The 44,794-nt window shown below is 69.1% G+C and carries 32 protein-coding genes and 1 pseudogene; 22 read left to right on the top strand and 11 right to left on the bottom strand.

Features of this window, described 5'->3' with window-relative positions; genetic code table 11:
* Together E1165_RS10775 and E1165_RS10770 are read right to left on the bottom strand one after the other, a co-directional pair.
* Positions 1-497, bottom strand: a 497-nt coding sequence (locus E1165_RS10775; RefSeq protein ID WP_165945186.1) for an RICIN domain-containing protein, incomplete at its 3' end; no start/stop codon positions are given.
* Positions 498-569: 72 nt separating this feature from the next.
* Positions 570-4,118, bottom strand: coding sequence for a ThuA domain-containing protein (locus tag E1165_RS10770; RefSeq protein WP_132390311.1), 3,549 nt, complete (start codon positions 4,116-4,118; stop codon positions 570-572).
* A 534-nt stretch (positions 4,119-4,652) separates the two neighbouring features.
* Here E1165_RS10770 and E1165_RS10765 point away from each other — a divergent pair.
* The 8 genes and pseudogenes from E1165_RS10765 to E1165_RS30480 form a co-directional block, all read left to right on the top strand.
* Entirely contained in the window at positions 4,653-6,164 is a 1,512-nt protein-coding gene (locus E1165_RS10765) for a sugar ABC transporter ATP-binding protein (RefSeq protein ID WP_132390309.1), read from the top strand.
* The gene (locus E1165_RS10760) at positions 6,161-7,135 is read left to right on the top strand and encodes an ABC transporter permease (RefSeq protein ID WP_132390307.1); all 975 of its coding nucleotides are present in this window, start codon (positions 6,161-6,163) and stop codon (positions 7,133-7,135) included. The genes E1165_RS10765 and E1165_RS10760 overlap by 4 nt, the downstream gene beginning before the upstream one ends.
* Positions 7,136-7,137: 2 nt before the next feature.
* Positions 7,138-8,121 (top strand): ABC transporter permease, encoded by a 984-nt coding sequence (locus E1165_RS10755; RefSeq protein ID WP_132390305.1) that lies wholly within the window; start codon positions 7,138-7,140, stop codon positions 8,119-8,121.
* 10 nt (positions 8,122-8,131) lie between these two features.
* Positions 8,132-9,316: an ABC transporter substrate-binding protein gene (locus tag E1165_RS10750; protein ID WP_243704704.1), complete on the top strand. Its 1,185-nt coding sequence runs from the start codon at positions 8,132-8,134 to the stop codon at positions 9,314-9,316.
* 6 nt (positions 9,317-9,322) lie between these two features.
* On the top strand, positions 9,323-10,192 hold the full coding sequence (locus E1165_RS10745; protein WP_132390303.1) for a sugar phosphate isomerase/epimerase: 870 nt from the start codon (positions 9,323-9,325) through the stop codon (positions 10,190-10,192).
* A 269-nt stretch (positions 10,193-10,461) separates the two neighbouring features.
* The gene (locus E1165_RS10740; protein ID WP_243704706.1) at positions 10,462-12,834 is read left to right on the top strand and encodes a right-handed parallel beta-helix repeat-containing protein; all 2,373 of its coding nucleotides are present in this window, start codon (positions 10,462-10,464) and stop codon (positions 12,832-12,834) included.
* Positions 12,835-13,151: 317 nt separating this feature from the next.
* Positions 13,152-14,420: a ricin-type beta-trefoil lectin domain protein gene (locus E1165_RS10735; RefSeq protein WP_243704703.1), complete on the top strand. Its 1,269-nt coding sequence runs from the start codon at positions 13,152-13,154 to the stop codon at positions 14,418-14,420.
* A 184-nt stretch (positions 14,421-14,604) separates the two neighbouring features.
* Positions 14,605-15,060, top strand: a pseudogene (locus tag E1165_RS30480) (helix-turn-helix domain-containing protein); the annotation flags it as partial.
* 38 nt (positions 15,061-15,098) lie between these two features.
* On the opposite strand, the gene E1165_RS10725 reads toward E1165_RS30480, so the two are convergent.
* Both E1165_RS10725 and E1165_RS10720 read right to left on the bottom strand, forming a co-directional pair.
* Positions 15,099-15,779: a trans-aconitate 2-methyltransferase gene (locus tag E1165_RS10725; RefSeq protein WP_132390301.1), complete on the bottom strand. Its 681-nt coding sequence runs from the start codon at positions 15,777-15,779 to the stop codon at positions 15,099-15,101.
* A 209-nt stretch (positions 15,780-15,988) separates the two neighbouring features.
* A complete protein-coding gene (locus E1165_RS10720; protein ID WP_132390299.1) occupies positions 15,989-16,759 on the bottom strand; it encodes a FadR/GntR family transcriptional regulator in 771 nt (256 codons plus the stop codon).
* 141 nt (positions 16,760-16,900) lie between these two features.
* Between E1165_RS10720 and E1165_RS10715 the strand changes: the two genes are divergently transcribed.
* From E1165_RS10715 to E1165_RS10685, 8 genes are all read left to right on the top strand, one after another.
* Complete coding sequence (locus E1165_RS10715) at positions 16,901-18,169, top strand: ABC transporter substrate-binding protein (protein WP_132390297.1); 1,269 nt, start codon at positions 16,901-16,903, stop codon at positions 18,167-18,169.
* A gap of 190 nt (positions 18,170-18,359) precedes the next feature.
* Positions 18,360-19,160, top strand: a complete 801-nt coding sequence (locus tag E1165_RS10710; protein WP_243704702.1) for a carbohydrate ABC transporter permease — start codon at positions 18,360-18,362, stop codon at positions 19,158-19,160.
* Positions 19,160-19,987 carry a carbohydrate ABC transporter permease gene (locus E1165_RS10705; protein ID WP_132390315.1) on the top strand — a complete coding sequence of 276 codons (828 nt, stop codon included), beginning with the start codon at positions 19,160-19,162 and terminating at the stop codon, positions 19,985-19,987. The genes E1165_RS10710 and E1165_RS10705 overlap by 1 nt, the downstream gene beginning before the upstream one ends.
* 1 nt (position 19,988) lies before the next feature.
* The gene (locus E1165_RS10700; RefSeq protein ID WP_132390295.1) at positions 19,989-21,281 is read left to right on the top strand and encodes a mandelate racemase/muconate lactonizing enzyme family protein; all 1,293 of its coding nucleotides are present in this window, start codon (positions 19,989-19,991) and stop codon (positions 21,279-21,281) included.
* Between the two features lie 114 nt (positions 21,282-21,395).
* Positions 21,396-22,382 carry an RNA polymerase sigma factor gene (locus E1165_RS10695; RefSeq protein ID WP_132390293.1) on the top strand — a complete coding sequence of 329 codons (987 nt, stop codon included), beginning with the start codon at positions 21,396-21,398 and terminating at the stop codon, positions 22,380-22,382.
* Between the two features lie 490 nt (positions 22,383-22,872).
* Positions 22,873-24,222, top strand: coding sequence for an endo-1,4-beta-xylanase (locus E1165_RS10690; protein WP_243704700.1), 1,350 nt, complete (start codon positions 22,873-22,875; stop codon positions 24,220-24,222).
* A gap of 159 nt (positions 24,223-24,381) precedes the next feature.
* A complete protein-coding gene (locus E1165_RS29870; RefSeq protein WP_243704699.1) occupies positions 24,382-24,576 on the top strand; it encodes a hypothetical protein in 195 nt (64 codons plus the stop codon).
* Positions 24,551-25,465, top strand: a complete 915-nt coding sequence (locus tag E1165_RS10685) for a cellulose binding domain-containing protein (protein ID WP_371687325.1) — start codon at positions 24,551-24,553, stop codon at positions 25,463-25,465. Before E1165_RS29870 ends, E1165_RS10685 begins: the two co-directional genes overlap by 26 nt.
* 73 nt (positions 25,466-25,538) lie before the next feature.
* Here the strand turns inward: E1165_RS10685 and E1165_RS10680 are convergent, their stop codons facing one another.
* The 6 genes from E1165_RS10680 to E1165_RS10655 form a co-directional block, all read right to left on the bottom strand.
* Positions 25,539-26,543: a sugar phosphate isomerase/epimerase gene (locus E1165_RS10680; protein WP_132390287.1), complete on the bottom strand. Its 1,005-nt coding sequence runs from the start codon at positions 26,541-26,543 to the stop codon at positions 25,539-25,541.
* Between the two features lie 12 nt (positions 26,544-26,555).
* Positions 26,556-27,734 (bottom strand): Gfo/Idh/MocA family protein, encoded by a 1,179-nt coding sequence (locus tag E1165_RS10675; RefSeq protein ID WP_132390285.1) that lies wholly within the window; start codon positions 27,732-27,734, stop codon positions 26,556-26,558.
* 12 nt (positions 27,735-27,746) lie between these two features.
* Positions 27,747-28,787, bottom strand: coding sequence for a substrate-binding domain-containing protein (locus E1165_RS10670; RefSeq protein WP_132390283.1), 1,041 nt, complete (start codon positions 28,785-28,787; stop codon positions 27,747-27,749).
* Between the two features lie 69 nt (positions 28,788-28,856).
* Positions 28,857-29,876: an ABC transporter permease gene (locus E1165_RS10665; protein ID WP_371687324.1), complete on the bottom strand. Its 1,020-nt coding sequence runs from the start codon at positions 29,874-29,876 to the stop codon at positions 28,857-28,859.
* Positions 29,877-29,914: 38 nt separating this feature from the next.
* Entirely contained in the window at positions 29,915-31,435 is a 1,521-nt protein-coding gene (locus E1165_RS10660; RefSeq protein WP_132390279.1) for a sugar ABC transporter ATP-binding protein, read from the bottom strand.
* Positions 31,432-32,622, bottom strand: coding sequence for an ROK family protein (locus tag E1165_RS10655; protein ID WP_207916816.1), 1,191 nt, complete (start codon positions 32,620-32,622; stop codon positions 31,432-31,434). Before E1165_RS10655 ends, E1165_RS10660 begins: the two co-directional genes overlap by 4 nt.
* A gap of 777 nt (positions 32,623-33,399) precedes the next feature.
* Between E1165_RS10655 and E1165_RS10650 the strand changes: the two genes are divergently transcribed.
* The 3 genes from E1165_RS10650 (at position 33,400) to E1165_RS10640 (ending at position 36,171) form a co-directional block, all read left to right on the top strand.
* A complete protein-coding gene (locus E1165_RS10650; RefSeq protein ID WP_132390277.1) occupies positions 33,400-34,542 on the top strand; it encodes an inositol-3-phosphate synthase in 1,143 nt (380 codons plus the stop codon).
* A 172-nt stretch (positions 34,543-34,714) separates the two neighbouring features.
* Positions 34,715-35,350 (top strand): EboA domain-containing protein, encoded by a 636-nt coding sequence (locus E1165_RS10645; RefSeq protein WP_132390275.1) that lies wholly within the window; start codon positions 34,715-34,717, stop codon positions 35,348-35,350.
* Positions 35,320-36,171 carry a TatD family hydrolase gene (locus E1165_RS10640; RefSeq protein WP_132390273.1) on the top strand — a complete coding sequence of 284 codons (852 nt, stop codon included), beginning with the start codon at positions 35,320-35,322 and terminating at the stop codon, positions 36,169-36,171. Before E1165_RS10645 ends, E1165_RS10640 begins: the two co-directional genes overlap by 31 nt.
* Before the next feature lie 182 nt (positions 36,172-36,353).
* Here the strand turns inward: E1165_RS10640 and E1165_RS10635 are convergent, their stop codons facing one another.
* Positions 36,354-37,124 carry a FadR/GntR family transcriptional regulator gene (locus tag E1165_RS10635; protein WP_243704698.1) on the bottom strand — a complete coding sequence of 257 codons (771 nt, stop codon included), beginning with the start codon at positions 37,122-37,124 and terminating at the stop codon, positions 36,354-36,356.
* 442 nt (positions 37,125-37,566) lie between these two features.
* On the opposite strand from E1165_RS10635, the gene E1165_RS10630 reads away from it, so the two are divergent.
* The 3 genes from E1165_RS10630 to E1165_RS10620 all read left to right on the top strand — a co-directional run bounded on the left by E1165_RS10630 (position 37,567) and on the right by E1165_RS10620 (position 44,652).
* Positions 37,567-43,392: a ThuA domain-containing protein gene (locus tag E1165_RS10630; RefSeq protein ID WP_132390269.1), complete on the top strand. Its 5,826-nt coding sequence runs from the start codon at positions 37,567-37,569 to the stop codon at positions 43,390-43,392.
* A gap of 178 nt (positions 43,393-43,570) precedes the next feature.
* Positions 43,571-44,122 (top strand): hypothetical protein, encoded by a 552-nt coding sequence (locus E1165_RS10625; RefSeq protein ID WP_132390266.1) that lies wholly within the window; start codon positions 43,571-43,573, stop codon positions 44,120-44,122.
* Between the two features lie 2 nt (positions 44,123-44,124).
* A complete protein-coding gene (locus E1165_RS10620; RefSeq protein WP_243704697.1) occupies positions 44,125-44,652 on the top strand; it encodes a hypothetical protein in 528 nt (175 codons plus the stop codon).
* Positions 44,653-44,794: the final 142 nt, after the last annotated feature.

Genomic DNA, 44,794 nt, shown 5'->3' with positions numbered 1-44,794 from the left:
GTGGGAGGCGGCGTGGTGGGGGAGTTCCACTGCTGGTTGGTGCCGCCGTGGCAGGACCAGAGGATGAGCCTCGTGCCGTTCGTCGTTCCGGCGCCGTTGGCATCCAGGCACAGCCCGGACTGCACTCCGCTGATCGTGCCGTTCGCGTTCACGTTCCACTGCTGGTTCGTGCCGCCGTGGCAGTCCCAGATGATGATGGCCGTGCCGTTGCTGGTGCCCCGACCGTTGGCGTCCAGGCACTTGTTGCCGTGCACCATCAGTTGTTTGCTCGATGTGTAGGTCCAGGTCTGGCTCGTTGCCCCGGTGCAGTCCCACAGTTGCGCCTGGGTGCCATTGCCGGACCCTGGAACGTCCAGGCAGCGCCCGGACTGGACGCCCATGACAGGGGCGCTCTGCCCCGGTTCGATGGGCGCCGCCGCCGCGATACCGGCGACGGAGAGCAGGAGAAGGGTGGCGCCCAGCACAGACAGCGGACGCCGGGATCTCGAAACGACCATGTGGTGCCTCACGGTGTCGTGGGAGGGACGCTCCGGTGCGCGTCCGCGCACCGGAGCGTCCCTCCGGATCGGCTAGGCGGGGCTGAACCGCCACTGCTGGTTGGTGCCGCTGTGGCAGCTCCACTGGAGCAGGCGGGCACCGTCGGTCGTCGCGCCGCCGTTGACGTCGATGCAGAGCCCACTGGGGACGCTCTTGACGGTGTAGACGCCGGAGGTGGTGGTGGGTGTGACGGTGAACTTCTGCTGGTTGCTGTTGTTGCAGGTGAACTGTTGCAGGAACGCGCCTTGGGCGGTCGAGCCGCCGGTCACGTCGAGGCACTTGTTGCTGTGCACGGCCCTCAGATAGACGGCGCCGCCTCCGGCGTCCACGGCCTGCCATTTCTGGTTGTTTCCGCCGGTGGCCGCCCACTGGACGATTTGGGCGCCGTCGGCGGTGGAGGCGCCGTTGACGTCCATGTACTTGTTGCTGTGCTGCGCCGCCACGGTCCAGGTCCGGCCGGCCACGCCGCCGCCGGTGCTGGGCTGGCCGACCCCGGTGCCGCCGAACGTGAACGAGTCGAGGTCGAACCAGTTGGTCGCCGTGCCCTTGAACACCATGTAGAGGGTGTGCGTGCCGGCGAGGGCAGCGGTGTTGACCGCCGGCGTGGACTGGTAGTTCTCCCACCCGCCGGTGCTGGGCACCGGTGTGGTGGCCAGCAGCGTGCCGGTGGGTGAGTCGGCACGCAGCTCGATGGATCCACCGCCGCTCGGCGACGACAGTCGGTAGCTGACGTTGGTGATGCCCGACAGGCTCATCGGGTTGAACGCCACCCAGTCGTTGTTGGAGATGTCGCCGATTCGCTTGCCGCTCTCGGCGCCGGCGTGGTCGATGACCCGCACACCGGACTGGCTGGTGTGGTATTCGGCCTGCTTGTGCTTGGGTTGCAGGATCGCTCTGGCGCGGCCGGTGAGCGGGGTCGCGCCACCGGGCCCGCCGTTGTCGGTGTATCGGGCGTTGAGCACGTAGTACAGGTTGGCGCCGTCGGGGTGCCCGCCGAGCAGGTCGGTGGAGATGGTGCCCGAGCACCCCGGGTAGTCCGTGGTCTCGTGCTCGTGGTCGTCGTGGCCGAGAGCCGGGTTGACGAACACCTTGGTGCAGTCGATCACCCCGCCGTCCGGGTCGGTGACCGTGACGGTGTAGGGCACCTTGTCGCCGAAGGTGAGCATGCCACCGTTGGCCGGTGCGGTGATGGTCACCACCGGCGCCGCGTTGCCGACGACGATCTGCACGTTGGCGAAGGCCGACTTGCCGGAGCTGTCAGTGACCGTGAGCTGGGCGGTGTAGTTGCCGTTGGTGGTGTAGGTGTGGGAAGGGTTGGCCGCCGTGGAGGTGGCGCCGTCTCCGAACGTCCACTGGTAGCGCAGCGTGTCACCGGGGTCCGGGTCTGCCGTGCCGGCGCTGCTGAACTGTACGGTCAACGGTGCGGACCCGCTGGTGGGCGTGCCGGTGGCCTTGGCGACCGGTGACCGGCCGCCCTGGATGTAGTCGATGCGGTAGAGACCGGAGTCGTTGTTGCCGCCGCCGAAGTTGGAGCCCCATTCGAGGAGGTACAGCGAGCCGTCCGGGCCGAACTCCATGTCCATGGGCTTGTTGAAGTTGCCGGCCGGCAGGAAGGGGTTGGTCCGGGTGACCGCGGTGGCCGAGTCGAAGTGGACCTCCTTGATGTAGTCGCGCTCCCACTCGTAGAAGAAGTGGACGCCGTCGTAGTAGGGCGGGAACTTGGTCTGTGACGGGTTTGCCGCGTTGTAGCGGTAGACCGGCCCGCCCATCGGTGCCGCGCCGTTGGCACCGAGCTCGGGAAAGGTCGGCGAGGTGCCGTAGCCGTACCACATGTTCGGTGCGACAACCGGCTTGAGGTTGGTCAGGCCGGTGTTGTTGGGCGAGTTGTTGACCGGCGCGTTGCAGTTGAACTTCGCGCCGACGACCCGGGTGTCCGGGTTGTACGGCGCGTAGGGCTGGTTGTCGCCGTGGCAGAACGGCCAGCCGTAGTTGCCGGGGGTCTTGATGACGTTGAGCTCGACAAGCCCTTCCGGACCGCGGTTCGTGGCGGGACCGCCCCGGTCGGGGCCGTAGTCGGCGAGGTAGACCCAACCGGTGGCGGGGTCGATCGAGAACCGGAACGGGTTGCGGAAGCCCATCGCGTAGACCTCCGGCCGGGTCTGCGCCGTGCCCTGCGGGTAGAGGTTGCCGGCCGGGATGGTGTAGCCACCGTTGGCCGAGGGCCGGATGCGCAGCAGCTTGCCACGCAGGTCGTTGGTGTTGCCGGCGGTCCGGGCGGCGTCGAGGTTGGCCTTACCGGGCCGCCAGTCCAGCGGGGCGTAGCCCTGCCAGTTGGAGTCGAGGTTCGGTGGGACGTCGTCCCCGGTGCCGATGTAGAGGTTTCCGTCGGGGCCGAACTCGATGTATCCACCGGTGTGCCCGGGCTCGGGGAAGGTGCGATCCCGGGTCGCGGGGATGTCGATGATGGTTACCTGGCTGGACATGTTCAGGGTGTCGCCGGTGAGCGTGAACCGGGAGACCCGGTTGATGTCGGTCGCGCTGCTCGCCGGTGAGTGGTACAGGTACACGTAGCCGTTGCTGGCGAAGTCGGGGTCGAGTGCCAGCCCGGTGAGGCCGTCCTCGCCGCCGGTGTAGACGCTCAGCGTGCCGGCCGTGACGGTGGTGTTCGTCGACGGCTTGAAGATCTTGAGCTGCCCGGCCCGCTGGACGTAGAGCACCCGCCCGTCCGGGGCGACCGCGAGGGCCATCGGGTCGGCGGTGTTGTCGTCGAGGGTGCGCTTCTCGAAGTTGCGCCACACGGTGCCGCCGCAGTCGCCGGGCTCGTTGCCGGCCGCCCACTTGACACCGCCGAGGACGTGGTTGCGGAAGTTCGTCTCGCTGTACGACGCGGCCGCGTGCCCCATGGCGGTTGCCCAGACCCGGCCGCCTGCGGTGTTGCGGCACCAGGAGATCGGGTGGTCGGGACCCATCGCGCGGGAGCCGGGGTTGTACGTGCGCTCGTCGGCGGTGACCAGGACGTGGACGTCGCCGCGCGGGTTGCGGTCGAAGTTGTACCACTCCTCGCTGCGGTTCCAACGGTCCGGCAGGCCGGTCGTCGACGGGTGTTTCTTGTCGGCGACGACGGCGGTGCCGGGCAGTACGCCGGGAGAGTGCTCCGGCATGTGTGCGCCGGCGTTGATGGTCTGGTCCCACCACGGGTACTCGTTCTCGATACCCATGTCCGTGGCGTTGTGGATGGCGACGATGCCCTTGCCGCTGGCGAGGAACCCTTCCACCGCCTGGCGTTGGGCGGCCGTGGTCCACACCATGCCCGAGGTCTGGAACATGACGAGCACGTCGAAGGTCGCCAGGTTGGCCGGGGTGAAGACGCTGGAGTCCTCGGAATGGACCAGCTCGAAGTTGTTGGCCGCCGCTTGCTCCTGGAACATCGCGACGCCGGCAGGGATCGAGTCGTGCCGGTAGCCGGTGGTCTTGGTGAACAGCAGGGCGCGGAAGGCCGGAGCCGCCGACGCTGGATAAACGAGCGCGAGCGACAGCAGCAGGCCTGCGATCGCTCCGAAGATTAGTGTTCTGCGACGCATGCCGTCTCCTATTTCGGCGGGCAACGATGCCGCGACCACGGGCACGTGTGGGCAGCACCTGCAACGCGCCAGGCTTGCCTGGGCGGGTCAAAGGCGTGCTGTGCCGTCAGATCGTCATGCCGTCCGCCGTGACGGGCAGTCAGGTCCCTCCGGGTGGTGACGCAGCGTCACATGAGATGTGACCTTGTCCCGTGGTCTGCTGGGCCAGCATGCAACCGGATATCGTAGGAAGTCAATACGACTCTGGTGGGATCGATTCGATAACACCTTTCCGCATAACGATCTTGTCCTTGGCCGTTGAGTCAGCGGCGACGGGCCGGCCGGCTTGCGTCCTTTGTGGTGGATGGGCTCCGGGATTGCCAGGCGCTCATCAATGCACTTACCCTCTGAGCGCGATCTCTGATCGCGTAAAGGCGAAGGTCGGCAGCCGTATTCGGCGAAGGCTGCGGATGGAGCCTGCTGTGCCGCGCGGTACGTAAACGATTCGACTGTCGATGACTCGATCCCGCTGACTACGAAACGTAGGGGCCCGTGATGCCTGACCCGTTGCCGTCGCCGCTGCTCGCCCTCCGGGGCATCGGCAAGTCGTTCCTCGGCGTGCGGGTCCTGCAAGGCGTCGACCTCGATGTCCGGCCGGGTGAGGTGCACGCCGTCGTCGGCGAGAACGGGGCCGGCAAGTCCACGCTGATGAAGGTCGTGTCCGGCGTGTACGCGCCTGACGAGGGCACGGTCGAGTTCGCCGGCGCACCGCGGACGTTCCACGGCCCGCGTGACGCCCAGCGGGTCGGCATCGGCGTCGTCTACCAGGAGTTCAACCTGTTGCCCGAGCGCACCGTCGCCGAGAACGTGTATCTGGGCCGGGAGCCCTCGCGCCGAGGGCTGGTCGACCGCAGGACGATGCTCAGCCGCACCGCCGCGCTCCTCGCCTCGATCGGGGAGGATGCCCTGCCGGCCGACGCGCTTGTCGGGCAACTCGGCGTGGCGCAGCAGCAGGTGGTCGAAATCGTCAAGGCGCTCGCTCTCGACGCGCGGCTGCTCATCCTGGACGAGCCCACCGCGGCCCTGGCCGACCACGAGGTCCAGCAGCTCTACGCGCTGGTACGGCGCTTGCAGGAGCGGCGGATAGGTGTGCTGTACGTTTCACACCGCCTCAAGGAGGTCTTCGAGCTGTCCAGTCGGATCACCGTGCTCAAGGACGGCCGCAGGGTGACGACGTTGGACACGGCAGACACGAGCGTGGACGAACTGGTGCGACACATGGTCGGCCGGGAGCTGTCCAGCTACTACCCCGACCGCGCGCGACCCGAGGAGATCGGCCCGGTCCGCCTGACCGTCCAGGCGGGAGGAAACCGAAGGCTGCACGGCGTCGACCTGCGGCTGCGCGCTGGCGAAGTGCTCGGTGTCGGTGGTCTACAGGGCTCTGGCCGGTCGGCGCTGGCCCGCGCGCTGTTCGGTGTCTCGCCGTTCACGACCGGGAAGATCACCCTCGACGGCGAGCCGGTCCGGCTCCGTTCACCTCGCGCCGCGATGCGGGCCGGAATCGCCTATGTCACCGAGGATCGCAAGGGCGAGGGCATCGTCGCCGGGCGGTCGGTGCTCGACAACGCCTTGCTGGCCAGCCGTGCCCTCCTTCCGCGCTGGACTGGCCGTGGTGCCCGCGTCACGCGGTTCCGGGAGCTGCTGGCCGCCGTTCAGGTGCGCGCCGCGGGGGAGGACCAGGAGATCCGTTTCCTGTCCGGCGGCAACCAGCAGAAGGTCGTACTGGCCAGGTGGCTGGCGCTCAGCCCCAAGATCATGCTTTTCGACGAGCCGACCCGGGGCATCGACGTGGGGTCCAAGTCAGCCATCCACGACCTCGTCCGCCAGCTCGCCCACGACGGCGCGGCGGTACTGATGATCTCGTCCGAACTGCCCGAACTGCTCGGCATGAGCGACCGGATCGTGGTCATGCGCGACGGCCGGATCGCCGGTGAACTGCCCGCTGGCGCGACGGAGGAGGATGTCATGGCGCTGGCGGTCGGCACCGTGCGAGAGGTAGCCGCATGAGTGACGCGTTGTCCCTGCCGGCCCGGCGCACCTCGCCCGGCGTGTTCGGGGCGCTGGCCCTCACCCTGGCAGCAGGTTGGCTCGTCGTCACGCTCGACGGCGGCCAACTGTTCAACCTGCCGACGACGGTGAGCCTGCTGCACGTCGCCGCCGGTCTCGGGCTCGTCGCCGTCGGGCAGACCCTGGTCATCATCGGCGGCTCCCTCGACCTGTCCGTGGCGTACGTGGTCAGTCTCAGCACACTCGTCACGGCCGAGACCATGGGCGGTGACGACGGTGCGCTGCTGCCGGCGATCGGGCTGGCGCTCGCGGTCAGCGCCGCCATCGGCCTCTTCAACGGCCTTCTGGTCACCAAGGCGCGGATGAACGCGTTCATCGCGACCGTCGGCGTCGCGCTGCTGCTGAAGGGGTACCTCGACAACGGTTATGCCGGCCCGGCCGGCAAGACCGCACCCGTGCTGGTACAGAGCCTCGGCTACCAGCGCGTCGGACCGGTGCCCGTGTCGTTCCTGCTGCTGCTCGCCGTCGCCGCCGCGGCCTGGTTCACGCTCGCGCGCACCCGCTTCGGCCACCACCTGGTCGCCGTGGGCGGCGACCCGGAGGTCGCCCGCCTCTCCGGGGTACGCAACAGCCGGGTCCTCGTGACCGCCCACGTACTGTGCTCGCTCTGCGCCGGCCTCGCCGGGGTCTACCTCGCCAGCCGGCTCGGCTCGGGCGCGCCGCGGGTGGGCACCGAGGGTCTGTACGACCTGGAGTCGATCGCCGCGGTGGTCCTTGGCGGCACCGCCCTGGCCGGCGGGCGTGGCGGCGTGGTCGGCACCGTTGGCGGTGTGCTGCTGCTGGCCAGCATCGACGCGATCTTCAACCAACTCGAAGTGGATGCCTTCTTCAAGCAGGTGATCCGCGGCGTGATCATCATCGCGGCGGTCGCCATCTACGCCCGGCAGGCCATGCGGAAGGCGGCGTCCTAGCCATGCACACCATCGAGCGTCGCCCGCTTCCGTCGCGGCTGCTACCGATCCGCCCCGGTAGCGTCGTACCCATCGTCGCCGTCCTCGCGGTGCTGACGGTCCTGCTCACCCTCCGCCAACCCGATTTCCTCTCCCCACCGTCACTGATGTCGTTCCTCGGCCGCTCCACGCCGATCATCCTGCTCGCCGCCGGCCAGTATTTCGTGCTCGTCTCCGGCGAGTTCGACCTCTCCGTCGGCTCCCTGGTCACCGCGCAGGTCGTCGTGGCCTCCCGGCTCATCGACAGCGAGCCGTCTCGCACCTGGCCGGTCGTCGTGCTGCTCCTCGCCTTCGGCGCCACTGTCGGTCTGGTCAACGGCCTGGTCACGACGCGGTTGCGGGTGCCCTCGTTCATCACCACCCTCGGCATGTTCCTGATCCTCGTCGGCGCCGTCTACCTGTGGTCCGACGGCGCCCCGAAGGGCGGGCTCTCCGAGGAGTTCCGGCGGTTCGGTCGGCGTGCGTTCGAGGACGTGCCGGGGTTGGGTCGCATTCCGTACGCGCTCCTGGTCCTGATCGCCGCGGTCGGCCTGGCCGTGCTCCTGACCCGGTCCGACTTCGGCCGGATCCTGGTCGCCGTGGGTGACAACCCGCGGACCGCACAGCTGAGCGGCGTACGGGTCTGGCGCGCCAAGACCATCGCGTTCGTCCTCAGCGGACTGGCGGCGGCCGTCGCGGCGATTCTGATCGGCGGGTACAGCGGCGTCTCGTTCCAGGCCGGCGCCGGTCTGGAGTTCGGCGCGATCACCGCAGCCGTCCTCGGCGGCGTCGCGCTCGGCGGTGGTCGCGGCTCGGTCGTCGGCGCGATGCTCGGCGCGCTGACCCTCGAGATGCTCTTCGCGCTCATGAACTTCTACGGCGTCTCCGGCGCCCTCAGATCGACCGTCCAGGGCGCGATCATCCTGCTCGCCGTGGCGGTTTCGTCCGTGCGTTCCTCGTCCAGGTAAAGGGGATTCAGTGAGACCTTCGATAGCAGCCCTGGCCGTCGGTGCCTTGCTCGCGCTCGCCGGCTGCGCCACCGACGAACCGGCCGCCCCCGTGCCGAGCGCCACATCCGAGGCCGCCGGGTCGGGCACCGGGGAACAGTCGAAGTTCTTCGTGCAGGCGGACTACGACAATGAGCTCGCGCTCCTGAACGCCACCTCCACCGGGCCGGCTGACAAGCCATGGGAGCAGGCGCTCAATCCGAAGATGGCGGACACCGCGAAATTCAAGAAGCCCGGGCCGTACAAGATCTGCTTCTCCAACGCCGGGTTGAACAACCCCTGGCGGCAGGTCGGCTTCAAGACCATGCAGGCCGAGGTCGACACGCATCGCAACCGGATCGCGGAGTTCGTTCACGTCGACGCCGAAGGCAAGGACCAGAAGCAGATCGCGGACATCAACGACCTGCTCGGTAGGGGATGCCACGCGCTCATCGTCTCGCCGAACACCACCGCCACGCTCACCCCGGCCGTCGAGGCCGCCTGCCGGAAGGGCCTACCGGTCATCGTCTTCGACCGTGGCGTCGACACGACCTGCCCGGTGACATTCATCAACCCGATCGGCGGCTACGGTTTCGGCCACGTCTCGGCCGAGTTCGTCGGCCAGAAGATGAAGCCGGGCGGCAAGGTGCTCGCGTTGCGTATCCTGCCCGGCGTCGACGTCCTGGAGACCCGTTGGTCCGCGGCGAAGGTCGCCTTCGACAAGGCGGGTGTCAACGTGGTCGGCGTCGAGTTCACCGACGGCGACCCGGCCAAGACCAAGAAGATCGTCAACGACTACATCCAGCGGTACGGCACGATCGACGGCGTCTGGATGGATGCGGGGGCGGTCGCGGTCGCCGCGGTCGAAGCGTTCCTGGACGCGGGCAAGCCTGTGCCACCGATCAACGGTGAGGATCAGCTCGACTTCCTGAAGCTGTGGAAGGACAAGAAGCTCACGGCGATCGCCCCGACGTACCCGACCTATCAGTGGCGCACACCGGTCATCGCCGCGCTGCGGATCCTCGACGGCGAATCCGTGTCCAACCCGTGGAAGCTGCCGCAGCCGGTCATCACCCAGGACAACCTGGACCAGTACCTCGACCCTGACATGCCGCCGTTGCACTACGCGATGTGCGGCTGCACCGACCTGCCGGGTTACCCGCAGCGCTGGAAGTAGGCGGCGATGCGCGCCATCGGCATCAGCCCGTGGGTGTGGGCCTCGCCGGTCACCGACGCGGTCCTCGCCGAGCTGATTCCACGCGTCGCCGCGTTCGGCTTCGACGCGGTCGAGTTGCCGATCGAGCAACCCGGCGACTGGGATCCGGTGCGCACCCGGGATCTGCTTGCGGCGCACCACCTCCGCGCGGCGGCCGTCTGTGCGGTCACTTCGCCCGGGCGTAGTCTCGTGAACGCCCCGCCGGACGTGGTCGAGTCGACCGCGGCGTACCTCAGGGCATGTGTGGACAGCGCGCAGGTCGTCGGGGGCGCATGTGTCGGCGGCCCCGTGTACGCCGCGGTCGGGCGGACCTGGCGCATGTCGACGGCGGCCCGGGTAGCCTGCTACGCGGACTTCCGCCGGGCACTGTCGCCGGTGGCCGACTACGCCGGGGAGCGGGGCGTGAGCATCGGCGTGGAGGCGCTCAACCGGTACGAGACGAGCGTCGTCAACACCGTCGAGCAGGTGCTGGAACTGATCGACGGCCTCCCTCCGAACGTCGGCCTCATGATCGACACGTATCACATGAACATCGAGGAGGCCGACCCCTACGCCGCACTCACCCTCGCCGGTCCGCGAATCAAGCACGTCCAGGTCAGCGGCACCCACCGCGGTGCCCCCGGCACCGATCACTTCGACTGGCGCCGCTTCTTCGCCACGCTGGCCGAGACCGGCTACGGCGGCGCCGTCTGCATCGAGTCGTTCACCGCGCAGAACGAGGCCATCGCCACTGCCGCCTCCATCTGGCGCCCGCTCGCCCCGTCGCAGGACGCGCTCGCCCGCGACGGGTTGTCCTACCTTCGGAAGGTCGTCGAAGGATCGACAGTCGTCACTTGACGCCGGGGAGCGACGGCACCTAAAGTTTGCCTAACGTAATACGTCGTACGACTGTCCCCGCCGCTGGTGGGGGTCGCGCAGCTACGGCCTCGACCTGGCTCGGTGCCGACCGCCGGACGGCTCGCCGACCGTCCGGCGGTCGGCACCGACGAAGTGGATCCCACGGCCCCCGCCCTCCGGAAACCCCGCGGCATCGAGGGCCGCGCTTCCCAGGCGCCGCACTGCGGGACCCCCGTTCCGCCCCACCGTCAGGAGGAATCGCGTTGTTCGTGTCCTCGTTCTTCGCGGTGCGCAGACACCTGCTGGCCACGGTCGCCGCGGCGGCGTTGACCGCCGCCGCCGTCGTGGCCTTCGCCGCGCCCGCGTCAGCGGCCCCCATGACCCTCTATGCTTCCCCCTCCGGCACCGGCACCACCTGTTCCAGCGCGCAGCCGTGCTCGCTGACGGCGGCGCAGGCCGCGGTGCGGTCGCTGAACGACGCGATGACGGACGACATCGTGGTGCAGTTGGCCGATGGTGTCTACCGGCTGTCGGCACCGTTGCGGCTGACCGCGGACGACTCCGGCTCCAACGGTCACTCGGTGGTATGGCAGGCGGCTCCGTCGACGCGTCCGGTGATCAGCGGCGCCCGGGCGGTCACCGGATGGTCACTTGCCGACGCGGGTCGGAACATCTGGCGGGCCAACGTCGGCACCGGCATCGACTCTCGGCAGTTGTACGTCAACGGCGCTGTCGCCACCCGAGCACGCGTACAGGTCAACCGGGCCGACTTCACCGCCTCCAGTGTCGGGATGAGGTTCTCCAACGGCGCCCTGAGTTACCTGAACAACCTGGCCAACCAGAACCGGGTCGAGATGGAGAGCGTCAACTCGTTCACCGACCGGTATTCGCCGGTGCAGAGCATCAGCGGAAACCTCATCACCATGCAGCAACCCGCGTGGAACAACAACAACTTCGGCTACGACACCTTCACCAGCCCGCACCGGGCCGGTCCGCTGTACCTGACGAACGCGTACGAGTTTCTCGACGCGCCGGGCGAGTGGTACCTCAACCCCGGGACCGGTGTGCTGTTCTACATCCCGCTCGCCGGCCAGAACATGAGCAACGTCAGCGTGGAGCTACCGACGCAGCAGTCCCTCGTGAGCATCGGGGGGACCTACGACGCGCCGGCGCATCACATCACGCTCAGCGGGATCACGTTCACCGGCACGAGTTGGTTGGGCCCCAGCGGCAACCAAGGCTACGTGGACCAACAGACGGGCGCCTACCTCGCCGGAAACTGGAACTGGCCCAGCTTCTCGTCATGCCACAACGGCTGCCCCCAGTTCGAGGCCGCCCGACCGCACTGGTTCCAGATGCCCGCCGCGGTGCAGATCTCCGCGGCCAACGCCATCACCCTCAGCGACTCCCGGTTCGTCAACCTGGGCCAGACGGCCATCGGCATCGGCAACGACGCGAACGCTCACGCGAGCGGGGTGGGTCTGGGCGCCAGGAACATCACCATCACCCGATCCGAGATCGCCAGGAGTTCAGCCGGTGGCATCCTGGTCGGCGGTGTCCGCGCCGACGCGCACCACCCCGGCGACCAGCGGATGGTCAACCGGGACATCACCATCAGCAACAACCGCATCCACGACCTCGGGGCGGACTACCGGGGCGTCGTCTCCGTCCTGACCACCTACGTCACCAACGCCACCGTCTCACACAACGAGGTCTACAACATGCCGTACTCCGGCATGTCGATCGGCTACGGCTGGGGCTCCAACGACGCCGGCGGCAGCAACCACTACGCCAACCGCGGCCTGTACAACTACCAGCCGCGATACACCACACCCACGACCGCCGCCAACAACCGGCTGATCGGCAACCACATACACGACGTCATGCAACAGATGAACGACGGTGGTTGCATCTACACGCTCGGCTGGAACCCGGACGCGCTGATCAGCGGAAATTACTGTCTGCGGACCAACGGCTACTACGGGCTCTACTTCGACGAGGGCTCGAAGTACTACACCGCCACCAACAACGTCTTCTCCAACACCGGTACGTGGGCGACGGCCAACTACTGGGGTGGCGAGAACATGGGCAACTGGACCGTCACCAACAACTGGTCGACCAATGGCAGTACCAATATCACCAACGGCGACCGCGGCAACGTCGTCCATGGCAACGTCACCGTCGCCAACGGCAACTGGCCGTCGGGGGCCCAGGCCGTGATGGCGTCCGCCGGGCCGCAGGACGGCACCGCCCCGCCGGGCGGACGGATCGTGGGTGTGCAGTCGGGGCGGTGCCTGGAGGTGCCGGGTTCCACCACCGCCAACGGCACCCAGACGCAGTTGTGGGACTGCACCGGTGCCGCAAACCAGAACTGGACCTACACCTCAAGCAAGCAACTGATCGTGTACGGCAACAAGTGTCTGGACGCCAGCGGGCAAGGCGTCAGCAACGGCACCGCCGTCATCATCTGGGACTGCAACGGCCAGGCCAACCAGCAGTGGAACGTCAACTCCAACGGCACCATCACCGGCGTCCAGTCCGGGCTCTGCCTGGACGCCAGCGGTACGGGTACCGCCAACGGCACCAGGATCCAGCTCTGGTCCTGCCACGGCGGCACCAACCAGCAGTGGACGCTGCGATGACCGGAGTCAGGTCGCCGAACTTGGCTGACGTATAGAGGGAGCCGACGCGAGAGTGCCTCGCCGAGGGCGTGTGGGTCGGTCGCGCGACCGACCCACACGGTGGGGCACTTCCTCTCATCCTGCTCGCCCTCCGGGCCGGCGAGCTGCCCGTCAGGCGGGTGTGCGCCGCGACGAACTACGGAAACAGCGGTGAGACCCGTGTCGAGTCAGACCTCCGATAAGGAGACACGGTCGTGTTGCTTCGAAAACTCTCCGTCCCCTGGATAGGGGCGATGATGGCTGCCGTGGTGGTGGCTGCCGTCGGGGTGTCCGTCGTCATGACTGTCACCTCCGCGGCGGCCGCCACCACCGCGGGCTGCGGCAAGGCTCCAGGGCTGAACAGCGGCACCCACACCATCCAGAGCAGCGGTAAGAGCCGCAGCTTCATCCTTCGACTACCAGACAGCTACAACAACAACTATCCCCACCGGCTGGCCTTCGGGTTCCACTGGTGGGGCGGCACCGCCAACGACGTCGCGTCCGGCGGAAGCGACGGATACGCCTGGGCGTACTACGGCATGCTCTCGCAGTCGAACAACACCACGATCTTCGTCGCCCCGCAGGGCATCGGCAACGGCTGGGCCAATTCCAACGGTGAGGATGTCACCTTCACCGACGACATGATCCGCGTCATCGAGAACGCGCTGTGTGTCGACACGACACAACGGTTTTCCGTCGGGTTCAGCTACGGCGGGGCGATGAGCTACTCGCTGGCGTGCTCCCGGCCCACCATGTTCCGTGCGGTCGCCGCAATCGCGGCACCTGGACCGATCAGCGGATGCAGCGGCGGCACCCAGCCCGTGGCGTACATGGGGATCCACGGTATCAACGACAACATCCAGAGCGGACGGTCGCTGCGGGACAGGTTCGTCAGGAACAACGGCTGTGCCGCGCAGAACGCCCCCGAACCCGCGGCGGGCAGCCGAACTCACATCACCACCACCTACTCGTGCCGGGCCGGGTACCCGGTGGTCTGGGCCGCGTTCGACGGCGGCCACCAGCAGGGTCCGGTCGACGGGTGTGCCGGCTGTGAGAGCGGCGCGAGGAGCTGGGTCAAGCCGGAGGTGTGGCGGTTCTTCAGCCAGTTCGGGTCCACTCCGCCGCCGAGCAGCCCGCCACCATCGAGCCCGCCACCATCGAGCCCGCCGCCCGGGCAGCAGAACGTGATGATCGCCAGTGGCCAGGCCGGCCGTTGCATCGACGTTCCCAACTCCAGCACCAGCAACGGCACCCGGGTACAGCTGTGGGACTGCCACGGTGGCACCAACCAGCGCTGGACCCACACCGCCAACCGCACACTGACCGTCTATGGCAACAAGTGCCTGGACGCCAGCGGCGCGGGCAGCGGCAACGGTACCGCTGTGATCATCTACGACTGCCACGGCGGAGCGAACCAGCAGTGGAACCTGAACTCCAACGGAACCATCACGGCGGTCCAGTCGGGACTGTGTCTTGACGCCGTCGGTGCCGGCACGACGAACGGGACACAACTTCACCTCTGGGCCTGTCACGGCGGGGCCAACCAGCAGTGGAGTCTCCGGAGCTGACAGTCTTCCAGCCCTCGGCAGCAGACGGCGAGCGCTGGCGGGCACTCCGGAAGCTGAAAGGTCGCCAGTGCTTGACCACGAACGTTCACCGGGTCGACGACACGCCGTGTCACGTCCGCCGATAGGTGCTGGCGGCGGCTCACTCTCAACGGCAGTTGTTGGTCGTTGAGAGTGAGGTGGCGGGTTGGTCGAGCCGGTCAGGGCACGGCGGCTGACGCAGGACGAGGGCCGCAAGCTGCAACAACTCGTCCGTAGCGGCAAGCACGACTCAGTCCGGGGGCGCCGGGCGTTGATCATCATGGCGTCGGCGTCCCGGACACCCGTCTCCGCGATCGCCCATCTGATCGCCGGGCATGAGGACACTCCGCGACGTGATCCACTTGTTCAATGAGATCGGTCTTCGCGTGCTGGACCCTCAGTGGGCGGGAGGCCGTCCCCGCCGGATCAACCACGACGATGAGGCGTTCATCATCGCGACGGCCAAAGCCCGCCCGAGCACGATCGGGCGGGCTCTCACCTGCTGGAGCCTGCGTAAACCGCAGACTACGGGGCCACTGACGCCGACCGAACGGTCATCGTCGGCCGGGAACGGTTGCGGCAGATCCTGCGCGGTAACGAGGTCAGCTGGCAGCGGACTCGGAGAGTACGGGTGGCCGTGCCGGCGCGGCACAACCCGGCTCAGGATGCTGGCGCGGCTGCGGGTTCTTCGCCTGGGGTGGTCGGCGGTTCTGCAATGCCGATGAAGTTCCCGCCCATGGTCCGGATGCCGACCGACCACCCCAGCGCTGTGAGAACGTCCGTGAGGGTCTGAGCATCGTGGAATACCTTTACGACGCGGTACTGGCTGCCGTCATCGAGCCGGCGCAGCACCGCCGGGGTCGGCTGGTTCGCGAGGACTTCTTCGCTGGCGGCTACGGCGGGGCCGTCGTCGATGAAGACTGCTCTGCCGCCCGGCGCGAGCGCGGTGGCGACGGTGTCCCAGAAGTCGGGCAAGCGTGTCGGCGGGACATGGGAGAGCCAGAAGGCGAAGAACACGGTGTCGTAGCGTCGTGGCGGCTGCCACCCGAACAGGTCGGCCTCAATGAACTGCACGGTAGGGGATGCGGTGCGCGCCCGAGCCCGGGCCAACACTTCGGTTGCCGCGTCGACAGCTGTCACCGAATGCGCCCGCGCGGCGAGCAGCGAGGTCCACTGGCCCGTTCCGCAGGCCAACTCGAGCACATCCCCGGCGATCGGAGAGTCATCGACGACAGTCAGCAACCTTCGCAGGTCTTCGTGCTCTGCATAGGGCCGGTCGTATTCGGCCGCACCGGCCCGGTAGTAGGCCATCTGTTCTGCCAGGAGAACGTCGTCATCCATACAGGCCCCTCTCATCGGTGCTCGGTCAGCGACAAGCGCTCAGCTCGCCAGCTCGCTCGCCACAGACAGTGTCGGCCTTCACCTTTGGGCAAGGTCAACAGTCATGAGCGCCTCGGCCGTCCTCGCCGACTGATCCCGCACCCGGCTGTTGCCAGCCGGCACAAGCTGTCCGACGTGTCTGATCCCGGCAAACGTTCGTGGACAGCACACTAGCGCCGCAGTCGGGTCGGCTCGCCCGGCCCGCTGCGGCGCACCACCCACGCCTCCGTGATGTGGGTGAACATCGCCTCGGCCGCGCCGGCCGGGTCGTGGGCGGCGATTCGCTCGTAGACGCGCCGGTGGCCGCGGTTGGACGCGACGCACAAGGCGCGCTCGGTGCGGCCCACGTAGCGGGCCGTGTTGACGACCTGGCTCTCCAGGGCGCGTACGACGGCGCGGGCGATGCGGTTTCCCGATGCCTGCATGACGGTGTCGTGAAACGCCCGGTCGTGGTCGTGGTAGGTGTCGGGGTCGCCGACGAGCTCGTCCATCCGGTCGACCAGCGTACGCAGTCGTTCGATGGTCTCGTCGTCGGCAAGGCGGGCGGCTTGGTTCGCCATGTCGGACTCCAGCACCCGGCGGGTGACGACCAGGTCGTCGAGGATGGCGAGGGTCTCGTCCTCGGCGATGGTGGCGCCGAGGACCAGTTCGTCGAGTATGTTCCACATCGCCGACGGGGTGACCATTGTGCCGGTGCCCTGGCGGACCTGCACCAGCCCCTTCTCCTGAAGGATCTTCACGGCCTCGCGGACGACGGTGCGGCTGACCGAGAAGGTCTCGCAGAGCACCGGCTCGGGTGGTAGCGGCGAACCTGACGGATGGATCCCACGGACGATCCGCTGCACCAGTTCGGCCGTGACCGCCGTGGCGAGGTTGGCCGGTCGCCGAGTCCAGGCAGGGGGCCCGGCGAGGCCCGCGGCCGACTTCGCTGCTGCCGTCATATCACCCTCCGAGACCCATGGGCCCACCACGGGCGCTTGTCACTATACGCCGATGCGTTGACGTCATACGTCATACGGATTACGTTCGTGTGATCCTCCGCCAACGGCCGGTCCCCGGCCACCTCCGGAGAGGGAGCAGTGATGAAGCAACGGGCACGGTGGTCGGTGGTCCTAGTCGCCGGGCTGGTCTTGGCCGGCTGTGGTAGTGCGTCAGAACCGGACTCCTCGTCCGGTGGTTCGGACGGCAAGCTCGTCGTCTGGGACTGGAAGTCGGGCGACCCGTCCGCGGCCTCGTACATCGAGCGGGCGAAGGCCGACTTCGCCAGAAAGCATCCCGGCGTGACGGTCGAGTTCGTCGCGCAGCCCTTCGAGCAGTACTACACCCTGCTCGGTGCCGCCATCCAGGCCGGCAAGGGCCCGGACGTCATGCTGTTCAACGGCGGCGGGCAGATCCGCGACCGGGTGGACTCGCTGGTGCCACTGGACGAGTACGTCGGTGACGACCGGCAACGGCTGGCCGGGTGGGAGGCATTCACCAAGGACGGCAAGACCTATGCCGCCCCGGTGACCCTGCAGGGGCACCCGATCTACTACAACAAGTCGCTCTACCAGAGGGCGGGGCTGGACCCGGAGCGGCCGGCCACCGACTGGAACGAGTTCGTTGCCAACTGTCAGGCCATCACCAGGGCCACCGGAGCGAAGTGCTTCGCGCAGGGCAACAAGGAGGGCATCGGCATCCAGTTCTTCCTGTCCGGCCTGGGTTCGGGCGTCCTCCCGCCGCAGGAGTACGACGACTGGGTCGCCGGCAAGCGCAACTGGACCTCGCCGGGCGTCAAGCGGGTCTTCTCGCTCTGGAAGGAGGTCAACGACCAGGGCCTGAACAACGACGGCGCCAGCTCGACGGCGATGTTCAACGACGCGTTCGCGGTGTTCCAGTCCGGCAAGGCCTCGCACGTCATCGGTTTGATGTCGGACATCGGGCACTGGAAGGACTTCGCCGAGTTCCTGGAGGCCCGCAACGTCGGTGTCATGAAGTCACCGGTCGTGACGGCCGGCACCACCCCGAGCCTTCCCTACGATGGCGGTATCGGTTACGCGGTCGCGAAATGGACCAAGGACCCGAAGGCCGCCGCCGACATGGTGCGGTCGTTGACCTCGACCGACGCGCTGAAGGTGTTCTACGCCGACGCGGGCGCGATCGCCTCGGACACCACGATCGACGTGTCCAGCGCCGGCCCGGCCGTCGCGACGATCGTGTCGGAGACCAAGGACGGCAAGCCGGCCCTGCACGTGGCCCTGTCATCCAAGACGCTCGACCTGATGGGGCGGCTGTCGCAACAGTTGCTGAGCGGATCGGTCACTGTGGACAAGGCGGTCGAAGAGCTGGCCAAGTCCGACCGGGCGGGCTGATCCCGTGCCGCCTGGGAGTTCGTCGCCGTCGGTTCGCCTGGCTGGCGCCGCGCGGGCCGACGGAGCACCGCCCAGACGCGGTGGGGCTTCTCGCGCGGTCGCGGCTCGCTCTCGCCGTCGGTCAGGCGGCCGACGCGCCGAGCGCCTGGCACCATACATCCTGGTCGCTCCCGCCGTCCTGATCATCGTCGTGCTGCGGCTGTGGCCGTTGCTGCTGGGGGTCAACTTCTCCTTCACCGGTGATGGTGAGCGCAACGGCACCGCGGTCGGCCTCGACAACTACCGCGACCTGCTCGAGGATCCGCTGTTTCGCGGCGCGCTGCGCAATGTGGGACTGCTGGTACTGCTGCTGCCGATCGCCGTCGCCATCCCGGGGCTGCTGGCCACGTTCATCTACCTTCGCGTACCGGGGCATCGGCTCTTCCGCGGCGTGTACTTCTTCCCGGCCGTACTCTCGCCGGTGATCGTCGGTGCGATCTTCAACCTGCTGCTGGCCTTCGACGGCCCGTTGAACGCCGTCCTCGGCGGCGCCGGCATCGGCCCGGTCGACTGGCTCGGCAACCCACATGTGGCCATGTTCGCGGTCGTGGGCGTCCACATCTGGGCGACCTTCGGCATGGCGCTGGTGGTGTTCCTGGCCGGTTTCGCCACCCTGGACGGCGCGTTGCTGGACGCCGCCCGGGTCGACGGCGCCTCGCTTCCGCAGACCATCTGGCACGTCATCGTTCCCGGTCTGTCCCGGACCATCCAGTTCGTCTTCGTGACCACGATGATCGGGATGCTGACGTCGATGTTCGGGCTGCTCTACATCATGACCAGCGGCGGTCCGGAGGGGTCGACCTACCTGCCGGAGTACTACATCTGGATCCAGCAGGGCCAGATGAACCGTCCCGCACTGGCCTCGGCCGCCTCGACGGTCCTGTTCATGATCATGGTCGTGGTCGGCCTGTTGCAGCTCGGCCTGCTGCGCCGGAGCGGAAGGACGGAGTGATGTCGCGCATCGGGTGGGGCAGGTGGCTGCTGGCCGTGCCGATGGCGGCTCTGGCCCTGGCGACGATCTATCCACTGGTCTTCACCGCCAACGTGGCGATGAAGACCCGTCGCGAGTACATCCTCGATCGCTTCTCGCTGGCCAGCGCGCTGCGGTGGGAGAACATCGTCACGGCTTGGCACAGCGTGGGCATGGCCCGCTACTTCCTGAACTCGGTCGCCGTGGTGACCTGCTCCGTAGCTCTGCTGCTGCTGATCGGGTCCATGGCCGGATTCGCGCTGAGCCAGCTGCGCTTCCGCGGCTCCTCGACACTGTTTCTGGTCTGCCTCGTGGCGCTGTTCGTCCCGTTCCAGGTGATCATGGTGCCGCTGGTGAGGATGATGGCCGACGGCGGCCTGACGGACACCTATCCCGGACTCGTCCTTGCCTATGTCGCTCAGTTCCTGCCGTTCACGGTCTTCCTGATGACCAGCTACTACCGGGGCGTGCCGACCGAGATCGTGGACGCCGCGCGAATCGACGGAAACACACCGTATGGCGTCTACCGACGGATCATGCTGCCGATGGGCACCCCGGCGCTGCTGTCGGTGGGCATTCTCAACGCGTTGTTCTGCTGGAACGACGTGCTCATCTCCCTGCTGCTGATGCCGTCGGCCGATCACCGCACGCTGATGGTCGGCGTCACGTCACTGCGCGGCCAGTACTCCGACGACATTCCCACCTTCGCGGCAGGTGTCCTCATCGCCGCGGTACCGGTGTTGGTCACGTACCTGTTCCTACAACGCCAGATTGCCGACGGGATGACGGCCGGCTCGACGAAAGGCTGACATGCGGATCACCGGATATCGGACCTTGACGACGGTGCAGAAGTGGGGCCGCGCGGTGGGTGACGCCAACGGCGTCTACCCCGACGGCGTCATGCCGGTGCCGATCATCATGGTGGAGACGGACGAGGGGATCACCGGGGTCGGCCTGGGAGCGCACGTGGAGGCCGAGGCCGTCTTCGCCGCCATCGACGGCCAGGACCCCCGGTCGGTGACCGCGCTCTACGACTGCATGCTGCGCCAGACCTTCAAGGCTGGCCACGCCGGCGTCGTGTTCGGCACGATCGGCGCGTTCGACACCGCACTCTGGGACATCAAGGCACAGGCCGCCGGCGAGCCGCTGTGGAGGCTTCTCGGCGGCCGGGACCGCACCGTCGACGCCTACGCCTCCGGCCTGTGCTTCCCCCTGACCGACGAAGAGCTCGTCGCCACCTATGAGGCATACGGACGACGCGGGCTGCGCGCCGCGAAGCTGAAGGGCGGCCTGGACATCGAGCGGGACCGGCACCGGTTGACGCTTGTGCGCGACGTGCTGACCGAAGCGGCGCGCGGGGTGCGGCCCGGGCTGATGCTGGACGCGAACGAGTCCTGGAGCCGTAAACAGGCGGTCCGCCATATCGGCGAGATCGAACGCACGCTGGACCTGACCTGGATCGAGGAGCCGGTCCGACGCTGGGACGCCGACGGCCTTGCCGCAGTCAGCCGCGGCGTTCGCACGTCGGTCGCCAGCGGGGAGAACCTGACCGGGCTGGAGCAGTTCCGCCCGCTGATCGCCGCCGGCAGCCTCGACATCGTCCAGACCGCCGCAGTCTGGGGAGTCACCCACTTCCTGCGCGTGTCCGCGCTGGCGCAGGCCCACGACCTGCCGGTCAGTCCGGTCGGTAACACGCCTGTCGCTCTGCTGCACGCGGCGACCTCGGTGCCCAACCACATCGCCAGCGAACTGCAGGACCTTGGACCGCCCGTCGGGTTGGACGTGGACGTGGACGTGGACGACGGCGCTTTCATTCTCGGCGACTCGCCCGGCCTGGGAATCCGGGTGGATGAGGCCGCGATCACCGCCGTTGGTCAAGGAGAGAGGCCCGTGCCCGGTGGGCCACACGTGCGACCGGAACAGGCCGGCCGGCGGCTGCTCGCGGTCACCGGTCGTGGCGGGGCCACGATCCTGCCGCAATCCGTCGACGCCCACCCGGTACTGCTCGCCGCCGAGACGCCGTGGCCGACCGGCGCTGACCTCCGGCCCGAGCTCGCCGCTGAGACCAGCCCAAGCCCACAGGAAGGAAAGTCGCCGTGGTAGTGGCCGTGGGACTACCCGCGACCGGAGTGTTCGGTCCGTGCGCGGGCTCCGCGCCGTGGCGCGTGCCAGGGGCGGGCGGAACGATCGAAGCCGGGCCGAAGGCGTAGACCGGTCATGGCACAGGCTGCCGGCGCCGACGAGACGAGCTTGGTCACCGCCGCTCAGTCCGGCGACCGGCGCGCCCTCGACGAACTCTTCACGGCCTACCTGCCGGTGGTGTACACGATCGTACGCAGGGCGCTCGATTGCCTTCCGGACGTCGACGACGTCGTGCAGGACACCATGCTGCGTGTCCTTCGGGCGCTGCGGACGCTGCGTACTCCGGATAGCTTCGAGCCGTGGCTGATGGCGATCACCATGCGCCAGGTCAGCACCCACCTGCGGCGACGACAAGTGGCCGCCGAACGGACCACCGATCTCGGCGAGGTGATCGACGCGGCGGACACCGATGCCGAGGGTCTGACCGTGCTTCGCCTGGAGCTGTCCGATCAGCGCCGGCAGGCGGCTCGGTCCAGCCAGTGGCTCGATCCGGACGACCGGTTGCTGCTGTCGCTGTGGTGGCTGGAGGCCGCGGGGCAGCTGACCAGGACCGAACTGGCGGCGGAACTGGGAACGAGCGTGGCGCACGCGGGCGTGCGGGTCCAACGGATGCGCAATCGACTGGAGCTGAGCAGAGCGCTCGTGGCCGCACTGGAGGCCTCGCCCGTCTGTGCCGAGTTGACCGAGGTGCTGGAGGGGTGGGACGGGGTGCCGGTTCCACTGTGGCGTAAGCGCATCGTACGGCACACGCGATCCTGTGAGTGCTGCCTCCGCGCGGCCGACGGGCTCCTTGCGCCGGAGAGCCTGCTGGTCGACATCGCGCTTCCTCCCGCTCCGATGGCGCGCCGCTCCGGTGCTCGGCAAGGGCAGGCTCGCCGCAAAGGCGACGGCGGCCGGCCCAGTGGCGGCTCTGGTCGCCGCGCCCGCGTCCGGGGTGGCGGAGGTAGGCGACAGGGCCGGATTCCTCGACCGGCTCGCCCCGGTGATCGGAGCCCGCCCCTCGCGGTCGCGATCGACGCCAGAGCTTCCTCACCACCCGCACGCCACCGCCGCCGCCACTGATACGCCGCGGTCCGCGACACCCGCACGGCGAGCTGTGCCCGACGGGCCCCGGGCGAGCCACCCAGCTGCCTGCCGCCGCGCCGGATGGGGCAACCGGAGGGCCATCCGCGAACCGGCACCGATAACAGAAAACCGACCGGTTTTCTCGCCACCATCATTTCCAATTCGATGCCAGGATTATGTTATTGGTGACGGGCCGAGGAGGTCCGGTGTGTGGTCACGCGTGCTGTCGCCAGATTCCGAGGCCTGTCGACGGTGTGCCTCTTGAATAGTTGGAAACATCCTGGCAACATGACGGATATCGATGCGTGGCGTGCTTTCCGCCCCGGTGCGAGCAAGGCGCAAGCCAGACAGTGATGTTTAGTCCAGTGAGGTGGCGCGACTTCGAAGGGTCCTGACAATGATAGATATCTTATATTCGACGAGTCCGCCCCGGCGGCGGGCAAGAGCGATACTGCCCGTATTGCTGGCCGGCTCGCTTGGAGCCGGCATGGCGTTGATCCTCGCCGGTTCTGCCAACGCCGGCACCACGCTGGGCGCGGCGGCGGCGGAGAAGGGGCGGTACTTCGGCGCCGCGGTCGGGACGTACAAGTTCAACGACAACACGTACATGACGGTCCTCAACCGCGAGTTCAACAGCGTTGTCGCCGAGAACGAGATGAAGTGGGACGCGACCGAGCCGCAGCGGGGGGTGTTCAACTACAGCGCCGGCGACCGCATCGTCAGTCACGCCCGTTCCCGAGGAATGTCGGTGCGCGGCCATACCTTGCTGTGGCACACCCAGCAGCCCGGATGGGCGCAACGACTGTCCGGCGCCGACCTGCGCAACGCCGCCATCAACCACGTCACCCAGGTGGCCACCCACTTCCGGGGGCAGATCCACTCCTGGGACGTGGTCAACGAGGCGTTTGCCGACGGCGGCAGCGGCGGTCGGCGTGACTCGAACCTGCAACGTACCGGAAACGACTGGATCGAAGCGGCGTTCCGCGCCGCCCGCGCCGCCGACCCGGGCGCGAAGTTGTGCTACAACGACTACAACACCGACGGGATCAACCCGAAGTCGACCGGCATCTACAACATGGTTCGCGACTTCAAGGCCCGCGGTGTGCCGATCGACTGCGTCGGTTTCCAATCCCACCTGGGCACCTCGATCCCAGGCGACTATCAGGCCAACCTCCAGCGCTTCGCGGACCTGGGCGTGGATGTGCAGATCACCGAGCTGGACGTCACCCAGGGAGCCAACCAGGCCAACATCTACGCCACCGTCACGCGCGCCTGCCTGGCGGTTTCGCGCTGTACCGGAATCACGGTGTGGGGCGTGCGGGACTGTGACTCGTGGCGTGGCGGCGAGAACGCTCTGCTGTTCGACTGCGCCGGCAACAAGAAGGCCGCCTACACCGCGGTTCTCGACACACTCAACGGCGGCCCGAACCCCAATCCGACCACGCCGACGCCGGACCCGAACGGTAACCGGCTGCGCGGTGAGGCCTCCGGCCGCTGCCTGGACATCAGCGGAGCCTCCTCCGCCAACGGAGCACAGGCCCAGATCTGGGACTGCCACACCGGCGCGAACCAGCAGTTCACCGCCAACGGCGCGACCCTGCAAACCATGGGCAAATGCCTCGACGTCGCATCCAACGCCACCGCCGGCACCCGGGTCCAGATCTGGGACTGCCACGGCGGCGCCAACCAGCAGTGGAACCTCAACAGCAACGGCACGATCAGCAACACCCAGACCGGCCTCTGCCTCGACGTCAACAGCGGCGGCACCGCCAACGGCACCGCGGTCATCGTCTGGAACTGCCACGGCGGCACCAACCAACGCTGGGCACGAGCCTGAAGATGGGCCCGCTCGCCCCGACCAGCTCCGCCTGCTACCGGCAGAGTCGACGAGCGCGGCTTCCAGGCCACACGGCGGCGGCATGACGCCACCATGCACCGTTGCCCGTGGCCTGGAGGGGCCGGCGCGGAGAGGGCAAACTCCGCGCCGGTCCGGCCGGTGGCCGCGGCCACCAGCGCCGACCTTCGCCTGCGTGACGAGGGCTCCGGCCGCTGCCTCGACGTCAACCAGGCGCTCATCGCCAGCGCCGGCACCGCGTACGAGTTGGGGCTGCAACGGCGGCGCCAACGAGCGCTGGAGCCGAGCCTGGCGGTCCACACCCGCCGCGCTGTTCGGAAGGATCACGAGGTCTGAAGTGACACGAAGGCGACTCCTCACCGCCGGAGCCGCCGGGGCGGGAGCCGCGGCGCGCGCGTACAAACTCCTCCGTGACCTGGTGCGGACCGACCGGCTGGCACCGAACATGTTCGACCTGCATCCGCCGTTCCAGATCGACGGCAACTTCGGCGCCACCGCCGGCATCGCGGAGATGCTTCTGCACAGCCACAACGGCGAGCTGCACCTACTGCCGGCGCTGCCGTCGGCCTGGCCGACCGGGCAGGTGGCGGGCCTGCGGGGGCGCGGCGGATACACCGTCGGCGTGTCGTGGGCCGGTGGCCAGGCCGACGAGTTTCTCGTCCGGGCCGACCGCGACGGCACCGTCAAGCTGCGCGCCCGACTGTTCACCGGGAGCTACACGATTGTCGACGTCGTCGACGGCACCACACCCGTCACGACCCGGCCCGAGTCCGACGTCGTCCAGCTCGCCGTCCGGGCCGGTCACACCTACCGCGCCGCGCGGCCGGGGGCGACGCCCTCACCGACGCTGAGCGCCACCCCCACCGTGAGCCCGACCGTCTCGACCTCCCCGACGGTGAGCCCGAGCAGTTCACCACCGCAGTCCGGGGCGCGTGCGGTGTACGCGGTGACGAACTCCTGGCCGGGCGGCTTCCAGGGCGAGGTGACGGTCATCGCCGGCTCCTCGCCGATCCGAGGATGGACCGTTTCCTGGACGTTCCCCGATGGACAGGTCATCAACCAGATGTGGGGTGGCTCCCACACCCAGAGCGGGGCGAAGGTGACGGTGGCGAACGTCGCTCACAACGGTGCGCTGCCCGCTGGCGGTTCCGCGAGCTTCGGTTTCATCGCCACCCTGACCGGAGCCAACAACCCACCCAGCGACATAGACTGCACGACGACCTGAGCCGCGTGGTGGCCGGCTGGATCACGCGATCCGCGCCGGCCACCACTTGCCGGGACCGTGGCGCCAGAGATCGTCAGGACCGGGCGAACGCGGCGTCGAACGCCGCGGCCGGCGGATCGAACGCCAGCCGCCGGACGAACCGCAGCGCTTCCGGAGCGCCGACCAGGCGGTCCATGCCGGCATCCTCCCACTCGATCGAGATCGGTCCGTCGTACCCGATCGCGTTGAGCGCACGGAAGCAGTCCTCCCACGGCACGTCGCCGTGCCCGGTCGAGACGAAGTCCCAGCCGCGCCGCAGGTCCGCCCACGGCAGGTGGGACGACAACCGTCCCCGCCGGCCGTCACCGGTGCGTACCTTCGCGTCCTTGCAGTCGACGTGATAGATACGGTCGGCGAAGTCCAGGATGAAGGCGGCCGGGTCGAGTTCCTGCCAGACGAAGTGGGACGGATCCCAGTTGAGCCCGAACGCCGGCCGCCGTCCGATCGCGTCCAGCGCCCGTACGGCGGTGTAGTAGTCGTAGGCGATCTCACTGGGATGGACTTCGTGCGCGAACCGCACACCCACCTCGTCGAACACGTCGAGGATCGGGTTCCACCGGTCGGCGAAGTCACGGTACCCGGCGTCGATCATCGCTGGCGGCGCCGGCGGGAACATCGCCACGGTGTGCCAGATCGACGAGCCGGTGAAGCCCACGACGGTGCGGACGCCGAGCTTGGCCGCCGCTCGCGCGGTGTCCTTCATCTCCTCGGCGGCCGCCCGCCGGACCTGCTCGGGGTCGCCGGAGCCCCAGATGCGCGCCGGCAGGATCGCCTCGTGCCGTTCATCGATCGGGTGGTCGCACACCGCCTGCCCGACGAGGTGGTTGGAGATCGCCCAGACGTCGAGGTTGTACTTGGCGAGTGTCTCGCGCTTGCGGTCCACGTACGCGTCGTCGGCCAGCGCACGGTCGACCTCGAAGTGGTCGCCCCAGCAGGCGATCTCCAGACCGTCGTACCCCCAGTCGGCTGCCAGCCGGCACACCTCCTCGAACGGCAGATCGGCCCACTGCCCGGTGAACAGCGTGATCGGTCGCGCCATCGGTACTCCTTGTCATTCCTTCTCGACGTGGGTCCATGCGCCCTCCGCGGCGGCGCTGCGCTCGACCGCGTCGAGCACGAGTTGAACTTCGAGGCCGTCGCTGAACGAGGGCTGCGGATCGGTGCCGGTCGCGATCGCCTCGAGCAGGTCCCGGACCTCGTGGGTGAACGAGTGTTCGTAGCCGATGAGGTGGCCGGGCGGCCACCACGCCGCCATGTACGGGTGCTGCGGTTCGGTGACCAGGATCCGGGTGAAGCCCTGTTCCTCGGCCGGCCGACTGGCGTCGTAGAACTCCAGTTCGGACAGGCGCTCCAGGTCGAACGCGAGCGACCCGGCCGAGCCGTTGATCTCGATCCGCATTCCGTTCTTGCGACCGGTGGCGAACCGGGTCGCCTCGTACGTGGCGATCGCGCCGCCGGAGAGCCGCGCCAGGAACAGGGCGGCGTCGTCGACCGTCACCGGACCGGTGGTCGTGCCGGAGGCCGCCGCGGACAGGCCACTCGACGAAGCGGGTAGCGGGCGTTCCTTGACGAACGTTTCGGTGAGCCCGGACACCCCTATGATTCGCTGACCGGTCACGTACTGGGTGATGTCGATGATGTGCGCGCCGATGTCGCCCAGCGCGCCCGAGCCGGCCGTCTCCCGGCGCAGCCGCCAGACCAGCGGGAACTGGGGGTCGACGATCCAGTCCTGTAGGTACGTCGCGCGGACGTGGCGGATCTCGCCGACCCGGCCGGCGGCGACGAGGCTGCGCATCAGGGTCAGCGCGGGTACCCGGCGGTAGTTGAAGCCGCACATCGACCGTACCCCCGACCTGCGTGCCGCATCGGCGGCAGCGACCATCGCGCGGGCCTCGTCCACGGTGTTGGCCAGGGGCTTCTCGCACAGGACGTGCTTGCCCGCGGCGAGCGCCGCGAGGGCGATCTCGGCGTGCAGTTCACCCGGCACACATATGTCGACCAGATCGATGTCGTCCCGCTCGACCATGGCCCGCCAGTCGGTCTCCGACCGTTCCCAGCCGAGCCGGTCCGCGGCCGCGGCGACCGCTGTCGCGTCGCGGCCGCAGACGGCCACCATGCGCGCCCGTACCGTTAGATCGAACACGCGGTTCACGGTGCGCCACGCCTGCGAGTGGGCGGTACCCATGAAGGCGTAGCCCACCATGCCGACCCGTACGTCGCTGCGATTCATTGTCGACCTCCGTCAGGACTTGAAGCCAAGTGGCCGGTACCGGTCCACGTTCTCCTTGGTCACCGTCTCGGACTGCAGCACGATGAGCTTCGGCACCTGGAGTTCGACGAGGTCCTCCATGCCTTTGCCCTGGGCGGTGAGCCGGGCCAGCGAGATGGCCGAGGACGCCATCGTCGGCGGGTACGTGACCGTGGCCTCCAGCGGGCTGTCACCGGCCTTGATGTGCTCCATGGCGTCCAGCGACCCGGCACCGCCGACCATGAAGAACTCCTTGCGGCCGGCCTGGCGGATCGCCGCGAGCACGCCGACGCCCTGGTCGTCGTCGTGGTTCCAGATCGCGTCGATCTTCGGGGCCGCCTGGAGCAGGTTCGCCGTCACCGCCTGGCCGGAGTCGACGGTGAACTGCGCGGCCACCCGGTTGGCCACCCGCAGTCCGTACGTCGCCAGCGTGTCGGCGAACCCTTTCGAGCGGTCCTTGGTGAGCTGGAGGGTGTCGATGCCGGCGATCTCGGCGATGACCGCGTCGGACTTGCCCCTGAGCTTCCTGCCGATGTAGTGCCCGGCGGATACCCCCATGCCGTAGTTGTCGCCCTTGATCAGAGTGAATGCGGCGGCCGGATCGGCGAACTCCCGGTCGAGATTGATCACCGGTATGCCGGCGTCCGTGGCCTGCCGGGCGACGGCCGTGAGTTGGGCGCCGTCGTAGGGCAGCATCACGATGGCGTCCGGCTTCTGCTGGATCAGCGACTGGATCGCGGCGATCTGGGCGGGCGCGTCCTTGCCCGGGTCGACCGCGAGGAGCTTGACGTCGGAGTACTTTCCGGCCTGCGCCTTGGCGTTGTTGGTGATCGCCGCGATCCACCCGTGGTCGGCGGCGGGGGCGGTGAATCCGATGGTCACGGTCTTGCCGGGGGCCGCGTTGTTGCCGCCGGACACCTTCGTCTGATCGTTGCCGTCGTTGCCCTTGGTTTCGTTGGAGGTGCAGCCGGCGAGCAGCACACCGGCTCCGAGGGCTGATCCGCCGAGCAACAGTCTGCGGCGGGACGTGGACATGGCTCCTCCTGGGAAGGGTGCGTGGCGCCGGGCGGCCCGCGGGTCGGGGTCGTCGGCTGGGCGAGAAGGTCAGGTCGCAGGGGTACGGCCGCGCCGGGTCCACGCGAACGCGGGGAGGCGGAACCGTCCCATCTGGAGTTGCTGGACAAGCACCGCGCAGACGATGATCGCGCCGTTGACGATGCGTTGGGTTTCGGTGGGCAGGTTGTTGACGGTGAACAGGTTGGCGATCTGACTGAAGATGAGTACTCCGAACAGGGAGCCCACGATCGTGCCCCGGCCGCCGGTCAGCGCCGTGCCGCCGATGATCGCGGCGGCGATCGCGTTCAGTTCGTACAGGTCGCCGTTGGTGTTGGAGCCCGAGGTGGTCTGGGCGACCACGATCAGCGCGGCGATACCACAGCACAGTCCGGACAGCGCGTACAGCGCCAACGTGTGGCGCTTGACGTTGATGCCGGCCAGCCGGGCCGCTTCGGCATTGCCGCCGATCGCGACGGTGCGCCGGCCGAAGGTGGTGCGGTTGAGCAGGATCCAACCGAGCACGACCACGACGGCGAAGATCACGACGATGTACGGGATGCCGAGGATCTTGCCGCTGGCCAGCTCGTTCACGAACGAAATCCGGTTGATCTGGGTCTGCGACCCGGATATCTTCTGCGCCAGCCCACGGGCCGCCACCATCATCGCGAGGGTGGCGATGAACGGGACCAGCCGGCCGTACGAGATGAGCAGCCCATTGACGATGCCGGCGCCGGTGCCCACCGCGAGAGCCGCGAAGATGACACCGGTGACGCCGAAGCTCTGCGTGGCGACGGTTGTGCACCAGACGCTCGCCAGGGCGAGTAGGGCGCCCACCGACAGGTCGATGCCGCCGCCGATCATCACGAACGTCATGCCGATCGTGATCACTCCGATCGCCGACGCGAGACTGAGTACGGTCAGCTCGTTCGACCACAGCTTCGCGGGGTCGAGGAAGATGTCCGGCCGGGTGACCGCCCCGACGACGAGCAGCGCCAGCAGTACGGCGGCGAGGGTGGCGGTCCGCTTGACCGAGTCGAGTGATACCACCCGGCGGTCCGGCTCCCGCACAGCCTCCGGCTCCGCCGTCGTGGCGCGGGTGCTTGCCGTCACGTCGGGCTCCCTTCCAACAGCGACCCCGCCATGACGAGATCGAGTACGGTGTCCTCGTCGAGTTCCTCGGCCGGAGCCTGATGGATCAGCCGGCCCTCGCGCATCACCAGCACCCGGTCGGACAGACCGAGCACCTCCGGCACCTCGCTGGAGACCAGCAGGACGCCGACGTCGCTGTCCGCCAGGCGCCGGATCATCTGGTACAGCTCGGCCCGTGCCCCGACGTCGACGCCGCGGGTGGGCTCGTCGAGCAGCAGCAGGCGGGTGCCGCCGAGCAGCCACCGCCCGACGACGACCTTCTGCTGGTTGCCGCCGGACAGGGTGCGGACCGGTCGGTGGACGTCGCGTGGGCGCAGTTCGAGGTCGTCGGCGATGCGGGTGGCCGCGGCCCGCTCGGCACCGGCCCGGGTGAAGCCCACGGTGGCGAAGCGGCGCAGGCTCGCCAGTGTGATGTTGCGGTAGACCGGTTCGCCCATCAGTAGCGCCTGCCGCTTGCGCTCCTCCGGCGCCATGCCGAGACCGGCTCGGACGGCCGCGCCGACGTCGGCCGGGTGCAGCGGCCGGCCGTCGACGAGGACGCGGCCGGTGTCCGGTCGGCGAGCGCCGTACACGGTCTCCAGCAGCTCGGAGCGGCCGGACCCGACCAGGCCGGCGATGCCCACGATCTCTCCTTTGTGGACGGAGAGGGAGACGTCTGAGAACTCGCCCTGCCGCCCGAGACCCTCGACGGCCAGGAGCGGCTCGGTGTGCGGGGCCGCGTGGCGCTCGGGGAACACGTACTCGATGCTGCGGCCGGTCATCCGGCGCACCAGTTCCCGGGTGGGCGTGGTCTTCGCGTCCAGGTTGACCGCCGAGGTGCGCCCGTCCCGCAGGACCGTGACCCGGTCACCGATCTCGCGGATCTCCTCCAGCCGGTGGGATATGTAGATGACCGCGATGCCGTCGGCGGTGAGGTCGCGGATGACCCGGAACAGGTTCTGCACCTCGCCGTGGGCCAGGACGGCGGTCGGCTCGTCCATGATCATGAGCTTGGCCCGGCGGGACAGCGCGCGCCCCATGCTGACGATCTGCTTGGCGGCGGCGGGCAGCACGCCGACCTCGGCGCCGACCGGGATCTCCGGGTGTCCCAGCTGGCTGAGTACCCGCTGGGCGGCGCGGCGCATCACGCCGCGCCGCACGAAGCCGAGGCGCCGTGGTTCCTGGCCGATCGCGAGGTTCTCCGCGACCGACAGCTCGTCGATGAGGTCCAGCTCCTGGTAGATCGTGGCGATGCCGGCCTTGAGCGCCGCGTGCGGGCTGGTGAAGGACACCTGTTCGCCCTGCCAGACGATCTCGCCCGCGTCCGGCCGGTGAACTCCGGACAACACCTTTATCAGGGTGGACTTGCCGGCGCCGTTCTGGCCGAGGAGGCAGTGCACCTCGCCCGCGCGGACCTCCAGTCCGACGCCGTCCAGCGCGCGTACGCCGGGGAAGCTCTTGACCACGCCGGTCAGCCGGAGCACCACCTCGGGCGTCATGATGGCTGCCCGTACGCCAGCTCGCTGGCGAGCACCGCGGCGCCGACGACGCCCGCGCGGGGGCCCAGCTCGGAGAGGACGACCGGTAGGTTCCCGGTGGCGAGGGGGAGCGAGCGCCGGTACACCACGCTGCGGATCTGGGCGAGCAGGATATGCCCCAGCCCGGCCAGGCCACCGCCGATCACGATCATCGACGGGTTGATGAAGCTGACCAGCCCGGCGAGCGCCGTACCGATCCGGCATCCGCCGTCCCGGACGAGCTCGATACAGGTGACGTCACCCTCCGCGAGGCCCTGTGCCACGTCCCGTGCGGTCACCACCCCGGTCGCGGCGAGCCGCTCGGCCAGCGCGGGTGAGGTGCCGGCGCGGGCGGCCGCGGTCGCGTTGCGGGCCAGCGCGGCGCCGCCGAACAGGGCCTCAAGACACCCGACGTTTCCGCACGAACAGACCGGACCGTTGCTGTCGAGCTGGATATGGCCGATGTCGCCGGCGCAGCCGTCCGGGCCCCGGTACACCTCGCCGTGCAGGTAGATGCCGCAGCCGATGCCGGTACCGACCTTCACGAACAGCAGGTCGTCAACGGAACGCGCGACACCGCCGTAGCGCTCGCCGATCGCCATGATGTTCACGTCGTTGTCGACGACCACTGGGCACGCGTGTTCGCGGCTGAGTATCTCGCGTACGGGGTACTGGTCCCAACCGGGCATGATGGGCGGTGAGACCGGGACGCCATCACGGAAGCTCACCGGGCCTGGCACGCCGATGCCGATCGCGTGCAGGCGCTGGTACGCTCCGTCGATCTTGAACTTGGCCAGGATCTCGCCGAGCCGGTTCAGGACGACCTTCGGGCCGGAGCGGATGTCGGCCGGCTCCGCGTAGGCGACGACCGGCTCCAGGCGCCCGTCGATGATCTCGACGTCGATCGAGGTGGCGCCGAGGTCGACCGCCGCGAACCGGATATCGGGGTTCAGTTCGACAAGCGTCGACCGCCGGCCGCCACGGGACGCGGCCGGACCGGCTTCCCGTACGAGGCCGGTGTCGAGCAGCGCGTCCAGCTCGGCGAGCAGCCGCGGCCGGGGGAGCGCGAGCTGGTCCGCCAGCTCGGCGCGGGACAGCGCGCCGCTGTCGCGTAGCAGGCAGAGCAGGCGGGACCGGACTGGTCGCTGGGCAGCCGCGATCGGGGTCACTTCGCGCCTCCGTCATCCACGTCTCCGAGGTCAAAGACCTCGTCGCGTTGGCCTTGCAGTAGGTGCAGGCGGGGCAACCGACCGTGTCGGCCGTGTGACGACAGTACGGGCTTCTGTCTATGTAATCCAGAGCTTCTGTAGAGATCGCAGGAACTTCTGTCATCTCCAACGGAAGTTGATGATGAGTGCGCGCTCAGGGTGTGGGGCCCCGAGCCGTTCGGCTGGGATTGACAACCATCGACTGATGCGAAGAGTATGACTCTGGACCTCTTGATGTGTCTGTAACACAGCCCTTGTGTCACTCGGACCGGTACAGGAAGGCCTCAGTGACGTCCTTGAACTCGCGTCGACGTGCCCCTCCGGGTGGCCTGTTGCCAGGCTGGCGCGTACCTGTCGGCAACGTATCTGCTCTGAGGGGTCGTCCATGAGTATGACTCTTAGCTGGCGTCGATAGCAGCCTTTGACTGCCTGGCGTAGTCCGGCGCCTAGTCGCCGGCAAGGGGCGTTCCTCGTGCGCGGCGCTGGTTGACCGCCCGGCGCCCCGCCCCGACTTGTCACCGGTGACCGCTGATCGGATCGACGAGAGACGGTTGTCGGGTTCGATCGGCGGGCAGGGCCGAGACGCCGACCGGCCCTGCCCGCTAGCCCTGTCCGGCCCGTCCACCGAACCGTGACGCCGTCGTAGCCGCCGACTTCGTCGTCGTCACGGTTGGTCGACCTCGGTGTGACGGGCGGACGGGGCCCGGTGCCACCGGCCCCACAACTATCGGAGGATCGATGCCCACGGGTATTTGGCTGATTGGGGGGCGCGGCAGCGTCGCGGTCAGCAGCATCGTCGGAGCGCTCGCCGTGCGCGCCGGGCTGGCCCCGCCCACCGGCTGCGTCACCGAGCTGCCCGAGCTGCGCGACGCCGTCCTGACCGGCTTCGGTGATCTCGCCTTCGGTGGTCACGACCCGGCGTCGATTCCCTTGACGAAGAAAGCCGAAGCCCTTGCCGTAGCCGGCGTTCTGCCGTCGGCGCTGGTTGCCGCGATATCCGCCGACCTCGCCGCGGTCGACGCCGAGATACGGCCGGTGCCGACCGCCGCGACCCAGGCCGAGACCGCCGAACTTCTCGTCGCCGACCTGGTGAGTTTCCGTAACCGGCGAGCGCTCGACCAGCTGGTCGTGATCAACGTTTCGTCCACGGAACAGACCCCGCCGCCGCATCCCGCTCACGCGTCTCTTGCCAGGCTGGACGGTGTGCTCCGTAGCGGCCGGCCGATCCTGCCGTGGAGCGCGCTGTACGCGTACGCCGCGTTCCGTGCCGGCTGTTCCTACGTGGACTTCACCCCGTCGACCGGGGCGCGGTTACCCGCCTTGGCCGAGCTGGCTGAACAGTGCGGCGTGCCGTACGCCGGACACGACGGCAAGACGGGCGAAACCCTGGTCAGATCGGTGCTGGCACCGATGTTCGCTCATCGTCACCTGCGGGTGCTCAGCTGGTCGGGGATCAACCTGCTCGGCGGTGGCGACGGTGCCAACCTGACCACACCTGGCCCGAATGCCGCGAAGCTCGCCAGCAAGCAGCGGGTGCTCGCGGAAACGCTCGGATACCAGCCTCAGGGCACCACGCGCATCGACTGTGTCGACGACATCGGAGACTTCAAGACCGCCTGGAATCTCATCACGTTCTCCGGCTTTCTCGGCTCCACCATGCGGATGGAGTTCACCTGGCACGGCTGCGACTCTGCCCTCGCCGCGCCGCTCGTGCTGGACCTGGCCCGGATCACCGCCGCGGCGCAGGCCGCTGGACGCGTCGGCGCCCTGACCGACCTGGCCTTCTTCTTCAAAGATCCGCTCGGAGACGTCCGGCACGGGCTGGCCGAGCAGTGGCAGGCGCTGACCGCGTTCGTCGCTGGGTTGGACGCGCGGGCATGACGTGACCTCGACGCGATCAAACGCCCGCAGGGACCGATTCCGCGTCCGGTCGCGTCGCCCGCCACGGCGGTCGCCCTCGTCGCCGGACTGGCCGGGGCGGGCGTGGCACTGGCCGGACCGGCAGGGCGCGGGGCGGAGGGACAGGAGAGGCCGCGGATCCGAAGGAGACGTTGTGGCATCCGACGAATGTCGTATCGCACTGGACGGCCTGTCCGACGACGGCTGGCTCGCCGACGCGGAGAGGCGCGTGGCGCGCGACCCGGCCAGCATCGTCCGCTTGTTCGCCGGCGTCGGCCGCCACTGCGGCCGGGCGCCGCTGCCACAGGCCGAGGGCTGGACCGCCGACGAGGCGGGCCGGGTGCGACTGCTGCTCGCACTGCCGGCCGCCGCGGTGCCGCGCCAGGTCGAGGATCTCTACCGGTACGGTGACGCCGACGAGAAGCGTGCCGTGCTCAAGGCGCTGTGCCTGCTCCCAGTCGACAGCGGGGCGGTGCCGTTGCTGCACGACGCCATCCGCACGAACGACACCCGCCTGCTCGCCGCCGCGCTGGGTCCGTACGCGCGGCACCTCGACCAGGTTAGCTGGCGCCAGGCCGTCCTGAAGTGCGTCTTCATGGGTGTGCCGCTGTCGGTGGTACACGGCCTGGCGGAGCGCGCCGACGCCGAGCTGGCGGCGATGATCGCCGACCTCCGTGCCGAGCGCGATGCCGCCGGGCGCCACCTGCCCGAGGATGCCCTCGCACTGTTGAAGCAGCTCACCCGACGGCCGGAGGTTCGATGCGCATCTTCGATCCGCACATCCACATGACCTCACGAACCACCGACGACTACGGACGGATGGCGGCGGAGGGGGTGCGCGCCGTGGTGGAGCCGGCGTTCTGGCTTGGGCAGCCACGCACCAACGCCGGCTCGTTCGCTGACTACTTCGCGTCGCTCGTCGGCTGGGAACCATTCCGGGCCGCCCAGTTCGGCATCCGCCACCACGCCGCCATCGCCCTCAACCCCAAGGAGGCCAACGACCCACGCTGCCGCGAGGCTCTGGAGCTGGTGCCCCGCTACCTGGCCAAGGACTCGGTGGTGGCAGTCGGGGAGATCGGCTACGACGCGATGACACCGGAGGAGGACGACGTCTTCGCCGCGCAGCTGGCCATGGCCATCGAGTACGAGCTGCCCGCGCTCGTGCACACCCCGCACCGCGACAAGATTCGAGGGGTCGCCCGCACGCTCGAGGTCGTCACGAACTCCACCATCGAACCCGGCCGGGTCGTCGTCGACCACCTCAACGAGGTCACGGTCGGCGCGGTCCACGACTCCGGATGCTGGATGGGCTTCTCCGTATACCCGGACACGAAGATGTCGCCGGAGCGCATGGTGGAGATCCTGCGCGTCCACGGCCTGGAACGGGTACTTGTCAACTCCGCCGCGGACTGGGGCCGCTCCGACCCGCTGCTGACCCGACGCACCGGCGAGGCGATGCTCGCCGCGGGGTTCAGCGACGACGACGTCGACAGGGTGCTGTGGCACAACCCGGTCGAGTTCTTCGGCCAGTCGGGACGGCTCGATCTCACCGAGCTGCCCGCCGCCAGCTCCACGTTCGAAGGCAACTCGATCCTGAGAGGCGGTAGCTGATGCGCCCGTGCCGTCCCGGTGACGACCTGGCGCCGGCGAGCTACTGCGCGGACGTCCACCCGGCCCGGAGCCTGCTTGGCACCGTCGGCCGGCTCGACGCGTACGCCGTCCCGGCAGCCGAACGCCTCGACGCCGACCCGCTCGGCCTCGGAGTGTGCCTGGCCGCCCCGGTCGTCGCTGGCCTATCCGCCGCCACCGGCGCTCGGCGGTCGGTCGGCGGCGGAAAAGATCCGCTGCTGGATCTCCCTGCGGTAGTCGTCCAACGTGTTGTCGACGTGGGTGGCTGCCGCCTCTGCGGCGGCTTCCGCGTCGCCGGCACGGATGGCCTGATAGATGGCCTCGTGTTCCTCGATGGCCTTGGCCGCGTGTCCGCCGACCGAGCCGCGCAGCCCGATCAGGTTGGACTGCGCCTGCAGCCGGCGGGCCTCCCGTACGGCGATCTGCAGGAACACGTTGTGCGAAGCAATGGCGATGCTGGTGTGGAAGGCGTCGTCGCCTTCGTTGAACAGGTCCTCGCGCCCGGTGTCGAATCCCCGCCTGCACACGCCGGCGGCTCTCTCGATGGCCTGTACCTCCGTGGGAGTGGCGCGGCGGGCGGCCAGCCGGCTTGTCGCCATCTCCTGTGTCCGGCGGAACTCGAAGAGCATGTAGACGTGGTCCAGGTCGGTGGGCAGGAAGAACGAGGCCCATCGGCCGCCGCCGAGCATTCCTTGGTCGTCCGCGACGTACAGGCCGCGGCCCTTCTGGGCGCGTACGCGACCCAACGCCGAGAGAATCTTGATGGCCTCGCGGACCATGGTGCGGCTCGTGCCGAGCTGCTGGGCCAGTTCGTTCTCGGTGGGCATCCGGTCGCCGGGGCGCAGGCGGAGCCGGGCTATCAGCTCCAGTACCTGCTCTGCGGCTACCTCGTAACCCGGCCGGTACCCGCCTCCGGTGCGCTCGTTGCCGATCACCGACGTCCTTTCCCGATCGTCCGTAAGAGTAGGACCCATGGTCTTCCTGGGCTAGACCGTATCCCGCGCCCGGGTGGCAAGCGCGTGGGCGATGGTGACCACGCCAACGTCGATCACCGTTGGTGGTCGGGGCGCGGACCTCCGATCGTCGGTCGTACGACAACAGGCGATCCCTCCGCGGTGTGTGACGCCGGCGGGCGTGACCATCGCCCCGACCATCCGACAGCACGCTGTGGTCCCTGCGGCGGGCCGGCCAACCAGACACGACGAGCAATGCGTGACGCAAACGTGACTTGCCATCGATCCTCACCAATGTATTCAAGTAATTGACGAACTGCGGTGGCGCCTTCGGTGGGCGTGCCGTGCCGACCCTCATCGCACCGGTCTTCGGCGAGCCGATGCGAGATTCCGCGCTGTTCCCGACCAGCGAAGGAGCTCCTTCGTGCCAGCAGATCGCCGGAGCGGCGGCACCCGCCGCTCCGCCAAACGCAGCCTGTTCCTCGCTGCCGCCACCCTTCTCGCCGCCGCGTCGGCGCTGGTCGCCGGGGCACCATCCGCCCAGGCGGCGCTCCGGCCGGTGAGTCAGGCGGCCGCGGCGGAGCCGTTCTCCGTTCTGGTCTTCTCCAAGACGGCGGGCTTCCGCCACGACTCGATCCCGGCGGGTGTCGCGGCGATCGAGCGGCTCGGCGCGGAGAACGGCTTCACCGTCGACGCGACCGAGGACGCCGCCGCGTTCACCGACGCCAACCTGGCCAGGTACGCGGCGGTGGTCTGGCTCTCGACCACCGGCGACGTGCTCGACGCCGGGCAGCAGGCGGCGTTCGAGCGGTACATCCGCGACGGGGGTGGGTACGCGGGTATCCACGCCGCCTCGGACACCGAGTACAACTGGGCCTGGTACGGCGACCTGGTCGGCGCGTACTTCGCCTCGCACCCGGCGAACCAGACCGCCACCATCAAGGTCGAGGACCCGGCGCACCCGTCCACGGCGTCACTACCGGCGAAGTGGACCCGCTTCGACGAGTGGTACAACTTCCGGGCCAACCCGCGCGCGGACGTACACGTGCTGGCCAGCCTCGACGAGCGCAGCTACACGCCGGGGGCGGGCGCGATGGGCGCCGACCACCCGCACGCGTGGTGCCACGATTTCGACGGCGGCCGGTCCTGGTACACGGCCGGCGGGCACACGGTCGAGTCGTACACCGAGCCCAGCTTCCTGGCCCACCTGCTCGGTGGCGTCCGAACCGCGGCCGGGGTGGTGGACGCCGACTGCGCCGCGTCGCGAACGGACAGCTTCGAGAAGGTGACGCTGGACAGCAACACCAGCAACCCGATGGAGCTGGACGTCGCGCCGGACGGCCGGGTCTTCTACATCGAGCGCGACGGCCGGGTGCAGATCGTCAAGCCGGACACCGGTACCACCGTCACCGCCATCGACCTGGACGTCTTCGCCGGCAACGAGGACGGGCTCATCGGCATCCGGCTCGACCCGGACTTCGCCACGAACGGTTGGGTGTACCTCTACTACGCGCCGAACGACGGCGTCGCCCGCAACCGGCTGGCCCGGTTCACCGTACAGGGTGACTCGATCCTGGCCGGCAGCGAGAAACCGGTGCTGGAGGTGAGCACCCAGCGCAACACCTGCTGCCACGCCGGCGGCAGCATGGTCTTCGACAGCCGGGGCAACCTCTACCTGGCGACCGGCGACAACACGAACCCGTTCGAGTCGAGCTCGTTCACCCCGATCGACGAGCGGCCGGGGCGGCAGGACTACGACGCGCAGCGCACCGCCGGCAACACCAACGACCTGCGCGGCAAGGTGCTGCGAATCCACCCCGAGGACGACGGCACGTACACGATCCCGTCCGGCAACCTCTTCCCACCGGGTACGGAGCGGACCCGGCCGGAGATCTACGCGATGGGGTTCCGAAACCCGTTCCGGATCGGCATCGACAAGAAGACCGACAACCTGTACGTCGCCGACTACGGCCCCGACGCCCCGGCCGCCGACCCCAACCGAGGCCCCGAGGGCACAGTCGAGTGGAACGTCGTCACGCCCGGCAACTACGGCTGGCCGTACTGCCACGGCGCGAACTATGCGTACAACGACTACACGTTCCCGTCCGGCCCGAGCGGCGCGAGGTTCGACTGCGCGGCGCCGGTGAACAGCTCGCCCAACAACACGGGCCTGACCCGCCTGCCTCCGGCGATTCCTGCCGCGGTGGACTACGACTACAGTGGCAACCCGCTATTTCCCGAGATCGGCCGTGGCGGCGCGCCGATGGGCGGCCCGGTCTACCGGTACGACGCGGGCCTGAACTCGACTCGCAAGTGGCCGGCGTACTTCGACGGCAAGGCGCTGCTCGGCGAGTGGAACCAGAACAAGATGTACACGCTACAGCTCGACCGTGACGCCAAGTCTCTCGTGGACATCAACCAGGTGCTCGGCGGGATGACGTTCGTGCGGCCAATGGACTTCGAGTTCGGTCCGGACGGCGCGCTGTACCTGATCGAGTGGGGCACCGGCTTCGGCGGCAACAACGACAACTCCGGCGTCTACCGGATCGACTACATCGCCGCCGACCGCGCGCCGATCGCGGTCGCCTCCGGCGAGCCCACCTCCGGCCAGCCGCCCTTGGCCGTGCGGTTCTCCAGCACAGGATCCCGCGACCCGGACGGTGGCGAGCTCACGTACGCGTGGACGTTCGGCGACGGCGGCACCTCGGACGAGGCGAGTCCGACGCACACCTACACGACGGCCGGCAAGTACACCGCCCAGCTCACCGTGACCAACCCCAAGGGCCGCACCGCCGTCGCCAACGTGCCGGTGACGGTCGGCAACACCGCGCCGACGGTGACCATCGAGTTCCCGCCGGACGGCGGCTTCTTCGACTGGGGTGACCAGGTCAGGTACACCGTCAAGGTGACCGATCCGGAAGACGCCACGGTCGACTGCGCCAAGGTCAAGTTGCAGTACTACCTCGGGCACGACGAGCACGCCCACCCGTTGCAGTCGCACACCGGCTGTACGGGTACCGTGCAAACCTCGCTCGCCTCAGGGCACGGCGCCGAGGCGAACGTCTTCGGGGTCTTCGAGGCCACGTACACCGACAAGGGCGGGTCGGGCGGAGTCAACCCGCTGACCGGACGGGCGATCGAGCAGCTACAACCCAAGCGGAAGCAGGCCGAGTACCACGCGGCTACCGGCAGGGCGCCGGACGGCGTGGGCGCCGGTGATCCCGGCGTGCGGAAGGAGACCACCGGCGACGCCGCGGGTGGCTTCCAGAACATCGCGTTCATCGAGGACGGCGACTGGTGGTCCTTCACGCCCACCAACCTCACCGGCATCGACACGCTGCGCTTCCGGGTCGCCTCCGGCAGCGGCGGCGGCGTGATCCAGGTGCGCGCCGGTGCGGTCGCCGGCCCGCTGCTGGCCGCCGCGACCGTGCCGGCGACCGGGGCGTGGCAGACGTACACCGACGTCTCCGTGGACCTCGCCGCGCCGCACACGACGAGCGGTCCGCTGTACTTCGTCGCCCGCAACAACCCGGGCAGTACCGAGAGCGGCGACCTGTTCAACGTGAACTGGGTGGACTTCCTCGGCCGGGGCGTGACCGACAACGCGCCGCCGGCGGTCAGCGTGTCGGCGAGGCCGAACACCGGCACCCTGCCACTCGCCGTGGAGTTCACCGGTACCGCCACCGACGCGGAGGGCGACACGCCGCTCGCGTACGCCTGGGACTTCGGCGACGGCGGCACGGCGAACACGCCGAACGCCACGCACACGTACACCGCGCCGGGCAGTTTCACCGCCACCCTGACGGTGACCGACAGCCGGGGCGCCAAGGCGTACGCGACCGCCGCGGTCAAGGTGGACGCGCCGAGCACGTCCTGCTTCGGGGCTCGTTCGGACGACTTCACCGGCACCAAGCTGGACAAGACTCGCTGGTCGGCAGTGATCAGGGAAAACCAGGCCTATTCGGTACACGATGGATCGCTGCTCCTGCCCACCGCGGCGGGTGATCTCTACGGTGGCCGCAACGACGCGACCAACATCGTGCTCCAGCCGGCACCGGGCGGCGCCTGGCAGGCCACGACCAAGGTGACGCTCGCGACCACCGCCGACTACCAGCAGGCCGGGCTCATCGTGTACGGCGACGACGACAACTACGCCAAGCTCAATCTGCTCCACTCGGGTGGCCGACGGGTCGAGTTCATCCGGGAGACGGCCGGAAGCCCGCGCAACGAGGGCGCCGACAGCGCCGCCGCGCCGACCGGTTCGGACACCCTCTACCTGCGACTAAGCAGCGACGGCAACACCCTCACCGCGGCGTTCTCCGCCGACGGCCAGACCTTCACCCCGGTGGGCCGGGCGGCCGCGCTGACCGGCATCACCACCCCGAAGGTGGGGCTCTTCGCCATGAACGGCGGCACGACGGCGCCGGTGGTCGACGCGGCGTTCGACTGGTTCCAGGTCTCGCCGGACAAGCCGGCTGAGCCGGTCGCACCGACCGACGAGTTCGACGCCGCCCTGCTCGACAAGTGCCGGTGGGACGCGATCGTCCGTGAGGATCCGGCCGCGTACCGGGTGCGGGGCGGCGCGCTGCACCTCGACGTCCCGAACGGCGACATCTACAGCACACCCAACACCGGGCCGACGAACCTCATCCTGCAGAACGCGCCGTCGGGCGACTGGGTCATGGAGACAAAAGTCGACGGCAGCCTGCTGGACGAGCGGTACCAGCAGGGCGGCCTCCTGGTGTACGCCGACGACGACAACTACCTGAAGCTCGACTACGTCGTGGACAACGCGGCCGGACAGCCGGTGACGCGGCGGATCGAGTTCCTCAGTGAGATCGACGGTACGATCCAGAATCCGCAACCCGGCGTCAGCAGCCTCACGTCCGCGGTCTGGTATCTGCGCCTCGCCCGCACCGGCAGTGTCTACACCGCCTCGTACTCGGCGGACGGGCAGGCCTGGACGTCGTTCGAGCCGCTGACCAACGCGGCGGCGAGCGTGACGCCCAAGGTGGGTCTCTTCTCGCTCGGCGGTGCGCAGACCGCCCGTAAGACGGTCTCGTTCGACTACTTCCGGCTCAGCGCGGAGGCGGTGGACGACACCGCACCGGTGACGGTGGCCACGGTGAACGGCACGGCGGTCGAGGGCTGGTACACCGGCCCCGCGACGGTCACGCTGGCCGCCACCGACGAGAACGGCGGCAGCGGCGTGGCGCGCACCGAGTACCAGCTCGATGGCGCCACCGCCTGGACCGCCTACACCGAGCCGATCCTGGTCGCCGGGGACGGGGCGCACGAGGTGCGCTTCCGCTCCGTCGACCAGGCGGGCAACGTCGAGGCGGCCAGGTCGGTACCCGTGAAGATCGACGCGACCGCGCCGGTGACCACGGCGACGTTCGCGCCGGCGAACGACAACGGTTGGCACGCCGGGGCGATCCCGGTGACGCTCGCCGCGGCGGACGCGGGATCGGGCGTGGCTGCCGTGGAGTGGTCGCTCGACGGCGGCCCGTGGGCCCCGTACACCCAACCGGTCGACGTGACCGGTGACGGGGACCACGAGCTGCTCTACCGCGCCAGGGACAAGGCCGGCAACGTGGAGACGCTCAAGTCGGCGGTGCTACGGGTCGACGGCACCAAACCGACGGTCCTCGTCTCCGGCCTCGCCGACGGCCAGCTCTACGGCGACAGCCAGGACGTGCGGGTCACGTTCCAGGCGGTCGACCCGACCTCCGGCATCCGGTCGGTGGTCGGCAAGCTGGACGGCAAGCCGTTCCAGTCCGGGACGCTGCAGGTCATGTACGACCTGACGCTCGGCCTGCACGAGCTGGCCGTGACCGCCACCGACAAGGCCGGCAACGAGACGACGGCGAACGTGCGGTTCTTCGTCACCACCTCGCTGCGCGACATGCAGGCGCTGGTCGACCGGTTCAAGACGACCCGGCAACTGTCGACCGTGGCGCACGGGAAGCTGTCGAACAAACTGGACGCGGTGCGGCTGGCCGAGGCCACCGGGAACGACCGGGTGGCGATCCAGCAGCTGCGGATGTTCATCGGGCTGGCGTCGAACCGGGCGCTGGTAACCGACGCGGACGTCCGGAGCGTGCTGGTTCGGGACGCCAACGCCATGCTCATCCGACTGGGTGGGCGGGCGTCGGCGGCCGGCACCAAGGCCAACGGTGGCGCGCCGCTGACCGGCACGGGGCGTCTCGACGAGGACGCCACCCGCGTGCCCGAGGGCGGCACGCTGTAACTCCATCCGCCGTGGGGCCGGCCGCCGCCGGCCGGCCCCACATCCCAGGAGGCTTCTCCGGATGAGTAACCGAAAGAGAATCCGTCAGTCGCCGTCTTCGGCCCCCACCACGCGGCGGATCGTTCCGACCTCCATCGCCTTTGCGCTTGGGGCGCTACTCGCCGGACCGGTCGGCGCCGTGACGGCCGGGGCCGACGACCCGACCGACGACCGGGTCGCGGCGCTGCGAGCCGAGGAGGCGAAGCGGGACGCGGCCCAGGTCGTCGAGCTGACCTCACGCGCCCGCCGGGTCCGGGAAAGCCTGCTACCCGTGCTCGACGGGCTGGCCACCGCGGTACCGGTGACCAACGCGCCCGGCCCTGCCGCCAGCAAACCGGATGTGGAACGGTGGCAGGCGACCACCGGCAAGGCGGTCGAGGACTTCGCCAACCCGCCCTCCGGGGGGACCGGCGTCAACATCGCGCGCTCCGGCCTCGCCGCGGCGGTACAGACGCTCGACGCCGCCGTGGACACGTACGCCGCCGCGCTCGCCCAGTCGCCGACCGCTCGCGCCGGCCTGTTCGAGCTCACCGGCCGCCAGCGGGACGCCGCCGTCGCCATCTGGGGCAGTGCCGCCACCCAGCTCGACGTGCTCAACATCGACTCGGGCAACGGCCACGTCCACGTGTTCCTGCCCACCGTGCCGGGGCAGGGGGCGCTGACCGCCGACGGCGCACCGGAAGGGAAGTGACCGTGCGACGTACGATCCTGGCGGCGCTGGCGGCCGTACCCCTCCTCGCGCTCTGGCCACCGGCCCCGGCGGCGGCGCACGGCGGCCCGGTGGTGCTCGACGTGGCCGGCGACGGCGCGACCGGCGTGACCGTGCGGGCCACGTACAAGGACGGTCACCCGGTGGAGGATCGCGTGCTGCGGCTGGTGCTCAACGCCACCGGCGAGGGCGGCCTCACGGTCGGTCCGTTGCAGCTCAACCCGGCGGGCGAGGGGCAGGGCTTCTACGCCAGCGGCGCGGTGCTCACCCCCGGCAGGTGGACGGTGGCCGTCACGTCCCCCGAGCCCAACCCGGGCAAGGCGCAGGCAACGGTGCAGGCCCACGCCCCACAGAGCGCCCCACCCCGGCCGGCGGCGGCACCCCGGCCCGATGAGGACGGCGGCGGTACCGGGCGCTGGTGGCTGGTCGGCGGAGCACTGCTGCTGGTTGCGGCGGCCGCGCTCGCGCTGACCGCTCGCCGGGCCAAAGCCAGCCCAGGACGTCCGGGGTAGGAGCGCGGGCGTCCGTACCGCCGCGGCGTCGCGCGGGAAATCGCCCGTCGTGCGGGTGCCTGACGGAGGCATGCCGGACTCTCGGGGTCCACCACGGAGACACAATTCTGAGCGGAACCACAGAAGCCGGCCCTCCATGGCA

The organism is Micromonospora sp. KC723, from assembly GCF_004348595.1.
GTDB lineage: Bacteria > Actinomycetota > Actinomycetes > Mycobacteriales > Micromonosporaceae > Micromonospora.
This window is presented reverse-complemented; position numbering and strand designations above follow the sequence as displayed.

What these genes read in the sequence shown, in the direction of transcription:
- E1165_RS10640 (WP_132390273.1), top strand. Translation starts at nt 35,320, where the DNA reads ATGCGCATCTTCGATCCGCACATCCACATGACCTCACGAACCACCGAC.
- E1165_RS10690 (WP_243704700.1), top strand. Translation starts at nt 22,873, where the DNA reads ATGGCGTTGATCCTCGCCGGTTCTGCCAACGCCGGCACCACGCTGGGC.
- E1165_RS10660 (WP_132390279.1), bottom strand. Translation starts at nt 31,435, where the DNA reads ATGACGCCCGAGGTGGTGCTCCGGCTGACCGGCGTGGTCAAGAGCTTC.
- E1165_RS10760 (WP_132390307.1), top strand. Translation starts at nt 6,161, where the DNA reads ATGAGTGACGCGTTGTCCCTGCCGGCCCGGCGCACCTCGCCCGGCGTG.
- E1165_RS10735 (WP_243704703.1), top strand. Translation starts at nt 13,152, where the DNA reads ATGACTGTCACCTCCGCGGCGGCCGCCACCACCGCGGGCTGCGGCAAG.
- E1165_RS10745 (WP_132390303.1), top strand. Translation starts at nt 9,323, where the DNA reads ATGCGCGCCATCGGCATCAGCCCGTGGGTGTGGGCCTCGCCGGTCACC.
- E1165_RS10705 (WP_132390315.1), top strand. Translation starts at nt 19,160, where the DNA reads ATGTCGCGCATCGGGTGGGGCAGGTGGCTGCTGGCCGTGCCGATGGCG.
- E1165_RS10695 (WP_132390293.1), top strand. Translation starts at nt 21,396, where the DNA reads ATGGCACAGGCTGCCGGCGCCGACGAGACGAGCTTGGTCACCGCCGCT.
- E1165_RS10680 (WP_132390287.1), bottom strand. Translation starts at nt 26,543, where the DNA reads ATGGCGCGACCGATCACGCTGTTCACCGGGCAGTGGGCCGATCTGCCG.
- E1165_RS10670 (WP_132390283.1), bottom strand. Translation starts at nt 28,787, where the DNA reads ATGTCCACGTCCCGCCGCAGACTGTTGCTCGGCGGATCAGCCCTCGGA.
- E1165_RS10720 (WP_132390299.1), bottom strand. Translation starts at nt 16,759, where the DNA reads ATGACGGCAGCAGCGAAGTCGGCCGCGGGCCTCGCCGGGCCCCCTGCC.
- E1165_RS10650 (WP_132390277.1), top strand. Translation starts at nt 33,400, where the DNA reads ATGCCCACGGGTATTTGGCTGATTGGGGGGCGCGGCAGCGTCGCGGTC.
- E1165_RS10675 (WP_132390285.1), bottom strand. Translation starts at nt 27,734, where the DNA reads ATGAATCGCAGCGACGTACGGGTCGGCATGGTGGGCTACGCCTTCATG.
- E1165_RS10725 (WP_132390301.1), bottom strand. Translation starts at nt 15,779, where the DNA reads ATGGATGACGACGTTCTCCTGGCAGAACAGATGGCCTACTACCGGGCC.
- E1165_RS10755 (WP_132390305.1), top strand. Translation starts at nt 7,138, where the DNA reads ATGCACACCATCGAGCGTCGCCCGCTTCCGTCGCGGCTGCTACCGATC.
- E1165_RS10765 (WP_132390309.1), top strand. Translation starts at nt 4,653, where the DNA reads ATGCCTGACCCGTTGCCGTCGCCGCTGCTCGCCCTCCGGGGCATCGGC.
- E1165_RS10770 (WP_132390311.1), bottom strand. Translation starts at nt 4,118, where the DNA reads ATGCGTCGCAGAACACTAATCTTCGGAGCGATCGCAGGCCTGCTGCTG.
- E1165_RS10715 (WP_132390297.1), top strand. Translation starts at nt 16,901, where the DNA reads ATGAAGCAACGGGCACGGTGGTCGGTGGTCCTAGTCGCCGGGCTGGTC.
- E1165_RS10700 (WP_132390295.1), top strand. Translation starts at nt 19,989, where the DNA reads ATGCGGATCACCGGATATCGGACCTTGACGACGGTGCAGAAGTGGGGC.